50 protein-coding genes and 1 other RNA gene (2 of these 51 running past the window's edge) are annotated in these 57,671 nt (G+C 35.1%); 31 read left to right on the top strand and 20 right to left on the bottom strand.

The genetic code is table 11. The annotated features are described in order from the left end of the window. From OMO38_RS02490 to OMO38_RS02480, 3 genes are all read left to right on the top strand, one after another. On the top strand, positions 1 to 362 hold the 3' portion of the coding sequence (locus OMO38_RS02490; RefSeq protein WP_264748664.1) for a PH domain-containing protein. The gene continues 1,144 nt to the left of window position 1, outside the view; 362 of the gene's 1,506 nt are visible here — the last part of the coding sequence; its start codon lies beyond the left edge, outside the window; it ends in the stop codon at positions 360 to 362. An 11-nt stretch (positions 363 to 373) separates the two neighbouring features. Then, positions 374 to 1,303 (top strand): 1,4-dihydroxy-2-naphthoate octaprenyltransferase, encoded by a 930-nt coding sequence (gene menA / locus OMO38_RS02485; protein ID WP_264748663.1) that lies wholly within the window; start codon positions 374 to 376, stop codon positions 1,301 to 1,303. Between the two features lie 89 nt (positions 1,304 to 1,392). Continuing rightward, the gene (locus tag OMO38_RS02480) at positions 1,393 to 2,079 is read left to right on the top strand and encodes a metal-dependent hydrolase (protein WP_264748662.1); all 687 of its coding nucleotides are present in this window, start codon (positions 1,393 to 1,395) and stop codon (positions 2,077 to 2,079) included. A 67-nt stretch (positions 2,080 to 2,146) separates the two neighbouring features. Here the strand turns inward: OMO38_RS02480 and ffs are convergent. Then, positions 2,147 to 2,244: signal recognition particle sRNA small type (gene ffs, locus OMO38_RS02475), an RNA gene on the bottom strand. Between the two features lie 132 nt (positions 2,245 to 2,376). On the opposite strand from ffs, the gene OMO38_RS02470 reads away from it, so the two are divergent. From OMO38_RS02470 to OMO38_RS02415, 12 genes are all read left to right on the top strand, one after another. Beyond that, complete coding sequence (locus OMO38_RS02470; protein WP_264748661.1) at positions 2,377 to 2,970, top strand: DUF4199 domain-containing protein; 594 nt, start codon at positions 2,377 to 2,379, stop codon at positions 2,968 to 2,970. Between the two features lie 16 nt (positions 2,971 to 2,986). Beyond that, a complete protein-coding gene (locus tag OMO38_RS02465) occupies positions 2,987 to 3,937 on the top strand; it encodes a glycosyltransferase family 2 protein (RefSeq protein ID WP_264748660.1) in 951 nt (316 codons plus the stop codon). 1 nt (position 3,938) lies between these two features. Next, on the top strand, positions 3,939 to 4,640 hold the full coding sequence (locus tag OMO38_RS02460) for a DUF2807 domain-containing protein (protein WP_264748659.1): 702 nt from the start codon (positions 3,939 to 3,941) through the stop codon (positions 4,638 to 4,640). 10 nt (positions 4,641 to 4,650) lie between these two features. Next, positions 4,651 to 5,262 (top strand): DNA topoisomerase subunit B, encoded by a 612-nt coding sequence (locus OMO38_RS02455; protein ID WP_264748658.1) that lies wholly within the window; start codon positions 4,651 to 4,653, stop codon positions 5,260 to 5,262. 16 nt (positions 5,263 to 5,278) lie between these two features. Further along, on the top strand, positions 5,279 to 6,994 hold the full coding sequence (locus OMO38_RS02450) for a phospho-sugar mutase (RefSeq protein ID WP_264748657.1): 1,716 nt from the start codon (positions 5,279 to 5,281) through the stop codon (positions 6,992 to 6,994). Between the two features lie 97 nt (positions 6,995 to 7,091). After that, positions 7,092 to 8,345, top strand: a complete 1,254-nt coding sequence (locus OMO38_RS02445; RefSeq protein ID WP_264748656.1) for a pyridoxal phosphate-dependent aminotransferase — start codon at positions 7,092 to 7,094, stop codon at positions 8,343 to 8,345. An 80-nt stretch (positions 8,346 to 8,425) separates the two neighbouring features. Next, positions 8,426 to 9,763: a S1 family peptidase gene (locus OMO38_RS02440; protein WP_264748655.1), complete on the top strand. Its 1,338-nt coding sequence runs from the start codon at positions 8,426 to 8,428 to the stop codon at positions 9,761 to 9,763. Positions 9,764 to 9,785: 22 nt separating this feature from the next. Then, a complete protein-coding gene (locus OMO38_RS02435) occupies positions 9,786 to 12,623 on the top strand; it encodes a VIT domain-containing protein (RefSeq protein ID WP_264748654.1) in 2,838 nt (945 codons plus the stop codon). A 193-nt stretch (positions 12,624 to 12,816) separates the two neighbouring features. After that, complete coding sequence (kdsB, locus tag OMO38_RS02430) at positions 12,817 to 13,539, top strand: 3-deoxy-manno-octulosonate cytidylyltransferase (protein ID WP_264748653.1); 723 nt, start codon at positions 12,817 to 12,819, stop codon at positions 13,537 to 13,539. A gap of 118 nt (positions 13,540 to 13,657) precedes the next feature. After that, positions 13,658 to 14,320, top strand: coding sequence for an outer membrane lipoprotein-sorting protein (locus OMO38_RS02425; RefSeq protein ID WP_264748652.1), 663 nt, complete (start codon positions 13,658 to 13,660; stop codon positions 14,318 to 14,320). Positions 14,321 to 14,362: 42 nt separating this feature from the next. Further along, a complete protein-coding gene (locus OMO38_RS02420; protein ID WP_264748651.1) occupies positions 14,363 to 14,941 on the top strand; it encodes a glutathione peroxidase in 579 nt (192 codons plus the stop codon). A gap of 63 nt (positions 14,942 to 15,004) precedes the next feature. Then, positions 15,005 to 15,802, top strand: coding sequence for a tetratricopeptide repeat protein (locus tag OMO38_RS02415; RefSeq protein ID WP_264748650.1), 798 nt, complete (start codon positions 15,005 to 15,007; stop codon positions 15,800 to 15,802). Between the two features lie 109 nt (positions 15,803 to 15,911). Here the strand turns inward: OMO38_RS02415 and OMO38_RS02410 are convergent, their stop codons facing one another. Then, positions 15,912 to 16,568, bottom strand: coding sequence for an NAD(P)H-binding protein (locus OMO38_RS02410; RefSeq protein WP_264748649.1), 657 nt, complete (start codon positions 16,566 to 16,568; stop codon positions 15,912 to 15,914). A 119-nt stretch (positions 16,569 to 16,687) separates the two neighbouring features. On the opposite strand from OMO38_RS02410, the gene OMO38_RS02405 reads away from it, so the two are divergent. Next, positions 16,688 to 17,041 (top strand): MmcQ/YjbR family DNA-binding protein, encoded by a 354-nt coding sequence (locus tag OMO38_RS02405; RefSeq protein WP_264748648.1) that lies wholly within the window; start codon positions 16,688 to 16,690, stop codon positions 17,039 to 17,041. Between the two features lie 13 nt (positions 17,042 to 17,054). Then, positions 17,055 to 20,804 carry a transglutaminase domain-containing protein gene (locus OMO38_RS02400; RefSeq protein WP_264748647.1) on the top strand — a complete coding sequence of 1,250 codons (3,750 nt, stop codon included), beginning with the start codon at positions 17,055 to 17,057 and terminating at the stop codon, positions 20,802 to 20,804. 42 nt (positions 20,805 to 20,846) lie between these two features. Here the strand turns inward: OMO38_RS02400 and OMO38_RS02395 are convergent, their stop codons facing one another. Further along, entirely contained in the window at positions 20,847 to 21,767 is a 921-nt protein-coding gene (locus OMO38_RS02395; protein WP_264748646.1) for a bifunctional riboflavin kinase/FAD synthetase, read from the bottom strand. 228 nt (positions 21,768 to 21,995) lie between these two features. On the opposite strand from OMO38_RS02395, the gene atpD reads away from it, so the two are divergent. From atpD to OMO38_RS02380, 3 genes are all read left to right on the top strand, one after another. Next, on the top strand, positions 21,996 to 23,504 hold the full coding sequence (atpD, locus tag OMO38_RS02390; protein ID WP_264748645.1) for a F0F1 ATP synthase subunit beta: 1,509 nt from the start codon (positions 21,996 to 21,998) through the stop codon (positions 23,502 to 23,504). A gap of 56 nt (positions 23,505 to 23,560) precedes the next feature. Continuing rightward, complete coding sequence (locus OMO38_RS02385) at positions 23,561 to 23,842, top strand: FoF1 ATP synthase subunit delta/epsilon (protein ID WP_264748644.1); 282 nt, start codon at positions 23,561 to 23,563, stop codon at positions 23,840 to 23,842. A gap of 78 nt (positions 23,843 to 23,920) precedes the next feature. Continuing rightward, positions 23,921 to 24,751, top strand: a complete 831-nt coding sequence (locus OMO38_RS02380) for a hypothetical protein (RefSeq protein WP_264748643.1) — start codon at positions 23,921 to 23,923, stop codon at positions 24,749 to 24,751. 321 nt (positions 24,752 to 25,072) lie between these two features. On the opposite strand, the gene OMO38_RS02375 is transcribed toward OMO38_RS02380, so the two are convergent. The 3 genes from OMO38_RS02375 to OMO38_RS02365 form a co-directional block, all read right to left on the bottom strand. After that, complete coding sequence (locus OMO38_RS02375) at positions 25,073 to 27,265, bottom strand: B12-binding domain-containing radical SAM protein (protein ID WP_264748642.1); 2,193 nt, start codon at positions 27,263 to 27,265, stop codon at positions 25,073 to 25,075. A gap of 312 nt (positions 27,266 to 27,577) precedes the next feature. Beyond that, the gene (locus tag OMO38_RS02370) at positions 27,578 to 28,840 is read right to left on the bottom strand and encodes an aminotransferase class I/II-fold pyridoxal phosphate-dependent enzyme (protein WP_264748641.1); all 1,263 of its coding nucleotides are present in this window, start codon (positions 28,838 to 28,840) and stop codon (positions 27,578 to 27,580) included. A gap of 74 nt (positions 28,841 to 28,914) precedes the next feature. After that, on the bottom strand, positions 28,915 to 29,952 hold the full coding sequence (locus tag OMO38_RS02365) for a PLP-dependent cysteine synthase family protein (RefSeq protein WP_263002097.1): 1,038 nt from the start codon (positions 29,950 to 29,952) through the stop codon (positions 28,915 to 28,917). 225 nt (positions 29,953 to 30,177) lie between these two features. On the opposite strand from OMO38_RS02365, the gene OMO38_RS02360 reads away from it, so the two are divergent. From OMO38_RS02360 to OMO38_RS02330, 7 genes are all read left to right on the top strand, one after another. Beyond that, positions 30,178 to 33,663, top strand: a complete 3,486-nt coding sequence (locus tag OMO38_RS02360) for a glycosyltransferase family 117 protein (protein WP_264748640.1) — start codon at positions 30,178 to 30,180, stop codon at positions 33,661 to 33,663. Positions 33,664 to 33,765: 102 nt separating this feature from the next. After that, positions 33,766 to 35,259, top strand: a complete 1,494-nt coding sequence (locus OMO38_RS02355) for an LTA synthase family protein (RefSeq protein WP_264748639.1) — start codon at positions 33,766 to 33,768, stop codon at positions 35,257 to 35,259. A gap of 35 nt (positions 35,260 to 35,294) precedes the next feature. Continuing rightward, on the top strand, positions 35,295 to 35,825 hold the full coding sequence (locus OMO38_RS02350) for a DUF1697 domain-containing protein (RefSeq protein ID WP_264748638.1): 531 nt from the start codon (positions 35,295 to 35,297) through the stop codon (positions 35,823 to 35,825). Then, positions 35,822 to 36,694 carry a tetratricopeptide repeat protein gene (locus OMO38_RS02345; protein ID WP_264748637.1) on the top strand — a complete coding sequence of 291 codons (873 nt, stop codon included), beginning with the start codon at positions 35,822 to 35,824 and terminating at the stop codon, positions 36,692 to 36,694. The genes OMO38_RS02350 and OMO38_RS02345 overlap by 4 nt, the downstream gene beginning before the upstream one ends. Beyond that, complete coding sequence (gene kdsA / locus OMO38_RS02340) at positions 36,691 to 37,500, top strand: 3-deoxy-8-phosphooctulonate synthase (RefSeq protein WP_264748636.1); 810 nt, start codon at positions 36,691 to 36,693, stop codon at positions 37,498 to 37,500. The genes OMO38_RS02345 and kdsA overlap by 4 nt, the downstream gene beginning before the upstream one ends. A gap of 42 nt (positions 37,501 to 37,542) precedes the next feature. Next, positions 37,543 to 39,747 carry a TonB-dependent receptor plug domain-containing protein gene (locus tag OMO38_RS02335; protein ID WP_264748635.1) on the top strand — a complete coding sequence of 735 codons (2,205 nt, stop codon included), beginning with the start codon at positions 37,543 to 37,545 and terminating at the stop codon, positions 39,745 to 39,747. A gap of 1 nt (position 39,748) precedes the next feature. Then, positions 39,749 to 40,222, top strand: coding sequence for a DUF3347 domain-containing protein (locus tag OMO38_RS02330; RefSeq protein WP_264748634.1), 474 nt, complete (start codon positions 39,749 to 39,751; stop codon positions 40,220 to 40,222). Positions 40,223 to 40,270: 48 nt separating this feature from the next. Here the strand turns inward: OMO38_RS02330 and OMO38_RS02325 are convergent, their stop codons facing one another. The 4 genes from OMO38_RS02325 to OMO38_RS02310 form a co-directional block, all read right to left on the bottom strand. Next, positions 40,271 to 41,389: an FAD-dependent monooxygenase gene (locus tag OMO38_RS02325; protein ID WP_264748633.1), complete on the bottom strand. Its 1,119-nt coding sequence runs from the start codon at positions 41,387 to 41,389 to the stop codon at positions 40,271 to 40,273. Between the two features lie 9 nt (positions 41,390 to 41,398). Further along, positions 41,399 to 41,866: a hypothetical protein gene (locus tag OMO38_RS02320; RefSeq protein ID WP_264748632.1), complete on the bottom strand. Its 468-nt coding sequence runs from the start codon at positions 41,864 to 41,866 to the stop codon at positions 41,399 to 41,401. 67 nt (positions 41,867 to 41,933) lie between these two features. Beyond that, the gene (locus OMO38_RS02315; RefSeq protein ID WP_034757900.1) at positions 41,934 to 42,800 is read right to left on the bottom strand and encodes a sigma-70 family RNA polymerase sigma factor; all 867 of its coding nucleotides are present in this window, start codon (positions 42,798 to 42,800) and stop codon (positions 41,934 to 41,936) included. Between the two features lie 397 nt (positions 42,801 to 43,197). After that, complete coding sequence (locus tag OMO38_RS02310) at positions 43,198 to 43,989, bottom strand: S1/P1 nuclease (protein WP_264748631.1); 792 nt, start codon at positions 43,987 to 43,989, stop codon at positions 43,198 to 43,200. Positions 43,990 to 44,263: 274 nt separating this feature from the next. Between OMO38_RS02310 and OMO38_RS02305 the strand changes: the two genes are divergently transcribed. From OMO38_RS02305 to OMO38_RS02295, 3 genes are read left to right on the top strand one after another with little or no spacing between them, the layout of a single operon-like run. Continuing rightward, entirely contained in the window at positions 44,264 to 45,205 is a 942-nt protein-coding gene (locus tag OMO38_RS02305) for a type VI secretion system baseplate subunit TssG (protein WP_264748630.1), read from the top strand. A gap of 53 nt (positions 45,206 to 45,258) precedes the next feature. Next, positions 45,259 to 46,158 (top strand): TssN family type VI secretion system protein, encoded by a 900-nt coding sequence (locus OMO38_RS02300; protein WP_264748629.1) that lies wholly within the window; start codon positions 45,259 to 45,261, stop codon positions 46,156 to 46,158. A gap of 25 nt (positions 46,159 to 46,183) precedes the next feature. Further along, a complete protein-coding gene (locus OMO38_RS02295; protein WP_264748628.1) occupies positions 46,184 to 47,329 on the top strand; it encodes a hypothetical protein in 1,146 nt (381 codons plus the stop codon). Between the two features lie 81 nt (positions 47,330 to 47,410). Here the strand turns inward: OMO38_RS02295 and OMO38_RS02290 are convergent, their stop codons facing one another. Beyond that, positions 47,411 to 48,064: a metal-dependent transcriptional regulator gene (locus OMO38_RS02290; RefSeq protein ID WP_264748627.1), complete on the bottom strand. Its 654-nt coding sequence runs from the start codon at positions 48,062 to 48,064 to the stop codon at positions 47,411 to 47,413. 85 nt (positions 48,065 to 48,149) lie between these two features. On the opposite strand from OMO38_RS02290, the gene OMO38_RS02285 reads away from it, so the two are divergent. After that, positions 48,150 to 49,184 (top strand): threonine aldolase family protein, encoded by a 1,035-nt coding sequence (locus OMO38_RS02285; RefSeq protein WP_264748626.1) that lies wholly within the window; start codon positions 48,150 to 48,152, stop codon positions 49,182 to 49,184. A 38-nt stretch (positions 49,185 to 49,222) separates the two neighbouring features. Here the strand turns inward: OMO38_RS02285 and OMO38_RS02280 are convergent, their stop codons facing one another. From OMO38_RS02280 to OMO38_RS02240, 9 genes are all read right to left on the bottom strand, one after another. Then, entirely contained in the window at positions 49,223 to 49,726 is a 504-nt protein-coding gene (locus OMO38_RS02280) for a hypothetical protein (protein ID WP_264748625.1), read from the bottom strand. A gap of 985 nt (positions 49,727 to 50,711) precedes the next feature. Beyond that, the gene (locus OMO38_RS02275) at positions 50,712 to 51,047 is read right to left on the bottom strand and encodes a nuclear transport factor 2 family protein (protein WP_264748624.1); all 336 of its coding nucleotides are present in this window, start codon (positions 51,045 to 51,047) and stop codon (positions 50,712 to 50,714) included. A gap of 7 nt (positions 51,048 to 51,054) precedes the next feature. Beyond that, the gene (locus OMO38_RS02270) at positions 51,055 to 51,843 is read right to left on the bottom strand and encodes a helix-turn-helix domain-containing protein (RefSeq protein ID WP_319804176.1); all 789 of its coding nucleotides are present in this window, start codon (positions 51,841 to 51,843) and stop codon (positions 51,055 to 51,057) included. A gap of 133 nt (positions 51,844 to 51,976) precedes the next feature. Next, positions 51,977 to 52,786 carry an SDR family oxidoreductase gene (locus OMO38_RS02265; RefSeq protein ID WP_264748623.1) on the bottom strand — a complete coding sequence of 270 codons (810 nt, stop codon included), beginning with the start codon at positions 52,784 to 52,786 and terminating at the stop codon, positions 51,977 to 51,979. 115 nt (positions 52,787 to 52,901) lie between these two features. After that, entirely contained in the window at positions 52,902 to 54,635 is a 1,734-nt protein-coding gene (locus tag OMO38_RS02260; RefSeq protein ID WP_264748622.1) for a UvrD-helicase domain-containing protein, read from the bottom strand. A gap of 9 nt (positions 54,636 to 54,644) precedes the next feature. Next, positions 54,645 to 55,271, bottom strand: a complete 627-nt coding sequence (locus OMO38_RS02255) for a CHAP domain-containing protein (protein WP_264748621.1) — start codon at positions 55,269 to 55,271, stop codon at positions 54,645 to 54,647. 2 nt (positions 55,272 to 55,273) lie between these two features. After that, a complete protein-coding gene (locus tag OMO38_RS02250) occupies positions 55,274 to 55,996 on the bottom strand; it encodes a hypothetical protein (protein WP_264748620.1) in 723 nt (240 codons plus the stop codon). A gap of 558 nt (positions 55,997 to 56,554) precedes the next feature. Further along, on the bottom strand, positions 56,555 to 57,160 hold the full coding sequence (locus OMO38_RS02245; protein ID WP_264748619.1) for an NAD(P)H-dependent oxidoreductase: 606 nt from the start codon (positions 57,158 to 57,160) through the stop codon (positions 56,555 to 56,557). 35 nt (positions 57,161 to 57,195) lie between these two features. Then, a protein-coding gene (locus tag OMO38_RS02240; RefSeq protein WP_264748618.1) for an NAD(P)H-dependent oxidoreductase crosses the window boundary here: on the bottom strand, positions 57,196 to 57,671 show its 3' portion. 205 nt of this gene lie beyond the right edge of the window; only the last 476 of its 681 coding nucleotides appear in the window; its start codon lies beyond the right edge, outside the window; it ends in the stop codon at positions 57,196 to 57,198.

Here is a 57,671-nt window from a genome sequence, read left to right as displayed (position 1 = left end):
TGATTTTGGTATTCCTGATAGAGAAAGACATTTTTATAAACTATTGGTTTTTAGTACTTATCTATATCGTTTTAGTAGAATTGCTTATTTTTATTTCATTCCGCAATTTAAAATTGTTTTATAGCGAAAGATTTATCAGATTAAAATCGGGAATTTGGGATATAAATCATAAAACTTTTGAGGTAGAAAAGCTTCAGACTGTAAAAATTTCTCAGTATTTTTGGCAAAGAAAAACAAACTTAGGAAGTATCACTTTTTACACGTCTGCAGGGCGGTTCAAAATCGTCGCCTTAGACTTTTTAAAACTGAAAAAACTGCTGAACTACTGTATCTACAAAATTGAAAATTCTAAGAATAATTAAATAAAAATTTAATGTCAGATTGGATAAAAGCTGCAAGGCTTAGAACATTACCGCTTTCCCTGAGCGGAATTATCATGGGGTCATTTATCGCAAAATGGAGACTTTGGGGCGAAGGTGGAACATGGGACTGGAAAATATTTGTCCTGGCTCTACTGGTGACTTTACTGTATCAGGTTTTATCAAACTATGCGAATGATTATGGTGACGGAATCAAAGGTACTGATGCAAAAAGAGCATCTGAAGCCGAAGCAAGAGCTGTAGCATCGGGAAAAATCACTGCGAAGCAGATGAGAAATGCAGTGATCCTGTTCTCAGTTATATCTCTGATCGCAACCGTAGCACTTCTATATCTGGCTTTTATCCCGGATTATATTACTGAATTCTACATTTTCATCGGATTGGGTGTAGCGAGTATTCTGGCGGCAATTGGCTATACTGTCGGCAAAAAACCTTATGGATATATGGGATTGGGAGATCTTTTTGTGTTTGTGTTTTTTGGTTTGGTGTCGGTTTGCGGAAGTTATTTTCTCTTCACCAAAACATTCAGCTGGGATATGCTTTTGCCGGGAACAGCAGTGGGAATGATGAGTATGGCGGTTCTTAATCTTAACAATATGAGAGACATCGAAAGTGACCGGCTGTCTGGGAAAAACAGTTTTGCTTTAAGAATTGGTTTTAAAAATGCCATGATTTATGAAATGGTTTTACTGCAGTTTCCGTTAATCTTAATACTTATTTTTTTAGCGTTAAACGGATTTTTGCAGTCCCAGAACTACTATGTTTTTATCGTCATGATTCTCATTATTCCATTCGCTAAATTGAGAAGAAAAATAATGGAAGTAAAAGAACCGAGACAACTTGATCCATTTTTGAAGCAGGTGGGAATTCTTACTTTCATGATGGCAGTGATGACCGCTTTCGGACTTAATTTTTTCAGGTAGAACAATCAATTTTTGATTTCTTTTACAATCAAAAAGCAGTGCTATTCGTGAGAAGATTTTTGAAATTAATTTAATAAAATAAATAAAAAATGAAGATACAATACCTGGGACAGAACTGTTTTCTGTTCACTTACAAAGAAATAACAATCCTTTGCGATCCTTTTTATAATTATAAAAAAGCTGAGTCAGGATTTGATATTTCGGCTCAGAAAATAGATTACATCCTGATCACTCACGCACATGGCGATCACATTGCCGATGTAGGCGAGGTTTTGCAACATTATCCTGAAGCGGTCCTGATTGGTCAGCCAGAAATCTGTGCATACTTCAAAGACGCGAAAAATAAAAATGATGTAAACTTAGGAGGGTCAGCGAAAATCAGTGATTTAAAAATCTCTATGGTTCCGGCTCATCATACAAGTTCATTCCCGGACGGAAGCTATGGAGGCGTTCCTGCAGGTTATATTTTCAGACTTCCTGAAGGTAAAAATGTGTATCTGGCTGGTGATACAGGAGTAATGGCTGATATGCAGCTGTTTCCAGCTTTGTATGGTCATTTGGATCTTTCCATTCTTCCTGTTGGCGGTCACTACACAATGTGTGCAAGAAAAGCGGCTTTTGCAGCATCAGAATTATTGAAAACTCCTAGAGTAATCGGATGTCACTTTGATACCTTCCCGGCGATTGAGATTGATCATGAAAATGCCATGAGTGAATTTAAGGAAAAAAATGTTGAACTGATTCTTCCGAAACTGGGCGAAACTTTCGATATATAACAAAAAAAATTAAGAGATTAAGTAATTTAAATAAAATCATCTTAATCTCTTAATTTAAAAAAATAAAAAATGGCAAGCTACCTAAATCACACCGCTACGACCAATTACCTTTGCTGCGTTCCCACCCTGGAGGATTCTCAGGAGCTGGTTGTTTAGGACTTGCCGTTGCAAAGATAGGAATTAATTGTAAACTTTAAAATATTATTAAAGAAAAAATCTTAGAAAAACCCTTTATGACAGCTAAACCGCTGAAATTTAGATCAATATTTTTTAAGAAATTTTCTAAAAATCAGAATTATGACGAAAAGTCCAGTAACCTTAGGAATTTTGCTTTATGCCGCTACAATGTTGATCTTTTTTGTAGTCTATTTTCTCTTTTCAGGTGTTGAGTATTTCGATACTTCATTGAAAGTCAACGCTTTCATATTACCCATATTTTACGCATTAGCAGCATTCTGGTCTGTGAAATCACGTTGGAATACACACAGAATGGGTTTCAGAGAAGCATTCAAAAGAGCATTTGTTCCAATGTTTGTTGGCGGAATTTTATCGGTTGTAAGTATTTTTTCTTTCTTAAATTTCATTGATACTGATGCAAAAGATCTGCTGAACTACCAGTATGTACAGAGACAGAAATCTGAACTGGATAAAGAATATCTGTCTGCCAAAAAGATTTTGAAACACCAAAAAGACATCGACGAACTTGAGCAGAAATATCAGGAAGGTCTGCAGAGGTTTGATCCTAAAACCATTAAGGGAAAAGATATGTTGACGGCAAGTCATTTTTCAGGATATTTTGCCGCAATTCTTATATTTTACGTAGTTTTGTCTGTATTTTTCGGGGCGTTTTTCAGAAAGAAAACAATGCCTGAAGAAATCATTGAAGAATAATTTTTATTAAAATTAAATGAATTTATCTATAGTTATTCCGTTGCTGAACGAGGAAGAATCTCTCGAAGAGCTTTTTACGAGAATTGATAACGTATGCACAGTCAGTAACTTATCTTATGAAGTTTGGTTTATTGACGACGGAAGTACAGATCTATCGTGGAGCATTATTGAGAATTTGAAAGTGCAGCATCCACAGATTCACGGAATAAAATTTTCCAAAAATTACGGAAAATCCCAGGCTTTACACGCTGCTTTTGCAAGAACAAACGGTGATGTGATTATTACTATGGATGCCGATCTGCAGGATTTTCCGGAAGAGATTCCTGAGCTGTACAGAATGGTGATTGAGGATAATTATGATATCGTATCCGGCTGGAAGAAGAAACGTTTTGATAACGTGATGACCAAAAATGTGCCTTCAAAACTATTCAATGCTGCGGCGAGAAAAGTTTCTGGAGTATATCTGCACGACTTTAACTGTGGTTTGAAAGCATATAAAAAACAGGTCGTAAAATCAATCGATGTGTACGGAGATATGCACCGTTATATTCCCGTTTTAGCTGCCAATGCTGGCTTCAGAAGAATTACGGAAAAAGAGGTTCCGCATCAGGCAAGACCTTACGGTACCTCAAAATTCGGAACTGAAAGATTCGTTCGCGGATTTTTAGATTTGGTAACTCTCTGGTTTGTAAGCCGTTTTGGCGGAAGACCGATGCATTTCTTTGGAGCTGTTGGAACGTTAATGTTTATCGTAGGTTTTCTGTCCGCTTTCTGGTTAGGAGTTTCAAAACTGATAGATGTTGCAAGAGGAATTTATGGACATTTAATTACCAATAATCCCTGGTTTTTTATTGCACTGACGATGATGCTGATGGGAACTTTGCTTTTCATTGCAGGCTTCTTGGGCGAAATGATTATCAGAACCAACAGAGAGCATAAGAATTATAATATTGATGAAGTGATATAAGATGAGAAAGTTTTTTTATGTAATTCCATTTTTAGCTATAGTTTCCTGCGGAAAAATATCTCCAAAAGGGAATTTAGAGAAAAAAGAAATTGATGTTGAAGAATTTGTCAATTTAGATTTAGACGGAAAATTCCGTGTATTTTATGCAAGAGGTCCGAAGAATTTTGTTGAAATTGAAACCTATCCGAATATCGCTGATAATCTGGATGTTGACGTAGATGAAAAAACACTTTCTATCAAAGAAGGCAGAGGGACTAAAGGTGTAGATTTCTATAATGTCACGATTTATTCTAAATATAATCTGGAAAAAGTTTCTCTTTCAGATTCTGTTGAAATGAATATTTCGAGCGAAATTAAAACGGATAATTTTAGACTCAATTTAAAAAATAATGCTACTTTTATGGGTTCTGTGAATACAAGAAGAGCAGAAGTTGAAATGCTGAACAGGAGCCGTGCCAATTTTTTAGGCGAAACTGAAAATGCCGTTATAAAAATCGCAGACACAGCAAGTTTAATTGCTCCTTATTGGAAAATAGTTAATTTAAATATTGAATCTAAAAATGGAAATTATGCAGAAGTTAATGTAAAAGATTCATTAAAAGGAAACATACAAAACACAGCTAAATTTTTATATTATAACGATCCGATAAGAGCTTTTAAAGTTGATAAAACTACGAAAGTAGAAAATAAAATACTTCGCTAAGTGCTAAAAAATGGACGAGAAAAAGTATACAGCAGAAAATATTCAAAGTTTGGACGGAATGGAGCATGTAAGATTACGTCCTCAATTATATTTTAAAGAATGTTTTAAAGAAAATAATTTAAATTCTCTCGTATTTGGCGGTCTTTGCCATGCTATCGATGAATATTTCGACGAAGCCTGTGATGAAATTATTATCAGTTTTGGTGAAAAATTTTTCAACGTAAAATACAATGTAGGAATGTCTTTGGAAAAATCTTGGGATTTAACTAAAGCAGAGTGTATTATGACGAAAATGGGCGCCTGCAGTAATGAAAAAAAACATTTGAAAGTTGGTGATGAATTTTGCCACGTAGGAATGACTGCTATAAATGCTGTTTCAGAAAAATGTGAATTAATCACTGTTTTTAATAAACAGCAAGCACACTTTGTTTTCGAAAAAGGACAAACAGTTTTTAAAGAAATGATAAAAGATGAAATTTCAAAAAATTCAACAACAATTAATTTTGAAATTAGTCCCAATATTTTTGGTAACTTAATTTTTGAATTCAATGATTTACATTCGAAGTTAAATTTATTAAAAGAAAAATTACCTAAATTAAAAATCAAACTATATAAATTATAAAGCTACAAAATACAATATGACAACTTTAGAAAAAGCAAAACTTTGGTTAAGTGACACCTTCGATAAAGAAACAAAAGACGCTGTTCAAACACTAATCGACAGCAATTCTCCGGACCTGGAAGATTCTTTTTACAGAGAATTAGAGTTCGGTACAGGAGGAATGAGAGGAATTATGGGTGTTGGAACTAACCGTTTAAATAAGTACACGTTAGGTCAAGCAACACAAGGACTTGCAAATTATATGTTACAGCAGTTTGCTGGTGAGGAAATCAGCGTTGCGATTGCTTATGACGTAAGAAATAACTCAAAAGAATTTGGAAAATTGGTTGCGGATGTTTTAACGGCAAACGGAATCAAAGTACTTTTATTTAAAAACCACAGACCGACTCCTGAACTGTCTTTCACCGTTCGTGACAGAAAATGTAATGGAGGAATTGTATTGACGGCTTCACACAATCCGCCGGAGTACAACGGTTACAAAGTGTACTGGAATGACGGTGCACAGATCGTTCCGCCTCATGACGAAGCGATTATCAATGAAGTGTATTCTGTAAAATTTGAAGAAATTAAATTTAACGGAAATGATGATCTTATCGAATGGATCGGCGAGGAGCAGGATGAAGTTTACATCGATGCATGTATTGAAAATTCGACCTACCAAGATGTTGAAAAGGGAAATTTAAATATCGTTTTCACCTCAATCCACGGAACTACCTATACAACGGTTCCTCAGGCTTTGGAAAAGGCCGGTTTCAAGAAAATTGATTTGGTTAGGGAGCAGATGATCCCGAGTGGAAATTTCCCAACAGTAGATTCTCCGAACCCGGAAGAGCCTGCAGCTTTGGAAATGGCAATGGATTTAGCAAAAATCACCAACGCGGATATCGTAATCGGAACAGATCCGGATGGCGACAGATTGGGAATTGCAGTGAGAAATCTGGAAGGCGAAATTCAGTTATTAAATGGGAATCAGTGTAATACCATTTTAACGTATTACATTTTAGACCAATGGAAGAAGCAGGGTAAAATCACCGGAAAAGAATTTATAGGTTCTACAATTGTAACTTCAGATATATTCTTTGATATTGCTAAAAAGTTCGGTGTTGACTGTAAAGTTGGATTGACAGGTTTCAAATGGATCGGAAAAATGATCCGTGATTTTGAAGGTCAGGAAAAATTTATCTGCGGTGGTGAAGAAAGTTTTGGTTTTATGACGGGAGATTTCGTTCGTGACAAAGATTCTTGTGGAAGTATTGTTTTAGCCTGCGAAATCGCTGCCTGGTGCAAGGCCAACGGAAAAACAATGTATGAATACCTGATCGAGATTTATCAGGAAACCGGAATGTATTATGAAGGTTTGATCAATGTGACTAAAAAAGGAAGAGAAGGTGCAGAAGAAATTCAGAATATGATGAAGAACTTCCGTGAAAATCCTCCAAAATCATTGGCTGGATCTTTAGTAGAAGAAGTGAAAGATTTCAAAGAACAGACTAATTTCGTAGTTTCTCAAAATGAAAAACAGGTGATGGATGAAATTCCAAAATCGAATGTTTTAATCTATTACACGCAGGACGGAACCAAAGTTTGCGTAAGACCTTCAGGAACAGAGCCTAAAATTAAGTTTTACGTTTCTGTAAAACAAGATTTAAACTCAAAAGAAGATTTTGAATCAACTTTAAAATCTTTAGAACAAAAAATAGAGGAGGTAAGAAAAGATCTTCAGTTAAATTAAAATAAGGGAGCAGGGACTAGGTTTTAGATAAAGGTTTTTCTACAATCTACAGCCTTGTTTCTGCTACCTCAATATAATATCTTAAAAGTAAATAAAAGTGAAAGTTTCAAAATTAGCGGCGAACCTGATTGGTTCTGAAATTGTAAAAATTGGTAATGAAGTAAATGATCTTAAGGCAAAAGGAGCAGAAATAGCCAACCTTACCATTGGCGACCTGAATTCTAATCTATATCCGATTCCGGCAGAATTGAAGGAAGAAATTCAGAAAGCGTATCAGAATAATTTAACAAATTATCCGCCTGCAAACGGACTTTTATCTTTAAGAAAAGAGGTTTCTAAAGACTTTAAAAGAAGATGGAATCTAGACTATGATGCTAATGATGTTTTGATCACAGCTGGTTCTAGGCCATTGATTTACGCAGTATACAAAGTAATTGTTGATGAAGGTGATAAAGTAATTTACCCAACACCGTCTTGGAACAATAACCATTATGCATATTTAACCTCCGCTGATGCGGTCGAAGTTAAAACAACTCCTGAAAACAACTTCCTTCCTACGGCAGATGAGTTAAGACCTCATTTGGACGGAGCTGTTCTACTGGCGCTTTGTTCGCCACTAAACCCAACCGGAACTATGTTTACAGAATCTCAATTGAGAGAAATCTGTGAGATGATTTTGGAGGAAAACAGTAAAAGAGGAGCAGATGAAAAGCCATTGTACTTAATGTATGATCAGATTTATTCTAATCTTACATTTGGGGCAAAACACGTTGATCCTGTATCTCTTTTCCCTGAAATGAGAGAATTTACAATCTATATCGATGGGATTTCTAAATGTTTAGCAGCAACAGGAGTTCGTGTTGGTTGGGGATTTGGACCTACAAATATCATCGACAAGATGAAAGCACTGTTGACTCACGTTGGAGCCTGGGCACCCAAGCCGGAGCAGGAAGCAACCGCAAAATATTATGAAAACGCTGATAATGTAGATACTTTCGTTAATGAATTTAAAGGAAAGCTTGAAGCAAGCCTGAAAGTTCTTCACAACGGAATTCAGGATTTGAAAGGAAAAGGCTTAGCAGTGGAAAGCATCGAGCCAATGGGTGCACTGTACTTAACGATTAAAATTGATTACATCGGAAAAACAAAACCAGACGGAACGGTTATCGAAAATTCTTCAGATTTAGTATTTTATTTAATCAATGATGCGGGAGTTGCTTTAGTTCCTTTCTCTGCATTTGGTGAAGCAAAATCAGAGCCTTGGTTCAGAGCTTCTGTAGGTGGTTTAGACATCCGCGAAATTGAGGCGATGATGCCGAAGCTTGAAAATTCTTTAAATAAACTGAAATAGTTTAAAAATATTTTTTAAATTTATAAAATGTTGATTCTCTTAGAATCAACATTTTTTTTTAACCAAAAACTTGACACAAAATGAACGATGAAAAAAATGAAACCAACGGTGAGTTGGATGAAAATTCAAATCAGGAAATTAATTCGCCTTCTGATGACTTTTCAGATCAGCAAAAATCTCAGTCAGAAAATGTAATTTCTGAAAATTCCTCCTATCGCATTCAAGAAAAACCTACACAGCAACGAACAAGTGAAAGCTTGCCTGTGGCCGAAAAAAAGAAACGAAATCCTTATAAAATTGCTTTTTTCAGCTTAGGTGGAATTATTCTGGTAGGCGGAGCTTCTTATTTCGGTTATCAATATTACAAAGATCATCAGGTAGAGCCGGTTCTTGAAAATGTATGCCTGGATACCGATACCAAGATTTATGATGCCTATAAAGATGCAGTGGTCATGGTAAAACACCGATACGCTTTTTTTGCAAAAATCAAAGGAAAAGAAGTTGTGCTAAATATTCCCGAAGCGTCAGAACAAACTCTTTACGGGACAGCTTTTTTTGTGGATAAACAAGGGAATATGATCTCCAACAACCATGTTTTGCAACCGTGGAATTCACCTGAAACAACAGATAAGATAAACACAGATGCTGGAAATATCCGTAGAAAAATTGCTTCTATCCTGACTACTGATATATCAGAAGACGGTTATGAAACTTTTATCGCATCCCATTGGGAAAATGCATCCTCAGAATATCATGAAGATGTTGACTATGACGAAGGAGAAAGCGGAGAAAGAAATGGCGAAGAATTTGTGGAGTCAACTGATTCGTCGGTAGATACTGCTTCTACAGCAGTTGATATTGCAGCCTCGATTCCTCAGAAGAATTATATTTCTGAAGATGAGATCGAAGTGTATATGAAAACGGTTGATATTTCTGTGGCAGTGCACAATTCGTCTGACGAATGGCTTCCTTCAACCATTGAGAAAATCTCTGAGGATTCATCGGTTGATTTGGGTGTTTTACAGTTAACAAGTAAAGAAACACCTAATACTGTGGTTAATATCATCGATCTGCAAAATGCAGTTACCGACGATCAGACATTACGTCCGGGTGAAAAGGCGGTAATGATAGGTTATCCTTTAGGAGAAGATTTGGCGCAGACTATTTCGGGAATTAAAGTTCAGTTGTACAATGGGCAGATCAGTAAAGAATCTGACGGTACAAAAATTCAGTACAGCGTCACTTCTACCCATGGAGCAAGCGGCTCACCGATTTTTAATAACTGCGGACAGCTCATCGCGGTAAATTTTAGTGGCGTTGAACAAATACAGGGTTACAATTTTGGAATTATTGCCCGACAGATTAATTCAGTATATCCTTTTTTAGCATCAGAAGTAAAAGTGGACCACATCAATTAAAATCATTAAAACACATTTCCCTATGAAAAAAATAATCAGTCTAATGGCAACACTGGCATTCAGTTTTGCATTGGCGCAAATTCCTACACTGGAAGTTGAAAATCAGAAAAAGCATCCCGTTATTCTTCAGGATGTAAAAATTGATACTAAGATCTTAGGAAATCTTGCTACGACCACAGCGACGTATACATTTTATAATCCCAGCAACAGAATTTTAGAGGGAACGCTTACTTTTCCGCTACCGGAGGGTGTTTCTGTGAGTGGATATGCTTTAGATATCAATGGAAAGCTGAGAAATGCAGTTCCCGTACCGAAGGAAAGAGCCAAAGAGGTTTTCGAAAGCATTGAAAAAAGAAATGTAGATCCCGGAATCATCGAAAAAGTGGAAGGAAATAATTTCAGAACAAGAATTTATCCGTTACCCGAAAAAGGCAACAGAACCATTCAGATTACCTATCATCAGGAATTGAAGAACGTTGCTTCCGATTATCAGTATTTTTTAAGTTTTGCGAATGCAACCACGATTCCGAAGTTTAATCTAAAAGTGTGGATCAGCGAAACAGTAAATGTTCCTAAAATTTTAGAAAATCCAGATGGAAGTTTTGCTTTTCAGAAGCAGGGAAATCAATGGATTGCAGAAATTAATAAAACTGATTTCAGACCCAATGAAAGTCTTAAAGTAACGGTTCCTAAAAATCAAAATTCATCGAATGTCGTTTTACAGAAAGCTTCAGGAGATAAATTCTATTTCGCTGCGAATGTAGGACTTGATTTTCCTGTGAAGGAAAAACCGAAATCTCAAAAAATTGCGATTATCTGGGATAATTCTTACAGTGGCTCAAAACGAAACCGAGACAAGGAATTACAGTTTTTAGACGCATATTTTGCAGACAATAAAAATGTTTCAGTTTCACTTTATCTTCTGAATAATGCTTTTGAAAATGCTCAGGAATTCAATGTGTCACAAGGAAACTGGAGCGAATTAAAAAATAGAATTCTCAACTTAAAATACGATGGCGGAACAGATTTCGGAGCTTTAAAGGAAATCAATGGAGTAGAGGAATATCTTTTATTCTCGGACGGAATTTCCAATTTTGGAGATTTAACGATGAAATTTAAAAAGCCATTAAACAGTATTACCAGCACGCCGACTTCAGATTTTAATCTTCTTAAATTATTGGCGAATCAGTCTGGTGGAAATTTTATTAATTTAAATGAACAGGATACGCAGTCTGCTTTAAAAACTTACAAAAGATTGCCCGTGCGTTTTTTAGGATTTAAAGAAAACCCGAACATGCAGGAATTGTTTCCCAATATTGGTTCGGTAATCAGTGAGCCGGTTAATATTTTTGGAATTTCATCAGGAAATGTCGGAAAACTGACGGCAGTTTTTTCAGTCGGGAACGATAGATTTGAAACACCTGTCGATTTTTCTCAAGCACAACAACTCGAAAACTGGCAGATTGCTCAGTTTTGGGCACAGAGAAAAATCAATGAACTGGAATTAAATTCCACTCGAAACCGTCAGGAAATTAAAAATATCAGTGAGCAGTTTGGCGTGGTGAGTAAGAATACAAGTCTCATTGTCCTGGATGACATCAATGATTATGTGCGCTACAGAATTACGCCACCACAGGAATTATTGGCTGATTATCAAAAAATTGTTTCTCAGAATAAAGGAAGAGTTTTAGAAGAAAGGAAAAATCTTTTATCCAAAGCGTTCGATAAAACCAGAGAATTAAAAACCTGGTGGAATACTGAATTTAAACCTGTAGAAAAAAAAGAATATCCAAGAGTTTCAAATCAATCTAGAGTTGATGCACCTGCACCACCAAATGCAGTGAGGGAAGTTCAGGCATCCCCAGTAGCTAATTATGACATGGTAGCATCTAATTCTGCGAAATTGGAAGAAACTGAAGCTAGACCAAAGGGCAAAATCACGCTTGTTGATGTAGAAAGTACCGCAGAATACATGAAAGATTTTCAGAATTTGCAGTCTGCAGACGCAATTTACCAGAAATATTTAGAAAACCGGTCGAAACATGAGAAGCAGGTAACCTATTATTTTGATATTTCTAAATTGCTGTTCAAAAAAGGAAATAAAGAACTATCATTAAAGGTTTTAAGTACACTGGCTGAATTGGATTTAGAAAATGAAGAACTCTACAAAACCATTTATTATCTTCTGAAACAGAGAGGTCATTACGATAAAGAACTGTGGATTACACAGAAAATTTTGGAATGGAGACCTTTTGATGCGCAGAGTCACCGGGATCATGCTTTGGCTTTAATTGACAACAAAAGACCTCAGGAAGCTTTAAATATTTACAAATCACTTTTATATCAGGAATTTACAGACGAAATTTCTATGAGGGACAACGGAATTGAAGAAATCCTGATTATGGAAATCAATAATATTCTGAAACAAAATAAAAATGTTGACGGAAGCAAAATTGATGACCGCCTGAAAGCTGATCTTCCGGTCGACATCCGTGTGGTGATTAACTGGAATAAAGACAACACCGACATCGATCTCTGGGTTACCGATCCGAAAGGAGAGGACTGTTCGTATGGTCACAAATCTACACAAATCGGTGGAAGACTGAGCAACGATTTTACTCAGGGATTCGGGCCAGAACAGTTTTTGCTGAAGAAAGCAGTGAAAGGAAAATATAAAATCAAAACCAATTTCTTTGGCGAGAGACAGAATATACTTTCCGGGCCAGCTACAGTGATGGCAGAAGTTTATCTGTATTATTCAGACGGAAGACAGGAAAGAAAAATTGCCGTTTTCCAAAGTCAAAAGGAAAATAAACGGGAGAGTGACAGCAAAATTCTGATTGGAGAATTTGAGTTTTAAGAAAAATCATATTAAATTGCCGAAGGTTTGTACTTCGGCTTTTTTTTGGCAGCTATACTTTTTCCGCTTTAGTTTTTTATCAGGAAGCTGAGGATCTCGAAGCTACCTGATAAAAAAAGTTCCGCGTAAGTTAAGCTGTGCGATATTCAACGTTGAACAACCCAATTAATTAGATAAAAAAGAAATCAATACAATGAAAATTATCGCTGTTATTCCTGCGCGTTATGAAGCCAGCCGTTTTCCCGGAAAGCTGATGCAGATTTTGGGTGAAAAGACAGTTATTACAACCACCTACCAAAATGTTGTAGAAACCGGACTTTTCGATGAAGTTTTTGTAGCAACAGATTCTGAACTGATCTTTAATGAAATTCAAAATCATGGCGGAAAAGCAGTAATGACCGGACAGCATGAAACGGGGAGCGACCGTATTGCAGAAGCTGTACAGAATATCGACTGTGATATTGTCATCAATGTTCAGGGAGACGAACCGTTTTTAAAATTAGAACCTTTACAACAACTGATTCAGGTTTTTAAAGAAGATGATAATCAGGAAATTTCTTTAGCATCATTAAAAATAAAACTTCACGAAAAAGAAGAAATCGAAAACCCCAATAATGTAAAAGTAATTACCGATAACAACGGTTTTGCGCTGTACTTCAGCCGTTCTGTGATTCCTTTTCACCGTGAGATTTCTAATGATGTTGATTATTTCAAACATATCGGAGTCTATGCTTTCAGAAAACATGCTCTGCTTCAGTTTTCAAAACTCGAAATGAAACCTTTGGAAATTTCAGAAAAAATAGAATGCATCCGTTATCTTGAGTATGGTATGAAAATCAAGCTGATAGAAACAAATTTCATTGGAGTTGGAATCGATACGCCGGAGGATTTGGAGAAGGCGAAAAAATTAATTTGAAACTGTATTAATTAGATAATTTGAAATTGTTTTGTTATCGTCCTTCATTTTCAAATTGCCTCGTTTTGAAATTTTCAAATTAAAAAAACCTTATATTTGACTTGATAAAATTGATTGAATGAAGAAATTACTTTTAATATTCGTCCTTATATTTTCGCAACTATCTTTCGCTCAGACGGCTAAAGAAATCATTGATAAAAACATCGAATTATCCGGAGGATTGACAAGTTGGAAACTTCTGAATTCAGTACTGCTTCAAGGGAAAGTAATCTTGGGAATTAAAGATGAGTATCCTATTAAAATTTATCAACAAAGACCTAATTTAACCAAAACAGTTTTAACCATCAGCGGAAAAGACACCGCAATCGAAGGCTATGACGGAACCAAAGGCTATGCAATGAATTATGCCACCAACAAGCTTCAGGTTTATGCAGAATATGTTCCTGAAAGTTTTGATAATGATTTTATTGATTGGGAAAATAAAGGTTTTGAAGCAAAATATCTAGGTAAAGAAAAAGTGGGAGATATCTACTGTCACAAAGTGGAACTTACCAAAAATGTAAATAAAAATTTATATTATTTTGATACCAAATCTTTTATGCTTTTAAAGGAAGTGAAAAAAGAGGAAACATTAATTTATTCAGATTACAAGAAAATAGGTAACTTGGTCATGCCGTTCAGAATAGAATCTGCCAGTGCAAAAAAAGACGGAGATTACGTTATACTTCTGAACAAAGTGGAAATTAACAAAGTATTTCCTGCCAATATTTTTAAATTTTAATAATTAAATAAACATCGCAGCAGAGCTGTAAAATAAATAAAAATGAAAAAGATCTTTTTAATATTACTTTCTTTCGTAGCATTCTTCAACAGCTGCGCTCAGAAAAAGACCAATGTTTCTAAAGCTAAAAGTAAAGAACTTATGGGAAAAACAATATACGATTACAAGGTAGAAGCTCTCGAAGAAGGGAAAGAAATCAACTTTGCAGATTTTAAAGGAAAGAAAATTCTTATTGTCAATACGGCTTCAGAATGTGGTTTTACTCCGCAGTATGCTGACCTTGAAAAATTATCAAACGAATATAAAGACAAATTGGTGGTGATAGGATTTCCAGCAAACAATTTTGGCGGACAGGAGCCCGGTTCAAACGTTGAAATCGGAGCTTTCTGTCAGAAGAATTATGGCGTAACCTTCCCATTGGCAGCAAAAGTTTCTGTAAAAGGTGACGACACGGCACCGATTTTCAAATATCTGACTGAAAAAGAACTCAACGGAGTAAAAAACACAAGCATCCTTTGGAATTTTACCAAATTTTTGGTGGATGAAAACGGTAAGTTAGTAGATTCATTTATCAGTACTACGAAACCTACTGATGAGTCGATTACGAAATATTTGAAGTAGATCTAAAATAATTGATTATATTTAAAAAGTGGATTTTTTAATCCACTTTTGTTATTTTTAAATATGAAAAAACTACTGACCATTTTGTATTTTGTCTTTTCTGTGAGTGCTTTTTCGCAGGATCCTTATTTTTTAGGTAAGACAAATTATTGCACTCCAAAGAAAGCGGAATCTAAAAAACAGTTTGATGCAGCAATTTTAGCTTTGCAGTTTCCAAAATATTATGCGGGTGCAACAAAGATGCTGATGAAAACTATTGAAGAAGACAAAGAATACTGTGATGCCTATTTTATGGCAGGATATCTTTTCAGACTTCAGGATATGCAGAAGGAAGCGGTCACAATGTACTACATGGCAGACAGTTTAGCGCAGAACAAAGCACCAATTTTCAAAATGAATTTAGCTGTTTCTGCATTTCGGTTAGGCGCTGTGGATTTATCGCGTAAAAAATACCAGCAGATGATAACCCATTTTCCTGAAAACCCCGAAGGTTATTATGGAATTGCAAATACGGCGATCGTCATTGGGGATTTTGATAACGGACTGAGCAACCTGAAGACCGCAGAAAAATTGTATCAGAATCAAGGTGGTGTTAAAAAGGACGTTAAATATCTCTTTGGAATTTTGTATACTTTTAAAGAAGAGTATAAGACGGCATTGCCTTACTTAGATGATGTTTTCTCAACGTATAAAAAAGATGACGGTTATTTAGCAACCTATGTTTTGACGCAGATGAAAGTTGCAGTAGAAACCAATGATGAAAAGTTGAAAAATAAAGCAAGAAAGAACTACGATAAGATAAAAAATAAAAATACGATTCCTGACGATTTGAAAAATAAACTCAAAGAATATTTTTCATAATAATATATTAAAGTTCATTGACAGACCGTGCCCAACAAAGATTGCCTACAAAGGATTAGTTTTACAGCAATCTGAACTTACGAATCTTTTTACCGAGTTTACCGCTTAACTATTCATTAGTTTTCTCCGCAAAACCAAAAATATTCCCCAGTTTAATACTCGAGTAACCGTTACTTTTTATTTTGCTTGAATTGATCATTGCTTTAGCCAAAACATCCGTTGGCAAAGGTTTTTGGCTTTCGAGAAGGCCAAGTTTGTTGGCGAATTTGATGATTCTGCTTCCCAACACTTCACCGGATCTTTCAGAATCTTTTCTTTCGAGCATTCCGGGTTTGAAAATAGTGATTTTATTGAAATGAAGCTTTCTCACGGCATCCTCCAGCTCTCCCTTCATTTTAGAATAGAAAATTTTAGACTGCGGATTGGCTCCGTAAGCGGAAACCAAAATATAGTCTTCCACATTGTTTTCTTTGGCAGCTTTTGCAAACTGAAACTGATACTCGTAATCTACTTTTCTTTGTGCTTCCTTACTTCCCGCATCTTTTAGTGTAGTTCCCAAGCATGAAAAAGCAACATCACCCTTTACAGAATCTTTCCAGTCTTCAGGTTTTTCAAAATCGACAACATGAGTTTTTAATTTTTCGTTTTCTATGTTTAACGGTTTTCTTACAAAAACGTCTACCTGCTCAAAGTCTTTGTCATTTAATAACTGTTTAACCAAATCTTTTCCTGTAGCGCCTGTTGCACCGATGACCAAAGCTTTCATAATAATTTTGATTAGATGATGTGAGATATATAATTTTCTCCATTAAATTTACTAATTTTAGACCAAAGGTTAAAAAATTATTAATTAATCACTACCAATCATTTTTTACTTGATCACTCATGGATGCAAACGAAATTTTAGACTACTGCCTGGCTCAAAAAGGTGTGACAGAAACATTTCCTTTTGATCAGGAAACGCTTGTGATGAAAGTGGGAACAAAAATGTTTCTCCTTATGTCATTAGATAAACAGCCTTTAACGATTGCCGTAAAAACCGATCCGGAATGGAGTGCGGAACTTCGTGAACAGCATCCACAAATCACAGGAGCTTATCATATGAACAAAACTCACTGGAATTCTGTTTCTCTGGACGGTCTGAAAAAAGAACTGATTATTAAATTAATTGATCATTCGTATGACCTTGTTTTTAAATCTCTAACCAAGAAAATTCAAAATACCATCATTAATTCTTAAAGAAATATAAAATATGAGGAAAATATTTATTTCTGCAGTCTTCTTTCTGTCTGTAAATGCAATTGCGCAGACCAAAGAACAGACGAAAACATGGGAACTTCTACTCGAAAATAAAAGACTGGATGCCAGAACTTTTTATGATAAAAATCTGAAGAAAGATCAGCTTAAGGACTTTGAAAACCTTTTTCTGGACGCCGTTATCGATGAGGAGATGGGCGAAATAGTTTTTGATGATTCATTCATTAAAAACCTGATTGTTCTTAATCCTGACCCGGCGTATTTCTATCCGATTTCGCACAGAAGATTTGTTTTTGGTGAAAGCGATGCATCATTAGATGATTATTCATATTCACGTACTGACCTTCTTGCAAACGCACCAGTTTACAGCGATATGACCACTGTTCTGGAGGTGAAAGCGACATTAGACAGAATCCGAAACAGATCCGAACAGGCAGATAATACCATTAAGAAAATGGGAAGAATTGATAAGTGGCAATTTGCCGGTGTCTTCGAAAATTTAAATGGCAGTGGTCTCTACAATGAATATGAGCCGGAGCATTATGCCAAAAATGACAAGCTTTTCAATGCAGACAGTTTTGGAAATGTTGGCTGGTACAACAGAAAATTCCCATCCAATGACGGTTTTGAGTTTTTTATGAATGAACTGGAGTATGGTCGCGGAATCGTATACTCACAATCTTTCATCGAAAATCCTGCAGAGAGAAGAATGTTTCTGGAAGTAGATACCAACTCTGAGTTTAGATTGTTTTTAAACGATACTGAAATTTTATCAAGCACCAGCGAAGGATACACCAACTTAGGCTCCCATTTAGTCGAAGTCAATATGCCGAAAGGAATGAACAGACTTCTGTTTAAATTTGATGCTAAAGATTCGAAAAATGCATTTATGGTTGTACCTATGGATCATAAATATCAGAAGATTACTGACCTCAAATATTTTGATGTTTACAAGGATTACCAAAAATCAAGTCTAAGCCAGCTTCAACCCAAAGAAATGCCTTTACGGTTCGAAACGCTTCTTAAAGAAAAGATCAAAACAAATCCGAAAAGTTTCTTTTACAAATACTTGCTGGCATCAGGATATCTAAACAATTCACAAAACGAACAGGCTAAAGAACTGATTGATGGTTTTGTAAAGGCTTACCCTAAATCGTCGCTTGTTCAGGGATTGGTTTCAAGATATTATGATAATCTCGAAGATTCTGAAAAGGTTGCAGAAGTATTTAAAAATATTGAAATTGTTGATTCTGAATATTTTTTAATTCCGTTTCTGAAAATGATGGATCGGGACATGTATGAAAACACTCCGATAAAAGATATTGAAAAATACAGAGAGACTCTGGCTAAAACCAAAGCCAAAAATATGGCTGAGTTTTTTGATGTGCTTATCGCCATGAGAAACAGAGACATGGTGACGGCACAAAAACACATTACGAATCTTAAAAAGAGTTTTGCCAATAACGAGAAACTATTTGCCGTATTTACCGCGTTGGAAGATTCTGAGAAAAAAGATCAAAGTTCTACGATTAAGAAGTTTGAAAATGCTTTGACTGTAAAAAGCAGTCCGGAAGTCATGAATATGCTGTATGCATATTATGAAAAAGCAAACAGAATTGAAGATCAGAAGAAACTTCTGAAAAAATATCTGGAGCTTTATCCTTCAATCAATTCGATGAGAAGCCAGTACATCAGTCTGATTGATGAAGATGTTCAAAATCCGGAAGTGATGCAGGAGATAGACAATGCATTAGGGAATTTTCCGTATTCATATACTTTACTCGCTACAAAAGCAGAAATTCTTGCCAAGCAGAATAAAAAGGCTGAAGCGGTAAAATTTGCAAAGCTGTCCCTTTCACACAACACCCAAAATGATCAGATGCATCAGCTGATACGTGATCTTGATAACACACCGGACGCTATCGACCAAGTCGCAATTAAAGATTTATATAAATTGGTTGCTGAGCGCAGAAACAAAGGCGTAAAAGGTAAAAAGGGAGTGACAACTTTGCTTGACGAATACATCGTTGATGTATATCCGGAAGGAGGAATCAAGAAAAGAAGTACCTATGCGTATGAAATTACTTCAGATAAAGGGATTGAAGAAATAAAGGAATACTATATCAATTATTACGACAAAGTTCTGAAATCTGAAATTATTAAAGAAAATGGAAGTATTATTCCGGGAGAAAAGTCTGATGATCAGATTGTCTTTACCAGTCTTGCAATCGGTGATGTCGTATTGATTCAGAAAGAAAATATCGAGCGTAATAATGGAAGATTTAATAAAGATTTTAATGTAAGTTCTTATTTCAACTCAGAATATCCTGTGACAGAATCAATTTTTACCGTTATCACTCCAGAAAATATGGATTATCAGGTGAAAAGTCTGAACCGGGAAGTGGCATCTACAAAGAAAAAAGTAGGAAACAAAGTGTCTCAGACCTGGAAGCTCAATGAGCTTGCAGAAATTAATCTTGATGAAAGTTACGGACCGAGCTATTACGATGCAACAATTTCTGTAACAGCGAACTCCATTAAAACATGGAATGAAATTTCAAACTGGTATGCGGATGTTGCCAGAAAAAGTCTGGTGTCAGATAAAATAGTGGATAAAGCTTTCAAGGAAATTTTCCCAAGTGGCTTTGCCAGTATGAATGAAACAGAAAAAGCTGAAAAGATTTACAACTACATTGAAAAAAATGTAACGTACAGTTCTCTGGATTTCCGTCAGAGTGGTCAGATTCCGCAGAAGCCTTCCAAAACTTTGGTGACCAAACTGGGAGATTGCAAAGATTTGTCTACGCTCTTTGTTATTTTAGGAAATCAGGCGGGCTTAAAATCTAATCTGGTTCTTGTACAAACCAATAACAACTCACCGCAAAGACTGCTTCTGCCGAACCTGAGCTTCAATCACTGCATCGTAAAAGTGAAGCTCGACGGAAAAGAAAGTTATCTGGAAATGACAGATAAATATTTACCTTTCAATTCTGCAGTATTAACCAATTATAAGGCAAAAGCACTTCTCGTAGACATCGAAAAGTCTGGAGCGAGTCAAAAAGATTTAATTGAAATTTCTACAGAAAACAATACCAAAAACTTATTTAGAACCATCAGCGAAGTGAATATTAATGGTGATGATCAGAATTTTTTCACGAAACAGTATGTGATGGGGGAAACCAAAAGTTATTACAATAATTTTTTCCAAGATGAGCAGACGGATGATTACAGAAAGAAAAATGTAGAGGAAGAATTTGGGTCTATTTTAGATAAAGTAATCAATGTAAAATCGGTGAAATTAATTGAAGGAAAAGATCTTTCTGCTAAACCGCTTGCGTACGAAGTTCAGTTTAATATTAACGATAAACCGCAATCTGTAGGAAGCTTGAAAATCATGAAAATTCCTTTTGTGACGAAGCCTTTCACCAAAAGTATTGTTGCCACCGAAAATAGAAATACTGATATTCTGTATACGAAATATGAGAAACAGAATGAATATAACGAAGAAGTATATCTGAATATTCCGGAAACTATGAAGTTTATTGAGATTCCTGAGAATAAAACGCTGGCTTATCAAAACTTCAGCTATACCATTAATTATGATTTGCAGAAAAATAATAAATTAAAGATTACCAGAACTGCGAACACTCCTTGGGATAATATTAAAAAAGAACAGTATCCTGAATTTAAGAAGTTTGTGGAAGACGCAATTAATTCAGAAAATCAGATATTAGGTTATAAATAAAACGAAAATGCTTACAGAATCTGTAAGCATTTTTTTTATTTTCTAAAACTGAAATTCTTCAGTTAATCTTTTATCGTCATCCAGTTTTTCGACGAGTTTTTCTAAGCCTTCAAATTTAATTTCCTCATGCAGGAAATCTCTGAACTTTACTGTAATCGTTTCATCGTAAATATCGCCTTCAAAATCGAGAATATACACTTCAACAGTTAATTTTTCTCCGTTTACGGTTGGGTTGGTTCCCACACTCAGCATTCCTTTGTATTGTTGACCTTTTACAAAAACTTCAACAATGTAAGCACCTTTTTTAGGTAAAAGCTTGATCGATTCTGTTTCAATATTAGCGGTTGGGTATCCTATGGTTCTTCCCAATTTCTTACCATGAACCACCGTTCCTGAAATCGAGTAGGAGTAGCCTAACATCTCATTGGCATCTTTTATATTTCCTTCTAAAAGAGCATTTCTTATTTTGGTAGAGCTGATGTTATTTTCGTGAATGTTGATAGCTTCCATTTGTTCGACCTCAAAATCCAGTTCTGCTGACAGTTTTTGAAGCAGTTCAAAATTTCCGCTTTTGTTTTTTCCGAAAGAATGATCGTAACCGATGATCAGATATTTTACATTCAGTTGATCTATTAAAATCTGACGAACAAATTCTTCTCCTGTAAGATTTCTGAATTCATCATCAAATTCTTTTACAAATAAATTATGGATGTTATATTTTTCCATCAGAAATTTCTTTTCCTCGATGGTGTTGAGAAGTTTTAAATCTTCATTTGGATTAAAAACAAATCTGGGATGTGGCCAGAAGGTAAGGATTGCCGTTTCTAAATCATTCTCAGAACCTACCTTTTTCAGTTCGTCGATAATGTATTTATGGCCAAGATGAACCCCGTCAAACATGCCTAGAGACAACGCTAAAGGCTTTTCTGACTGGTAATCTTTAAAATTTTTGAAGATATTCAAAACGGAAAAATTTTGACTGCAAATATAAGTATAATGTAACATTATTAATGTAACAAACTACCAATGTAATAATTTACCAGTAAAATACTTATTTTACTAAGTCATTATTGGTAAAATGGTAGACTGTTATATTGCTCAATTCTTTAAAAAAGCATGATAAAAATCTTTTTTTTACCAATTGCAGGTTTGTGAAGATTGATTATATTTGCACCAAGAAAAAATTTAGCAATGGCAAACCAAATTAAAGGAAAAATTTCTCAAATTATTGGTCCTGTAATCGACGTAGTTTTTAATAATGTGGAAGCAATTCCAAGTATTTATGACGCGTTAGAGATTATCAAAGGGAACGGTGAAAAAGTAGTCTTAGAGGTAGAACAACATATTGGTGAAGATACAGTAAGATGTATCGCAATGGATGCTACAGACGGTCTTCAAAGAGGGCAGGAAGTTATAGGATATGGTAATCCTATCATGATGCCAATTGGTGAAGCTGTAAACGGAAGACTATTCAACGTTGTTGGGGATGCTATCGATGGGCTTCAAAATATTTCTAAAGAAGGTGGTCTTCCAATTCACAGACCAGCTCCGAAATTTGATCAACTTTCAACTTCTGCAGAAGTTTTATTCACAGGTATTAAAGTAATCGACTTAGTTGAGCCTTACGCGAAAGGAGGTAAAATTGGATTGTTCGGTGGTGCCGGTGTAGGTAAAACAGTATTGATTCAGGAGTTGATTAACAATATTGCAAAAGGACACGGAGGTCTTTCTGTTTTCGCCGGAGTAGGTGAAAGAACGAGAGAAGGAAATGACCTTTTGAGAGAGATGCTAGAGTCAGGTATTATTAAATACGGAGATGACTTTATGCACTCTATGGAAAACGGTGGTTGGGATCTTTCTAAAGTTGACCTAGAGGTTATGAAAGATTCAAAAGCTGCATTCGTTTTCGGACAGATGAATGAGCCGCCGGGAGCAAGAGCCAGAGTAGCGCTTTCTGGTCTTACATTAGCTGAGTACTACAGAGACGGTGGTGAAAGCGGACAGGGTAGAGATGTATTGTTTTTCGTAGACAACATCTTCCGTTTTACACAGGCTGGTTCTGAGGTATCTGCACTTCTTGGTCGTATGCCATCTGCGGTAGGTTACCAACCAACATTGGCATCTGAAATGGGTGCGATGCAGGAAAGAATTACTTCAACTAAAAATGGTTCAATTACTTCAGTACAGGCGGTTTACGTACCTGCGGATGATTTAACTGACCCGGCTCCTGCTACAACGTTTGCTCACTTAGATGCAACAACTGTACTTGACAGAAAAATTGCTTCATTAGGTATTTATCCTGCAGTAGATCCATTGGCTTCTACGTCAAGAATCTTGGCTCCGGAAATTATCGGTGAAGAACATTATAACTGTGCTCAGAGAGTGAAAGAAATTCTTCAGAGATACAAAGCTCTTCAGGATATCATCGCAATCTTAGGTATGGAAGAACTTTCTGAAGAAGATAAATCTGTAGTTTACAGAGCTAGAAAAGTTCAGAGATTCTTATCTCAGCCTTTCCACGTAGCAGAACAGTTTACAGGTATTCCGGGATCATTGGTAGACATCAAAGATACTATCAAAGGATTCAACATGATTATGGACGGTGAATTAGATCACTTACCGGAAGCTGCTTTCAACTTGAAAGGAACTATCGAAGAAGCGATCGAAGCTGGACAAAAAATGTTAGCTGATAACGCATAATAATGCTAATTGCTGATAGCCAATAGCTATTAGCCAAAAGCCAAAAGCAATTTAAAATGAATATAAAAATTTTAACACCAGAATACGTAGTTTTTGAAGGAGAGGTAGACTCAGTATTGTTGCCTGGGAAAAATGGTGAATTCCACATCATGAAAAACCACGCAGGAATCGTTTCTTCATTAGTTGGCGGTAAAGTAAAATTGTACGCAAATTCTATCAACGAATCTTTTGCTAAAAACTTTACCAAAGAAAATGAAAAAGACTCTGTTTTTTCTTATCCTATAAAAAGCGGTGTGATAGAATTTAATAATGATAAAGGAATTATCCTTTGCGAATAATTAAATTATAAGCTAAATATATTTTCAAGAAAGTGTAACTTTGTTACACTTTTTTTATGCTTTATAAAAATCTGATTCATGCAGAAAAGTTTAATCTTATTCTTTACAGTTCTGAGTTTTATATGCAATGCTCAAATTATCAAAACCAAAAGAGGAATTGTAAGTCTCGACGGAACTCACGTAGCCAAAATTACTAATAAATCCAATGAATATACTTTTATGGATTTAAAAGAAACCCCGATTTTCACAGTCGAATTTGTCGACAAAAGTGTGGTGGATTCAGTACGCGACAGTTATGTGAAAATTAATCGGGTGTACAACCGTGAGAAAACTTTAGATTTAGATTACATTTCGCCCTCTGCATTTTCGGGTGATGAGAAATCTGCCGTCTACACATGCATTAAAGGTTTAAAAATTATTGATGAAAGAGGAATCAACATTAAAAATTTAGATGAGCTTTTTAAAAATATGCCCAAACGTAAACTTGATAATAAGACGAAAGAAGCATACACCACGAGGACAAAAATCGATAAATTAAATCTTGAAGTCAACAGTGTCGGTGAGATTTTGAGCAATGGTGTACCGGTAGGATATTTTACCAATTTGCCTGTAAGTTTTGGTTCGGATGATCAGATTACAGACAAAAATTTTGTGGACATCGAAATTTATGATGCAAAAAGTAAATACATCGGAAAGTACATCACAACCACCAAACAGATCAAAACTGCCGGAGGAAAAACTTTTACTTTGTACAGAGAAATGTCAGGAAGAGCTTCCATTTTAAAATATCCTACTTACAAAGCAATTGCCGAACGCATGGCTATACTGGATCCAAATTTTATAAAAATTCAGGAGAAAGTGATTGTCGGTGACGTAGTTAAAGATGGAGTTGAAAAAGATAAAAAGTGATTTTTCAAACAAATTTTTAATGAAGATTTTATTCAATAGGAACTTGTTTGTCATCATTAGCGTGTCGAAGAAAGTCCGTTTATCAAAAAAATGAATTCTATTGGCTTTAGCCAAAACTTAAAAAATCCTGAGAACTTATTTCTCAGGATTTTTAATTTATATATATTTTTATTGACGGCATTTTTGTCATTCCGTAGGAATCTAAACTTTTTATAATAAAATAACTGTTGAGATTCCTACGGAATGACAAACAAAATTGATAATTTTAAACCTTAAACCTTAAACCTTAAACCTTAAACCTTAAACCTTAAACCTTAAACCTCACAAACTCAAAATCACTCCATTCTCTTTCAACTGTTGCATCGGCTTCGAAAACCAAAACAGTTCAAAATCTTCAAAATCATTTTCAAAATCAGTTTTCAATTGTTGTAAAGTAATCCGTTTCGGATTCTCAAAAGTGTTTTCCTGCAAAATTTTGGTCAGCCATTCTCCTTTTTCCTGCTCAAAATCTAAAGAAACGATATTGGTTTTTAAATGGAACGTAATTCTCGTGTACGGCCATGAGTTTTGTTTTTTTGTTTTTATGTAATTCTCAGCGATTACGTTTTTTTCCAGAAAAACAATTTTTGAATTAGGTTTGAATGTGAAATTCTCTTCTTCCAGTAGTGAATCGTGAATGTAATCGGGATGAATCGTTGTTTTCGGAATTTTAAAATCAAACCAGTTCTGCAGCGGTAATTCAAAATTAATTCCGTGCATATAATTGAAAAGAGATTTTTTTAATCCAAAACTAAATTTGCTGTGATCGATTCCGGTTCTGTCTGTGAAATCGATATCGTTATTGGCGAACAAAATTTCCTGCTTGAGTGGAGTGACTCCAAATTCCTCAGGATTTAATCCGACAGGTGAATGGGCGGTCATCGCAAACTGATGCCAAAATGCACTTTGAAGAATTCCCATTTCAAAAAGCTGGCGAACCATTTCAAGAGAATCGACGGTTTCCTGAATCGTCTGGGTCGGGTAGCCGTACATCAGATATGCATGAATCATGACTCCGGCTTCAGTGAAATTTCTTGTTACCTGAGCAACCTGTTCAACAGAAATTCCCTTATCAATTAATTTCAGCAAGCGGTCACTCGCAACTTCCAGTCCACCAGAAACTGCAACGCAGCCGGAAAGTTTTAAGAGAAAACATAAATCTTTGGTAAAGCTTTTTTCAAATCTGATATTCGTCCACCAGGTTACTACGAGATTTCTCCGTAAAATTTCCAGAGCCACTTCGCGCATCAAAGCCGGAGGAGCCGCTTCATCCACAAAATGGAATCCGGTTTCACCAGTTGTTGCAATCAGTTCTTCCATTCTGTCAACCAAAATTTTGGCTGAAATGGGTTCGTAAATTTTAATATAATCTAAAGAAATATCACAGAAAGTACATTTTCCCCAATAGCAGCCGTGGGCCATCGTGAGTTTGTTCCACCGTCCGTCGCTCCATAAACTGTGCATAGGATTAGCAATTTCAATAACAGAAATATACTGATCCAGCTTCAAATCTGTATAATCAGGAGTTCCTACTTGGGCCTGTTTGTAATCGTGTTTCGGTGAATTATTTTTGTAAATAACTTCATCGTTTTCAAGTAAAAAAGTTCTTTTAGCTTCGACTGGCACAGCTACCGAACTAGTTATATTTTCATAAATCAATTCAAGAGGAACTTCACCGTCATCCAAAGTGATAAAATCAAAAAACTCAAAAACTCTTTTGTCTTTAACTTCCCGAAGTTCAGTATTCGGAAAACCACCACCCATCGCAATTTTAATCTGTGGATAATTTTCTTTAATAAATTTCGCAGATCGAAAAGCAGAATATAAATTTCCCGGAAACGGTACGGAAAAACAAACCAGTTTTGGCTGAACTAGTTCCAGTTTTTCGTGAAGAATTTTTAAAGTAATATCATCAATAAAAGTCTGATCTGAATTTAATTTCGCATACAGTTCGTCAAAAGAATTAGCGGATTTTCCCAATCTTTCTGCATATCTGCTGAAGCCAAAATCAGAATCAACGTGTTCAACTATATAATCAGATAAATCTTCTAAATATAAAGTAGCCAGGTGTTTAGCTTTATCCTGTAAACCCATATTTCCGAAAGCAAATTCCATATCGTCGAGCTGATTGAAACGGGAAGCTTCGGGCAAAAAGTTCATCGAACAAATCTGCCTCGCCAAAGTGGGATTTCTATTTTGTAAAAAAAGAATAACCTGATCGATGGTTTTGATATATTCATCTCTCAAAGCAAAAATTCGCTGAGAGTTTTCGGAAGTATTTTTTAGGTCAATTGATTTTGCAAAAATCTTTTGAATTCCTTCTTTTGAAAATAATTCCAAAATCACTTCAATCCCCAAATCGATCTGATAGCTTGATATATTTTTGGTATTTAAAAAACCTTTGATATATGCGGTCGCCGGATATGGAGTGTTAAGTTGCGTGAAAGGTGGAGTTATAAGAAGAAGATCTTTCAAAAGTAATTTTTTGCAAATTTATGGGTTTAAATGGAAAAGAAGAAAGTTTTTGACTGATTTAAAAAAATTATATTTTTTGAATAAATAATATTCTAAACTTTGTTTGTCATTCCGTAGGAATCTCAACAAAGAAAATCAAAACTTAGATTCCTGCGGAATGACAAAGATATCGTTGAGAAGTATTGTGCAAATAGAAAATAGGTTTCTACTATTATTCTTCTGATAAATAACAAGAAAAACCGCCAGAAAATTCTAACGGTTTTAAATTTATAATATTGAGTCTTTAGCAGCTAGCCAAAAGTGATCAGCAATTTACATTTGCTTGTACTCGATATTCATTTGCTTTTCCATTTCTGCGTAAGCTCCGGATTCTAATTTCTCTTTAATGCCTTCGAAAGCCGCCAAAGTTTCATTAATTTCTGAATCTGTATGAGAAGCGGTAGGAATTAATCTCAATAAAATCATTCCTTTTGGAATTACAGGATATACAACAACAGAGGTGAATACTCCGTAATTTTCTCTCAAATCTTTCGCTAAAAGTGTAGCTTCAATTGTAGTTCCCTGAATGAAAACCGGTGTCACACACGTATTGGTGTTTCCAAGGTTGAAACCTCTTTCTTTTAATCCGTTTTGAAGTTTATTTACGTTTTCCCACAATTTATCTTTAATTTCGGGACGAGTTCTCAATAGCTCCAATCTTTTCAAACCTCCGATTACCATTGGCATTGTCAAAGATTTAGCGAAAATCTGAGAACGAAGATTGTATTTTAAGAATCTGATAATCGTTTCATCTCCTGAAAGAAAAGCTCCGAAACCAGCCATTGATTTGGCAAAAGTTGAGAAGTACACATCAATCTGATCCTGACATCCTTGCTCTTCACCAGCTCCGGCTCCTGTTTTACCTAAAGTTCCGAATCCGTGTGCATCATCAACCAAAAGTCTGAAATTGAATTTAGATTTTAAATCGCAAATTTCTTTCAGTTTACCCTGCATTCCTCTCATTCCGAAAACACCTTCAGTAATCACTAAGATTCCTCCACCGTTTTCTTCAGCAACTTTTGTTGCTCTAGCTAGGTTTTTCTCTAAACTTTCAATGTCGTTATGTTTGAAAGTAAAACTTTTTCCCATGTGAAGACGTACTCCGTCAACGATACAAGCATGAGAATCTGCATCATAAACGATAACGTCATGTCTTGTCACCAATGCATCGATACAAGAAACCATTCCCTGGTAACCGAAATTCAAAAGATAAGCAGCGTCTTTTTGAGTGAACTCTGCCAATTCTTTTTCAAGTTGCTGGTGCTGTTGAGTTTCTCCAGACATGGCTCTTGCGCCCATCGGATAGAACATTCCGAATTCTGCAGCAGCTTTTGCATCAGCCTCCAAAACTTCCGGGTGGTTACACAATCCTAAATAGTCATTGGCACTCCAGAAAATTACATCTTTACCTTGAAATTTCATTCTCGGACCAATCGGACCTTCCAATTTTGGGAATACAAAATATCCTTCTGCGTAATCTGCAAACTGACCAAGAGGTCCGGGATTTTGTTTTATTCTGTCAAAAATATCTACCATTGTATGAGTATGTTTTATGTAAAAAAGCCTTTTGTATTGTACTAAAAGGCTTGATTTGTATTGCTATATTTTTCTTATTTGATGAATTCTGTTTTGAAAACTTCATCATAGTTGTGGAAACAGTTGTTGATAAATCCCTGCTCCTCCATCCATTTGTCGCTGTACACTTTTGTAATGTAACGTGAACCGTGATCAGGATAAATCATTACAACGAAATCATTTTCAGTCAGTTCGTGAGACTGTGCATACTGCATCAATCCTTGAGTAACAGCTCCGGTAGTGTAACCACCCATAATTGCTTCTTTTAAAGCAATCTCACGGGTTCTGTACGCAGACATTTCGTCGTTGACTCTTACAAACTCATCCACTTTATCGAAAAGAAGGGCAGAAGGAATTAAATTTTTTCCCATTCCTTCAATTTGGTAAGGATGAACGTCTTCTTTATGAATTTCTCCGGTTTCGTGGTAACTTTTCAAAATAGATCCGTCAGCATCTACACCGATGATTTTTATATTTGGATTTTTCTCTTTTAAGAATTTTGCAGAACCGGACAATGTTCCGCCAGTTCCTGTACACGCAAAAAGGTGAGTAATTTTCCCTTCCGTCTGTTCCCAAATCTCAGGACCTGTGGTCTGATAGTGGGCATCAACATTCAATTCATTAAAATACTGATTGATATAAACAGAATTTGGGGTTTCGGCAGCAATTCTTTTTGCTACTTCATAATAAGATCTCGGGTCATTCGCAGGTACATTCGCAGGACATATATATACTGTAGCACCAAGAGCTTTCAGATAAGCTATTTTTTCAGCTTTTGTTTTGTCACTTACTGCTAAAATACATTTGTATCCTTTAATGATACAAACCATAGCAAGTGAAAAACCTGTATTTCCGGAAGTCGTCTCTACAACTACAGAATCTTCCTTTAATAAACCTTTTTTCTCAGCGTTTTCAATAATATGAAGTGCGATTCTATCTTTAGTGGAATGTCCAGGATTATATGATTCTAACTTGGCATAAACTTTAGCAGGAATGTCTTTAGTTACTGTATTAAGTTTCACTAAAGGGGTGTTCCCAATCAAGCCAAGAATATTATCGTAAACATTACTCATTATTTGTTATTTTTTTCAAATAAAATCTGACCGCAAAAATACAAAAAAATAAATAATTTTTAAACTTTTCAGAAATTATAAGTGTTGAAAGTATAATTATCTCTTTTAAGCTTTTGATTACAGACTCGAAACGTTGACAAAAAGTACGCCAATTTTTTAAATTTTGTTAAAATCGAATATAAACTAATCTAAAAACCTTATTTTCGCACTAATTGATTTTATACTATGAAAAACTGGACTTTTAGGCAATGGAACACCCTTCTCGGATGGGTGATTTTCGTCATTGCATTTTTCACGTACCTGTCAACAATAGAACCCAACTTCAGTTTTTGGGATTGTGGTGAGTACATTTCTTCAGCCGTAAAATTAGAAGTAACGCACGCACCGGGAGCAGCCTTGTTCCAGATTGTAGGTGCTGTTGCTGCCATTTTTGCGTTTGGACAGGGTGAAAATTATTCTGTGGTCATTAATGCAATGTCTGCATTATTCAGCGCATTTACGATTTTGTTTCTGTTCTGGACGATTACTCATTTTGTAAGACGACTTCTAAATAAAGATTTTGAGGAAGTTACCAAACATCAGGAGATCGCTATTCTTTTCGCAGGTGTTATTGGTTCTCTCTGCTTTACCTGGTCAGATACTTTTTGGTTTTCGGCGGTAGAAGGAGAGGTTTACTCAATGGCTTCGCTGTTTATTGCAATTTTAGTTTGGCTGATTACAAAGTGGGAAAACGAATACAAAGAATCTGATAATGAACGATGGATTATTTTAATCTTCTTTATTGTAGGTCTTTCTGTAGGTGTGCACATGATGTGTATGTTGGCAATTCCGGCCGTGTGTCTGGTATATTATGCAAGAAACTATGAATTTACCTGGAAAAACTTTCTTTGGGCAAATGCAATTACACTTGGGATTTTAATTATTGTTTTCAAGATTATTTTCCCTGTAATTATGTCTTTGTTCGGAAAACTTGAAATCTTCTTTGTGAATGGTTTATATATGCCGTACCATTCAGGAACGATTGCAGGCTTTATTATCCTGGTTGCACTTTGCTATTTTATCTTAAAATATGCAAGAAAGGCAAAAAAGAACATTTATCAGACGATTGCTTTATCTGTGGTTTATATGATGATTGGTTTCTCTTGCTGGATGGTAATTCCGATCAGAGCAAACGCAAATCCGCCAATGAACTTAAATGATCCGGATACTGCCATTGGGATGCTTGATTATTATAACAGAGAACAGTATGGTGACTGGCCAACAATGTACGGTCAGAACTATACCGCATTTTTAGATAACAGCGGAATTGAGAAGAATGAAGATGGAAGTTTTAAAACAACAAAAACCGGTGAAGTTTTTGAAAAAGATGAAAAGACAGGAACTTATTTAAAAACAAGTGACCGTTTCAATTATGTGTTCAATCCTGCGCACGTGAGTCTGATGCCGAGAATGTTCAGTGAAGATAAGGATGTGATGGCGAACTATATGTCAATGTATGGCGCACCCGATTTTCAATTTAATTATGCTAACGAAAATATTGCTGATGATCCTCAGGCTAAAGAAATTTTTGAGGAATTAAGAGGCAAATACGAAGATAAAACGATTACTCCAGCAGATTATTTAAAAGTGAAACCATATGAACTGATCACCGTTCAGAGACCTTCTTTGGCTCAGAATATGGATTATTTCATCACTTTCCAAAACGGATATTATTTCATCAGATATCTGTTATGGAACTTCGCAGGAAGACAGAATGATCTTGAAGGAAGCAGTGAAAATACAAGAGGAAACTGGATTTCAGGAATTTCATTTATTGATAACACGTTACTTGGAAATCAGGATGCGATGCCTGCAAAATTTAAAAATGAAAGCACAGTTGTTTTCTTTTTCTTACCATTACTGTTGGGAATCATAGGATGTTATTTCCAGTTTATGAGAGATTTTGGTAGATTTTATGCACTTCTTTCATTGTTTATATTAACCAGTGTTGGAATTGTTTTCTACACCGGAATGAAACCATTTGAACCGAGAGAAAGAGATTATGCCGTAGTTGGTTCCTTCTATGCCTTTGCCATTTGGATAGGTCTGGGTGCAGGTGCAATTCTCTGGTATCTGCAGTCTAAAGTAAAATCAAATGCTGCAAACATCGGTTTTGGAGTTGTATTATTGGCTATTCCTTTGATGATGGGCTTCCAGAATTATAATGTTCATGACAGAAGCGGAAGATATACAGCTTATGATTATTCACATTCAATGTTAAAATCATTACCTAAAGATGATATTCTCTTTGTGTACGGTGATAATGATACCTACCCAGTTTGGGCAATGCAGGAAACTGAGAGATTCCGTGATGATGTGAAGGTGGTGAATTTTACCCTTCTGTCAACACCGTGGAACATTGATCAGGTTAAAAGAAAAACGTATAACGCCAGCCCGATTCCAAGTCAGTTGACACACGATGATTACAGAGATGGTGTTAATGATCAGATTTATCTGATGAAAAAAGAAGATTGGCAGGGAGTTTTAAGTAATTTAAGGGATGCTGGTGCTCCTGAACAGATGCTTAAACCATTCGAAAAATATATCGTTCATGATTCTATGACTTTAAAAGAAGCGGTAAACTTCCTGAAAATAAAATCCCCTGAAAAAGATGAAGTTTTAAAAATGATCTTTGGTGAAGCGCGTTATGAAAAGTATAACTTCTTACCGGTTAACAAATTCATTTTACCTGTCAACAAGCAGAATGCAGTAAAATCTGGAATAATCAACGCTTCAGATTTGTCGAAAGCGGAAGATCAGATTATGATCACTTATAAATCCGGTACTTTATACAAAAACAATCTGATGATGTTTGATATCCTGGCAAACTTCGACTGGAAAAGACCAATCAACTTCTCTTCAGGTGGAGTGTATGACAGTGAAAATATTTTCTTCTTAGATGAATATCTTCAGTTTGATGGGTTCAGTTACAGATTGGTTCCGATCCGTACGCCACGAAGCAGTGACGGAGAAATGGGTAGAGTAGATGCCAACTCACTTTATAACGTTGTGAAAAACTTTAAATGGGGTAATTTTAAAGATTTAAATGTGCATTTTGATGAAACGGCAACTTCAAATATTATGAGCTACAGAAGTTCTGCAAGCAGAGCAGCAGCGGCTTTAGCCTTATCTGGTCAGAAAGCAAAAGCTCTGGAAGTACTGGATATTGCTGCGAGAGAAATTCCTGCAGAAAAATATAATGATCCACGTTCTTTAAGCTCAATGGTGTATGGTTATATCGTTGCCGGACAAGAACAGAAAGCATTGAAATTAGCAGAAATTCTGAAGAAAGGAATTTTCGAAGAGTATGATTATTATTTAACTTTAAGCAAAGCTGACCAAAGGTTTGTAGGAAGACAGATGAGATCAAAACCTATGGAATATTCTCTGGTAGTATCAGCAGTTACAGATGCTTACAAGAAGATCGGACAGAATGATAAAGCATATTCTTACCTGGTGAAATCTATTGAGCCGATTGACAAGAAATTCAATGTATTCATCAAAGATCTTCAGCAGATGGGCAAAGAAAAGGCAATGAAAGAATCTGAAAATGTACAGAGAATTACACCTTTTTATCAATATCTGTTTGATGTGATGGAACCTTTTGATTCTACCTATTCAAAAGAAAAAGAAGATCAGATTACTTCAGCAATTATCAAAGCGACACAGTAAAAAATCAATATTGTAAATACTTTAAAACGGGACTTCGGTTCCGTTTTTTTTATGTTGATATTCAAGAATAATAGAATTATATTTGTACATCAAAAAAACGCGATGGCCGAAAACACCAGTAAGAATCTCCCGTTGTATGCTGTAATTTTTGCAGTGATTGCCAAACTTTATTTTTTATTGACACACCACATTCAGGAAGATGCGTTTATCACCTGGCGGGTTGCCCAGAATTTGTTGGATTATGGTGTGATCGGTTTCAACGGTGACGTCAAAATTTCGGCTTCCACAACACATCTGTATGTTTTTGTTTCTTACTTTTTTAATCTGATTTTTGGAAAAGAAAACTTCATCGAACCGCTTTTGATTCTGAATACTGTTCTTTTCACTATCGGAAGTTTATTTCTGTCTCATTTACTGTTAAAAAACCCCTGGCATAAAGCAATTTTCATCTTTCTTTTTGGGCTTTTACCGCCTTCCATAAAGATTTCAATTCTCGGAATGGAGTATGGAATTTTGTTTTTTCTTGAAATGGCTTTGCTCTATTATGGTTTTAAAAAAGAGAAAAAATGGGCACTGGTTGTCTTTCCGGTTTTAATCTTATTTACCAGAATTGATACCGTTATTTTCCTTGGAATCGTATTTTTAGTTGATATTTTTTGGAAGAAAAAAATAAGATGGCCTTATATTATAGGTGGGATTTTAGGAGTATCTGCTGCCGTGGCTTTCAACTGGCTGTATTTTGGAGAAATTGTTAACAATACGATTGTTGCCAAAAAACTGGCTTATGACAGGGTCTACACTCTCAATCAGCATATCGAATATTTTAGATTAAATTACGGAAACTTCTGGGGAATGTTAAAAATTCCGGGAGATTTTAACCCATTTACGATTGTAATTGCTGTTTTTGAACTGCTGTGTTTTATCCTCTTAATCAGACAGCGAGATCAAAGAAACTATTTCCTTTGGATTATTTTCATTTTTGCATGGACGAAACAGATTATTTTTCTTTCTCAAAAAAGCCTTTTCGATTGGTACTACTGGGTTCCTCAGATTCTGCTTTTCGTTCCCGTTCTAATCTTCGTTTTAGAACAGAAAATAAAAAGAAACTGGTGGCTTTCAGCATTGATTGTCTTTTATATTGTACCCATGCTTGCTTTCCAAACGATACATTCTATCGCAACCGGCAATGGTGAATGGAATTACAGAAGATCTATCGGACTGTTCCTTAATATGTACGAAAAAGACAAAAAACAATGGATTTTACTTGAACCGGCTGGCTATATTCCCTATTTTTCTGGTTTAAAAACAATCGATGAAGTTGGATTGGTCGACAAACAGATTCAGGAAGAGATCAAAAAAGATAAGCCTCATTATTGGATTAATACTGTTAAAAAAAGAAAGCCAAAGTATCTGCTGTCCTACAGTAATTTATTTGAAGGAAAAGATGCCTATTTTTACAAAACGCATTACAAATTATTAAATGAATTTCGTGTGAAGAATCATCTGCAGAGTGACAACAAGCTTTTAGAGAAAATTTATAAACTGAAGCCTTCCGGTACAGATTATAATCTATACGAAAGAATGAAAGATCAGTAACTCATCATTTTCAATCTAAACCTAAATATAAAACCATGAAATACTGTGCTTTCCTCCGTGGCGTCAATGTAAAAGGAACCAACATGAAAATGGCGGAAGTCTGCGAAGTTTTCAAAAGTGCCGGAATGCTTGATGTAGTTTCAGTTTTGGCTTCAGGAAATATTGTTTTCTCGTCCGATAAGAAAGCTGAAGATTTGAAATCAATTCTGGAAAAAGCAATGTCTGAGCATTTCAGTTATGAGGCTTTTTTATTTGTCAGATCTCAGGAAGAAATAGAAAGTTTTTGGAATTTAAATCCATTCGACAAAAACGAAAACTTACATGTCTACGCTTTTATCGGTCATCATGACGTTGAAAAAGTACTGATGAAGGAGTTTGAAAATGCTTCTAAAACAGAAAATGAAGAGGCGAAAATCATTCATCATAATTTTTACTGGCAGGTTCCGAAAGGAAATACATTAGAGTCTACATTCGGAAAAATTTTAGGCAAGAAAAGTCTGAAAGATCAGTTTACGAGCAGAAATATCAATACATTTGAGAAAATTTTGAAAAAAATACAGGCATGAAAAAAATATTTATTACATCATCACTGGTCTTAAGTATTTCGATGTTTTCACAAACAGTTTCGGATCTTAAGTTTGACTCCGGCGTTATTGATTCTGAAAATTCATATGTTGTTTTACCTAAAAAAGAAACGGACCAAAAATATGGGTACGGGTTTATCTACTTTGACGAAATGGCAGGATATTCCTTCCGAAGTTTGGGTGATTTGGTTGTTGAAAACGGAAAACTGAAAGTGGTCACAGATCAGTTTCATCAGTCATCCATGATGATTTCAAGAATCGGAAACTTTAACCTGAAAACAGCCAGACTCAATGATGATGTAGTAAAGAAACTTAATTTGGAATCACCACCCAAATGGCTTGAAATCTATAAAAGTTCTAAACCGGAGAATGAAAAAATATTAAACAGAGCCAGCAAGCTTAACGGTGCAAACAATGCGCAGCTGGCGTTGCCAAAACTTTTAGAATTGTATAAAAATAATTTTAAAACAGAGTCGTTATATTTTGAATTAGCATTTTCGTACAATGCTTTAGGTAAATTTGCAGAGGGTGAAAAGATTTCCCTGGAAGCTTTGAATAATAAAAAAGCCGACGATTTAGTAAAGAAAGAATATATTTATTCACTCGTCCATCAGGATAAAGTGAAAGAAGCGGATGATTTTTTATCAAAAAATATCTCTTCCTTCAAGACTCAAAATAATAAAATAGAGGCGATTATCAATACAATTGCAGTAAGCGCTCACAAAGGAAATTTAACAGTAGCAGAGAAATGGATGAAAGAATTAAAATCTGAACCCAATATTGACCGCTACCAGAAAAACATCCAACAATTAGAAAGTATAATTAAAGAAAAACAAAGTAAAATCCTATGATTCAGTACTTAGATAACATACAACACAAAGATTCAAAAAACTTTTTTTTAATTGCAGGGCCATGCATCATCGAAGGTGAAGATATGGCTTTAAGAATTGCTGAAAAAGTAATTGAACTGACCAATAAATACAATATTCCTTATATTTTTAAAGGAAGTTTTAAAAAAGCTAACAGAAGCAGAGTAGATTCTTTCACTTCGATTGGCGAAGAAAAATCTTTGGAAATTCTGAAAAAAGTTGGGGAAACATTTAACGTTCCTGTGACGACAGATATCCACGAAAACGAGCATGCAGCTTTGGCGGCGCAGTATGTAGATGTTTTACAGATTCCTGCATTCCTGGTTCGTCAGACCGACTTATTAATCGCTGCAGCAAAAACCGGAAAATGTGTATCACTAAAGAAGGGACAGTTTCTTTCTCCGGAATCGATGAAGTTTGCAGTACAGAAAGTGACAGATTCTGACAATCAGAAAGTTGCCATTATCGAAAGAGGAAATTCTTTTGGATATACCGACCTGATCGTTGATTACAGAGGAATTCCTACAATGAGAGCGTATGCTCCTGTTATTTTAGATGTTACCCATTCACTTCAGCAACCCAATCAAAGTTCTGGTGTAACAGGAGGAAGACCAGACTTAATAGAAACCGTTGCCAAAGCAGGAATTGCAGTAGGTGCAGACGGAATTTTTATAGAAACTCATCCTACACCAGAAACTGCATTATCTGATGGTGCCAACATGCTTAGACTGGATTTATTAGAAGATTTATTACAAAAACTTACAAGAGTTAGAGAATCCATTTTGTAATTGTTAAAAAATCATTAATTTTAGAATTCTAAATAATTTCTTTTGAAAAAACTAGTTTTACCACTGAGCCTCATGGTTCCCATGTTAGTATTCTCCCAAACTAAAAAAAGAGATACAACAAGAACAACAGATATTGAGGAAGTCGTTTTCCAGAAAAAAGTCACAGGAAGCACGAATGACCTCACGACCGTGAAAATATCTGCAAAAGATGCTCAGAACGTTGCCAGTGTTTCTGGAGGTATTGAAGCTATTATCAAAACTTTACCTTACGTCAACAGCAATACAGAACTATCTTCGCAATACATGGTACGTGGTGGAAACTATGATGAAAACCTTATCTATATCAACGATATCGAGATCTACAGACCGTTTCTCATTAGAAATTCTCAGCAGGAAGGTTTAAGTATTATCAACCCTGATATGGTTTCGACAGTAAACTTCTCTGCCGGAGGTTTTGAACCGAGATATGGGGATAAAATGTCTTCAGCTTTAAATATCTATTACCGTGAGCCGGAAAAATTTGAACTTTCAGGAGAGGCAAGTTTAATTGGTGGTAGATTAACGACAGGTTTAGCTTCAAAAAATAATAAATTAACCGCTTTATTTTCAGGAAGATATAGAAATACCAATTTGGTTTTAAATACTTTGAATGAAGATACTGATTTTAACCCAACCTATTACGATTTCCAGACTTATCTGAACTACCATTTTAGCGATAAGTTCACGATGTCTTTTATAGGATATTACTCGAAGAATGAATATGATATGATTCCCAAAGAACGGTCTGTAGACTTTGGGTCTTTGCAGAAACCTATCAATCTGTCTGTTTTTTATAACGGTAAAGAAAATGACCAGTATAAAAATATGATGGGAACATTCTCCATGAACTATAAACCATCAGATAAATGGAGATTTACTCTGGATAGTTTTTCTTATCAAAACAGAGAGAAGGAATACTATACCATTGCTTCAAGCTATATTTTGCAGACCTTTGATCCAATTACCGGAAATCCAATCACCTCATATGATGTTGGAGGACAGATCGAACATGCACGAAATGATCTTTTCGTAAGAACTTATGGAACTCAGTTCAGAACCCGTTTTTCACCTAATATAAATACGGATATCGAAGTTGGTTTTAAATTTGAAAAAGAAAATTTACGTGATCTTACCAATGAATATAAACTGGTAGATTCATCAGGGTACAGCATACCGCATCCTGTTGATGATCCCAGATTTCCCAATGCTTCAGATCTTGACTTATTTTACAGTATTCAGGGAAATAATCACATTGAGCCGACAAGATTATCTGCTTATGCACAGTATTCTCAGAAGTTTTATTGGGGCTCAAGCAAAGTTTTTGTAAACGCAGGTGCGAGAGTTGCACACTGGAGTTTTAATGATGAAACCATATTTTCACCGAGAGCTCAGTTTGCCATAAAACCAGAGTGGGATACTGATATGTTATTCAGAATATCGGGTGGGATTTACTATCAGGCACCTTTTTATAAAGAAATTAAAGATTTAAATGGAAACTTTAATCCAAATATAAAATCTCAAAGATCTATTCAGGCAATTCTTGCGAATGATTATGAGTTCGAGTTTGAAGACCGTCCGTTTAAACTGACTACAGAATTGTATTATAAGAAGATGGATCATCTGATTCCATATTATATGGATAATGTGAGAATTCGGTATTCAGGAAAAAATAATGCTACAGGTTACGCTTACGGAATTGACACAAGATTATTTGGTGAATTTGTTCCCGGAATAGATTCTTGGCTGTCTGCCAGTTATGCCAGAACGTATGAAAATATTGATGGGAGAGGAGATATTCCAAGATCGACAGATCAGCGGTTTAGATTTTCTATGTTTTACCAGGATTATATGCCTAAATTTCCTTCAATGCGTGTCAATTTAACTTTGACGTATGCAATGGGATTGCCAAACGGAGCGCCGGTTTTCACAGACCCTTATCAGTACCAAAAAACTTTGCCTTCGTACAAGCGAGTGGATATTGGACTTTCGAAAGTTTTTATCGACAGAAAAGACAACAAAAAGACCTACGGTTTTTGGGGTAATTTTGAAGAGCTGATTTTAGGAGTTCAGGTTTTCAATGCTTTTAATATTAATAATACAGTTGCCAATCAGTGGATTACAGATGCAAACACCAGTTTAATGTATCCGGTTCCGGTACGGTTGACGGGAAGATTCTTTAATGTGAAATTGGAATTCAAGATAAAATAAAATGAAAAAACATATCATCACCTTTCTGTTTTCAGTGCTGGCTTTTGTCTATGCTAATGCGCAGAAAAAATCAAGTGCACAGTTTACGGAACTATACCAGAATTATATTTCGATAAAGTCATCACTAGCTTCTGACGATATTAAAAAAACGTCGATGGCAGCTGGAGAATTTTTGAAAACTGCAAAAACAGTCAATTCGAAAATGATTCCACAAAGTCAATTGGTTTCACTGCAGTCAGATGCAAAAAATATAGCTCAGGCAAAAACTATTGATGCCCAAAGAAAAACCTTTTACAGATTGTCTGATGTAATGATCGGTTTGGCGAAGGAAAATAAACTGTCTGATAAAACTGTGTTTGTTCAGTACTGTCCGATGGCTAAAGGAAGTTGGCTGAGCAATGAAAAACAAATCGTCAACCCATATTATGGAAAATCTATGTTGGATTGCGGTTCTGTGAAATCTGAGATTAAGTAATTTTTTATTAAATATAATTGTAAAAAGAAACTCTGTTGGGGTTTCTTTTTACATTTCCAGCTGTAGAATTTTCTCAATCATTTTTTGATTGATACTTTCAGGAATCATGCGCATCACAAAGTTCCGTAGAATATTTCCTTTTTCCCACTGAGAAATCCGGCCGATTTTCCAGCTGGTATTGACAATGTAATCGACTTTAATTCTTCTGATCTTTTGGAATTCTTCGAATACCGAATGATAATCTTGGTTGGCTTCCAGTAATTTCCCGATCACATAAGCATCTTCAATCGACTGACAGGCGCCTTGTCCCATATTTGGAGTGGTTGCGTGAGCCGCATCACCAATCAGACAAAGATTATCTGCATACCATTTTGGAAGGGGAGCGAGATCAATAATGTCATTTAAAATAATGTTTTCCGGTTTTGTAGCTTCCAGAATCTGTAATACTAAAGGATTGAAATCTCTGAAGGTATTCATTAAATCAATATTTTCTGTAAACTTATTTTCGTTGATTAAAGCGTACCAATAGACTTTATTATCAGAAAGTTTCACAAAACCAAAACGTTTTCCCTTTCCCCAGATTTCCAAAGCATGATGAAAATATTGTTCAGGAAGATTGAAATTTGTCAGTCCGCGCCAACATTTTTGTTGGGCATTTCTGATAGTTCCTGTCTTAAAAATTTGATTTCTTACTTTTGAATGGATTCCGTCAGCTCCGAAAACGATTTTACTTTCAATTCCGTTTCCGTTTTCAAAGTGTAAATGATAGTTTTCTTTCTTCTTAATCGTTCGTAAACTATGATTGAGTATGATGTTTTCAAAACCTAGATTTTCGGCCAAAATATTCTGTAAATCTGCTCTGTGAATCGCAACATTGCAGGAATTAAATTTCTTTTCTAAGGCCAAAACATCTGTCGTGGTAATGGTTTTCAATTTTTCATCCGTGATCGAAATACCATGGATTTTGTTTCCGGCATTTTCAATTTTTTCTTTTAAGCCTAATTTCTCAAAAATCTGCATTGCATTAACTGCCATCATAATTCCCGCTCCGACAGGTTTTATTTCTGTCGCAGAGTCATAAATGGTAAAATCTAAATTCTGTTGCTTTAGAATATTTCCTAAGGTCAGTCCGCCAATTCCGGCTCCTATAATTGAGATTGGATTCATTTAAAATTTTTAAAATTTAAAATAAATTAAATCACATTTTTTTCCGCTAAAATCTAAAATGATTCTGTAATCGATCTTTGCTAATCCTCTTTTTGAATAGCCTTTAATCCTAATTTTATCATCAGCCTTCTGTTTTGAAATATAATTGATTTTCTCCCAAATGTAAGCAAAATTTTCTCTATTTTCAATCCTGCTTATTTGCAGGATAGGTTGAGCTACGTTAAAAATTTTACTTTTGATAAGTAAAAAAATATGGTCATTCAAAAGAATGATAGTAGATTTATTAATCTGATAATTATAAATAGAGTTACTACTTGATATATCAATATCAGTATTTATACTATTAAGTTTGATAAATCCTTTTCCGGATAAAGATGCTAAAAACTTTTCATGCTTATTCTTATTATAATTGTGAAATGCTAGATTCCCTAGAATAAAGAGGAAAATTAGTGTTCCAAAAGCTAAATATATTTCCATATTCAAATGTAAAAAAAACGGAGCCTGAAAAATTCAAACTCCGCTTAATAAATTATTTAAACTAAAATTATTTACCTAAATAAGACTTCAAAATCTTACTTCTGGTATTGTGTTTCAGTCTTTTAATTGCTTTTTCTTTAATCTGACGAACTCTTTCTCTTGTAAGGTCAAAAGTTTCACCGATTTCTTCCAAAGTCATTGGATGTTTACCGTTCAGTCCGAAATATAATCTTACCAAATCTGCCTCTCTTGGAGTCAACGTGTTCAATGCTCTTTCAATTTCAATCTGAAGAGATTCAAGCATCAAATCTTTATCTGGGCTTGGAGATTCTCCAGAACGCAATACGTCATACAGGTTAGAATCTTCACCTTCCACCAATGGTGCATCCATAGACAGGTGTCTTCCAGAGTTTTTCATTGATTCTTTGATGTCTTCTTCACTCATGTCAAGAACTTCAGCCAATTCTTCCGGAGAAGGTGGTCTTTCATTTTCCTGTTCAAGGTGAGCGTATGCTTTATTGATTTTGTTGATCGAACCAATTTTGTTCAGCGGTAATCTTACAATTCTTGACTGCTCAGCCAAAGCCTGCAAAATCGACTGACGAATCCACCATACGGCGTAAGAGATAAATTTAAAACCTCTTGTTTCGTCATATCTTTTTGCAGCCTTCATCAATCCTAAATTTCCTTCATTGATCAAATCGGGAAGAGATAGACCTTGGTTTTGGTACTGCTTAGATACTGAAACTACGAAACGAAGGTTGGCTTTGATCAGTTTCTCCAACGCGACTCTGTCGCCGGCGCGGATCTTTTGTGCCAAATCAACTTCTTCGTCTGCGGTAATCAGTTCTACTTTACCAATTTCCTGCAAATACTTGTCTAGTGAAGCGGTTTCCCTGTTGGTAACCTGCTTGGTTATTTTTAATTGTCTCATTTATTTTTATTCTCAAAAATAGAGTTACTGTATATTATACGTTTGAAACTAACAAAAGGTTACACTTTTTTTAATTATTTTTCATTTAATTAAAATAAAGACGGATTTTTAGTTGTAAATTATCGATATTGTTTTTAATTAATGAAGATGTCGCATCAAAATTTTTTTGAAAGAATTTTCAGCTAGGTCTCACGAAATAGCGTACAGGAAAGCGTGGTGGGAAGTCTTTGATTAAGACAGAGTTTGTAAGAAGTTCAAGGATTCTCGATAGATTTTTCTCCGTTTCATTTCGAAAAACACGTACACTTACGGAATAAAAAAAAGTGAAACCGAAGTTTCACTTTATATATGTAGAATTGAAAATTGACTTTTAAAATTCACTTATTCACAATTCATCTTAGAATAGATCATTCAATACTTTTGCCAGTCTTAAGCCTCCATAAAGAAGCTGTCTCTCCATGGTATCATTAAATTTATACTGATAATCGTAAGATAATTTAGAATCGTTAGGAGTTTGTGCATAGATTTTATTTGCAATCTGATGAGAATCGTATAGCCAGTTTTCAAGCGTTCCAGACTGAATTTGCTTTACCTCTTCCTTAGATTTAATATCCAAAAGTTTAGCATATTCTGTATAGCTGTATTTTTGAGAATCTACTAATTTTCCGTCCCAAACTGAGTGTAAATTTGTTTTGTCACCAAAATAAGTAACATTGATTTTATTACCGCCTAAATCTTCAGATCTTCCCGTATGCATCGGCTGAGAAAGATCTCCCATCATGTGAATCAGAAAGATCAAAGCTATTTTTCTGTCTTTTTCAGAAGTTTTTTCGTCTTTTATCTGCGACGATAAAGTTTTAATCTGAGAGTAGAGGCTTGGGCCAGACTGGGCTTTCAGGTTTTTTTCAAAGGATGTAAAATCAGTCTGTGGATCTATATTCACATAATGCCAAACCGAAGTCTGCTTCCAAACTCCTGTAGTATCAGATTTGATGAAATCTGGCCAGTTTGCCCAGTATGCCAAACGTTCCTGTCCCATCATTTTTCTAATTTCTCTTTTTGCTTTTCCCGACAGATGATTTTCTGCAATCTCTGCAATCACTCGATGTCCCGTCAATCCCCACGCAAAAGCATATATTGAGCTGGAGATCATCATTAAAAGCAGCATTTTAGAATAAATACTTTTCATTTTTTTAATAATATTTTTTAAAGGGCAAAGATAGGGTAGAGTTTTTATAATCAGAGAAATTTGGCAATGTTTTCTTATGATATTTATCGAGTGTTAAATAAATTTAATTTCCGCTCTACATTTTAAAAATTCTCAAATTTTTACTCAGTGGATTGTAAAATTATTGCTAAATTGGATAAAGAAAATATTTGAAAAAAATTGTAGAGAAAATACTTTTCAAATTTGAGAGATATATTATCTTTACATTAACAACCACAATCACGAAACACAAAGTATGTACGACAATAGCATTGTAGATATGCATTATAACAAACTGCAGACAGATTTCAAAGCTGAAGCAGTTGCCGTCAACCTCCTGAAATACCATCGGGCAGTCAGCAATATTTTCATCGACAGGATTGGGATTAATGACAGGGCTTATTTAAAAGATATTAAAAGTATTTCCAGCCAGTATCTTGGTTTTGACGAAGAAGTTTTGAGTATAAAAACCTACAGAGAAGGTATTTACGATTATTTACCTGAAGGACTTTTTCATCCGCCATCACTCAACACTTCAAGAAAAAATGTGGAAAGTGTGGTGAACGAAATCAGAAAGCAAAAAAGAGTAGAAGAAGATGCAAGGAAATTTTTCATGCCTTTTGAACTTGAAATTTTCTTTACAGAAATAGGTGCCTTGCTTAAAGAATATGACTTCGATCTCGCAAGTGATACCGACTCACTTTTGACGGTATTTTCAGAACTGTGGCCGATTGTCAAGATGCTGGATAAAAAGAATGCCTATATTTTTATTCATATTCTGCCATTTTTCCATCAGATAAGAGGTGATAAAAAATGGTTCGAGCGCTGTATGACTTCTTTTTTGCAGGTTCCGGTAGAAATTTCTTTTACACCAAATGTTATCGACAGAATTGAGGAAGAGGATGACTCTATACTTTTAGGAAACTCGAAACTCGGCGTTACGTATATCCCAAGCGGTAAACACATGGATGGAGAAAGAAATTGGGTGGTCAATGTTGGCCCGATTCCGTACAACGAAATGAAAAAGTATATTCCGGGAAATCCTTTCAGAAAGGTTTTACAGGCTCTGTACGATTACTGTCTTCCGGTACATGTCGATATAGAGGAAAATTTTATCACAGAAAAGAAAGAATATTCATTCATGCTGGAAGACGACGAAAGAAATTCTAACCGGCTAGGTTTCTCTACTTTTCTGTAAAATATTTTGTTATATTTACAATCATCAATCACAATCATTATTAATTGAATTAAATGGAATTTTCATCAGTCAAAGGTGTATTTTTAAGATTTATATTAGTGCCGTTGCTGGCGGTAATTATGATGGGCATCATGGGTGTCATCAGAAGAAATCAGCCTGCAATAAAAATCAAGGTGATCATTATCTACGTTTTGCTGTGCAGTTTGTGTCTGGCAATTCCTGGATTTTTCGGCTTTTCAGGAAATCTTTTCAACCCATATTGGTACTTGATTTCACAGGCTATCTACCTTTTACTTGGAATTTTTCACGTTAATTTAATGCACCGGTTTTTCCGTAAACACATTCAGTCATTTGGCTTGAGTGTTTTGTTTGAATCTGTACTTTCAATTACCTGTGTTCTATTGGGTGCGTACTTATTTGTGCTTATTTTCAGGTGGATCAGTAAAGATCAGGGATATCCGGTAATGTCAGCGACCAGTGCTTTGATATTTTTTGTACCGATGGTCTTTCATTATTGCTATATTCAGTTTATCAGTATCCCGGTAGATATCTATAAAACATGGAGATATTCTCCGGATCAGAAACCACCGGATTTTGAAGGTGCAGATTTTGACCGTTTAATGGTTTTAAATGTAGAGCTGAGCAAGAATCTTGAAGATGCCAACCGTTTCAGAATTAAAGCAAAAACTTTACCTACAGGAGTTACATTTGGAGACTGGTTTTTCCGTGTGGTAGACGATTACAATCATAAAAATCCAAAATCGATAATCCACCTGTCAGACGAGAGCAGAGAATCTTACTACTGGATATTTTACACTAAAAAATCTTTTTTCAGTTTCAGAAAATATATCGATTTTGATCAGGATATCAACACCAACGGTATATCAGAGAACGAAGTTGTGATCTGTAAAAGGGTCATTCAGCATGAAGAAGAAGGAAAAAGAAAAGCATAATCACAAATTTTAAAAAAGTATTACTATGATACAGCCAATCAAACATTTTGCAATCAACTGGGTCGATGGGATGAAGGTTTCCCAAAGACACCTGAATGATCAGGATAATTTTTTAATTGATACCATCAGAGATGCCAATTCATTGGCCATTACAACATACAACTACGGACTGTTGCCAATTCCGAATGACTTTACCGATAAAACAATTTTTGATGTTCACAATACGGCAACCAACGATGTACAGCTTGTAATCAAACACTGCAGTGCCGTTACACTGGCTGGTTACAGAATTGAACTGAGAGATAGGAGAGTGAGCGTAAAATCTCTTGCAAAGTCGATGAACATGGAAGAAGATAATATCGACGGTGAATATTATATCCTCATTTCGGTGAATCCTTTTGATAAAGTTCCTTTTGGAGATATTGATCCTGAGGAGATTCCACCAAGACATCCGAATGCGCATGCCAATTATCATATCGAATTGTTGCCGGTTTCATCACTGAACAGCAGTTATTCGGGAGGAAATTATTTGGTTGTAGGTAAAGTTGATTTTAAAGGAAATATCACTCAGGTAAATTCTAATTTTATTCCGCCATGTACCTCTGTGCAAAGTCATCCTACGTTAATTGATTACTATAACAGCTATGCAAAATCAATTGGAAATCTGCAGCAGTATGCTTTTAAAATCATTCAGAAAGCTTCACACAAAAATCAAAATACTGCGTTGGCCTTGAACGTAAAATCTTTATGTACAGTTTTGGTGACTACTTTTGGGGACATGTATTTCCAGTTCAGAAACATCATTCCTTATCAGGCACCGGTTTTCTTGATTGAATCTTTTGCAAAACTTGCATTAAGAATGTACAATGCCACACAGGTTTTGGTGCCTGCAGAACTGGAGGAAATGCTCAATTACAGCTTGGAATGGAGCGAAATTGCGCCTCATACTTTATTAAATCAGTTATCTACCGTTGCAGAAACCAATTATGACCATCATAACTGTGGCGAACCGCTTTTATATATTCAGCAGATGCTAAGAAGTTTGGAAATTATTTTCTCTAAACTGAGCGAACTGGATTACATCGGGCAGAGAAAAGAAAATATCATCGTCAACGAACAGGAAGTTTCTTCAAACACCAATCCGAAAAGAGGTTGGAGCGTTTTAGATTAATCACTTCTAATTTTTAGTATAAATAAAATCCCAAACTTTTACAGTTTGGGATTTCTTATTTAGATTTTAGAAATGACAATTCTATTTTTTAACCAAAATTTTCTCTGTAGCTTTTTTGCTCAACACTTCCTGCTTTCCATCAACTTCTACCGTTACCGATTTATCAAAATCTTCGATTTTAATGATCTTAATTTTTGTATTCAGGAGAAGTTTTCTTTCCGTTAAATAGTTTAGAAATGCATCATCAGAAAGGGTTACAGAGGCAAAAACTACATTTTCATTAACCTTGCAGTCACTAAGTTTACGCAAATCCATCGAGATAATATTTCCGTCTTTGTCAGGAATAGGTTCTCCGTGCGGATCGAATTTCGGATGATCTAATATTTCATCCATTTTGTCAAAAAATATTTTAGAATGTACGTGTTCCAGCTGTTCGGCAATTTCATGAACGTTTTCCCAACCAAAGTTCATTTTTTTAACCAGAAACATTTCGGTAAGTCTGTGCTTCCTTACCACTAATGCGGCTTCACGGCGTCCTTTTTCAGTAACTCTCAGTGGTTTATAGGTTTCGTAAATGACCCATTTTTTTTCTGAAAATTTCTTCATCATATTATTAACGCTCGGCATTTTTACGTTGAGAAATTTGCTGAGTTCGTTAATCGTTACTTTACCTTCATTGTCAACTAAATGAAACAAAGCCTTCAGATAATTTTCTTCGGTTAATGTTGTTTTCAAAATGTTAGATGATTTTCATTACAAATCTAACAAAATAATATTTAAAATTCAGGCTTGTTATTTTAAGTTTTTTTAATTTTACATCATGAAATTTTCTTTTAAAAACGACTATTCTGAGGGTTGTCATCCTAACATTCTTGAAGCACTTATACGTTACAATCTCGATCAGCAGGCTGGTTACGGAGAAGATTTATATTCAATAAAAGCTAAAGAATTAATCAAAGAAAAAATTAATAATCAGAATGCCGGAATTTATTTTGTTTCGGGAGGAACTCAGGCAAATCTTATTGTAATTTCTTCAGTTTTAAAACCTTATCAATGCGTAATTTCTGCATCAACAGGACATATTCTAAATAATGAAACTGGCGCAATCGAAGCAACCGGACATAAAATTTTGAGTATTGAAAAAGAAGAAGGAAAATTATCGCCTTCGGATATCATTCCTGTTTTAGAGAATCACAAAAATGTTCCGCATCAGGTAATGCCTAAGCTGGTTTACATTTCAAATTCTACAGAGCTTGGAACCATTTACTCTAAAAAAGAACTGGAAGATCTTTCAGTCTTTTGCAGGGAAAACAGTCTTTACTTATTCATGGATGGAGCGAGATTGGGACATGCATTGACGTCGGAAAGCAATGATTTAAGTTTAGAAGATCTTACTAACTTAACGGATATTTTCTATTTAGGCGGAACCAAAAACGGAGCTCTGATAGGAGAGGCCATCATCATCAACAACCAATTATTACAGGAAGATTTTGCATTTAATATTAAGCAAAAAGGTGCTTTACTGGCAAAGGGCAGGCTGCTTGGAATTCAGTTTCTGGAACTGATGCAGAATAATCTGTATTTCGATTTGGCAAAACATGCCAATCAGCAGGCGATGAAGATTAAAAATGCTCTGTTGAAAAAAGAGATTCCGTTTCTTTCAGATACTTATACCAATCAGATTTTCCCAATTGTAAATCATGAGCTAATTGAGTTATTATCAGAAAAATTTGAATTCTATATCTGGAAAAATATTGATGAAAATTCTTCGGCCATCCGTTTGATTACGTCATGGAATACGAATGAAGACGCGGTAAATGATTTTATACAAATTATCAACGATCACTTAAAATAAAAAGTGCAACTCATTTGAGTTGCACTTTTTTAGTAATTTTATTTTAGAGCTTCCGAAACCATTGCACAGTCTGCAGTTTCTAATTTTTGTCCGTCTTTATACGCAATTTTCTTTTCGTCAGCATATTTCATCGCCCCATTTTCATCTTTCTGATTACCAATTCCTTCCAGAAGATTTCCGTCTTTTTGGATGAAAAAGATATCTCTTTTACTGGTCGTGCCTTCAGATGCAAATTCATAAGTAAGTTTCAGGGTATCACCTGATTTGGAACCCACAAGTTCACCTTTTGAACTGTCTTTTTCACTGTTTTTATATCTCATTTTTCCAGTCACAGTGCCCAAATTGTCATCTATGCTTACAAAAACGCTGTCTTTTCCGGTAACGCCTACATAACAAAAGGATTTAGCACCTAAAGTATCAACTACTGCAGTCGTGGAATCACTAATCGAATCACTGTTTGCATTAGTTGCAGGCGATTCTGTTTTTTTATTACAGTTCATTAGAAAAAATGATAACGAACCTAAAAGAATGTACTTTTTCATAACCGAATATTATTATGTTAAATTGATTTTGTTCTGCTAAAATAACGATTGTCATCTACAATCAAACGATTAGTTTGGGAAATAATATTTTAAAATAATCTGTAGGTCAATTTGATCTTGACTGTAAAGAACGAAGCAAAAAATCTTCCAAATTAAAAGTCCCTAATTGTTGAGAATTGTCTGAATTTTGTTTTACAAATATTTATTTCGTACAATCTAAATGTTTTCAAAAGCATTACGGTTAAAAATTTATTATCGAAATGAATAAGAAGGATCTTAAATGAAGAAATCTTTAAACTGAAAAATTTCCTAATTGCTAAGAATTGTCTGAATTTTCTTTTACAAATATTTATTCGGTACAAACTAAAAGTTTTCAAAAGCACTAAGGTTAAAAATTTTTATTATCGAAATGACTGAAAAGGATCTTAATGAAGAAATCGTTAAAAGTGAAAAATTTTCTAATCGCTGAGAATCGCCTGGATTTTTATCTTTAAATATGTATCTGGTACAGTCAAAAATTTCACACGCATAATCTGTCAAAAAATTTCTTTGATAAAAAGCAACAGTTTACTTAAATAATTTTAAAAATTAGGAGCCAGTGTGAAAAATCATAATTTGTAAAATGACATAGTCTAAAATTTTAGTGGTAGTTAAATGGCTAAATATAGCGCTATTAAAAAGTCCTATAATTTATATTATGTTAAATTGAATTTGTTCTATGAAATGTAATTGATTGATTTATAGCGAATCGGAAAATTTAAATTTTTAAATGTTGCAACTTTTCTTATTCCTCTGTAAGTGCAATTTAATAACCCAAAATTTTATATCTAAGACTTTTCTACTTTCGATTTTCTGTCACATCTAATAAATTAAATCAGCTTTTATAAATGCCAAAAACATTTTTCAACATTTTTATTATATCTTTTTGTTTATTGAAAATATCATAAATAAAAGATTTTTCCTGCTTTTAATTTTTCCGTCCTTTTTAATGAATCAAATCAGCTTTTACAAATTCTATTTTATTATTTTTAAAAACAAAATCAAAACTACCACCGATTTTACCTTCAGGAAAATCTCCAGTAAATTCTACTTCCAGATAAGCCGAATCTTCTTTGATTTCCAATTTCCTCAATTCAGTCTGAGTTTTAAAACCGATAAAATAACTCACAAAATAATCCTTGATTCCGCTGTGACCAATGAACTTTCTTCCAACTGAAGGGTCATCCAAAACAGCGTTTTGATTGTAAAACTCAAGATATTTTTCGGTGTTGTAACTGTTGCCGACTGCAATCCATTCTTTGATAAATGTTTCTATATTCATTTTAAATTTAGTTACGATAAAAACCTTGCTTAAATTGCACAGGGGTCTGATTGGTTTTATTTTTAAATAATTTATTCAAAGACTGCGGATGCTCAAAACCAAGCTGATAAGCGATTTCTGCAACCGAAAGTTGGGTTGTTGTAAGATAATCTTTTGCTTTTTCAATCAGTTTTTCGTGAATGAGCTGTTGTGCATTCTGCCCTGTCAAAGACCTAAGCATATCACTTAAATACCGTGGTGAAAGACTGAGCTCGGTTGCGAGAAACTCAACGGTTGGCAAACCTTGATTCAAGCCGTCTTCTTTTTCAAAATAGACATTTAAAAGTTCTTCAATTTTCGAAAGTAAATCACTATTCACTGCTTTTCTGGTAATGAACTGGCGCTTGTAAAAACGGTTGCTGTAATTGAGCAAAACCTCGACGTGAGAAATGATAACATCCTGACTGAAATCGTCAATCGTATTATTCAATTCTTCCTTAATATTCTCAAAAACTGAAAATGTCGTTTGCTTTTCTTTGTCCGATAAAAATAAGGCTTCGTTGGCAGAATATGAAAAGAAGCCAAAGCTTTTAATACGGGTTGCCAATGAATAATTTCTGAAAAAATCAGGATGAATCAGCAAAGTCAAACCCTCGTATTCCATATCATCGGCACTCGTGGAAATCAGCTGATTGGGCGCGGTAAAAACCATTCCGCCTTCGTCGAAATCATAATAACCTTGTCCATATCCAATCTTGCCTTTCCTTGTTTTTTTGTAAGAAATTTTATAGAAATTGAAAAGAAAATGTTGATTCAATAAGTCACTTTCCACAATCATATGGTATTGTCAGTGAGGCTTATCAAAGGATGAACAGGCTTTCCGAAACCCAACATCTCGTGAAGTCTTGAGATAGAATCTACTTTTATCGGATTATTCATTTCTTAATTTTTTAATTGATTAAATCACCAAATGCCATCTGTTTCATTTCCTGAACGGCAGCTTCGAAACCGATTTCTAAACGACGGTTGTACAGCTGATTGGCAAATTCGCCTGTCACATATCGCAATTGATTCTTCCCATCCGTCGCAGCTTCGTAGACCACATCAGCTATCCACTCTACCGGTTCAAAATTATCAGGGTTCATCAGTTCAAATAATTTCTTCATACCCTCTTCATAAGCCGGATGACTGGCAACGGCTAATGATTCTCCTGCAAAATTAGTTTTAATTCCGCCCGGCGCAATAGTTTTGATGCCAACATTATGCAACGCTAATTCAAACGACATACTTTCGCTCCAGCCTTCTAAAGCCCATTTTGTGGCGTGGTAAAGCGAATCCAGAGGGAAAGTCAATAATCCTCCAATGGAGGTTGTGGTAATAAATAATCCATTTCTGTTTTTTCTGAAATAAGGAATGAAAGCCTGAGTTACACGAATCACGCCCAGTAAATTGGTGTCCAGCTGTTTTACGATTTGTTTGTCTGTCAACGCTTCCAAAGCACCAATCAAACCATAACCTGCATTGTTGAAAACCACATCAATGGGATGAAGTTCAATTGCCTTTTTTACGGTTTCCTGAATCTGCTGTAAATTGGTAACATCCAAAGGAAGAAGTGTTACATTTTCCAGCGCCGAAAGCTCAGTTTCATTTTGTGGATTCCGCATCGTTGCGATGACGTTCCAGCCTTTCGACTGAAATAATTTTGCCGTAGCTTTTCCCAATCCTGATGATGCGCCTGTGATAAAAATTGTTTTTTGCATTGTAAATTTTCTTTAAATTTTATAATACAAATGTCTGCAGATACGTGGCCGGAAATGTTGCCAAATTGAGTTTCATTGTATCCAAAATGACGGGCGATTACCCTATAATTTTCTGTTATGAAAAATCATCCATCTCTAATTTCTTTATCCGTGAAGCTATAGCTCCTTTTGTACGACCGAAATGTTTCGCCAGATCATTTCCGCTGATGCCTTCTGAATAAAGTTCCATCAGTTCCTGATCAAGTTCTGATGTCCAGGGTTGGTACGCGCCTTTATGTTTTTCCCGTACCTGGTCGACTGTATATGATTTTTCAGTTTTCTTCCCGTCCTTCGGAATGTCTTTAATAATTTGGATTTGTGAAGACTCATAAAAACCGACAGGCATCAAAGATTCGGGAATGTGTAGCTTATTTTTGGTTCGTGTTACCGCCACATACAGAAGATTGATTTCTTGATTGAGTTTTGTAGCGTTGATTTCCTGGCCCTTTATTTCCTTCGTCTGTTTCTCCAGTTTTTCTTCAGAAATAAAATCATTCACCAGCCGCACACTGTCATACTCCATTCCCTTGCAGCGGTGAACGGTAGAAAAGATCATCTCTGCTTTTTCTTTCTGATCGCCGTCGACGTGTTTGTCCTTGATGGTTTTAATGATATTCGGAATTTTATTCCCGTATTCTTTTACAATTTCGACCATCATCCCAAGTTGAAGATCTTCTGTTTTGCTTATGTAATCTTCAAGTTCTTTCATATTTTTCATCGCTTTGATGAGTTTATCTTTAATGAACGTCCGTTTGTCATTCTTTAAATTTAAAACATCATATAAAGAAGCTCCCTCATCTGCATACGTGTAAGAATTGATATTTCCCTCAAAGTAGATATGTTTAACATTCTTTTTCTCAGTAACGTATTCGATGGCTTTTAACAATAATCCAAGATTGGTTCTTGCAAGAATAGCTTTGGTTTTTATTTCTTCAACCCGTCCGTTACCAGTTATCGTTATGGTTTGATGCTGATTGATGTGTTTTTTAAATTTTAAAACTTCCATGGCCAGATTCGCAATATCCTGACCGAAGCGGAAACTTGTTGAAAGATGATACGTTTCAAAATCAGCCTTTTGCAGAGAGTTGACTGCATAACGCCACCCGTAAATCTGCTGATGTGTATCTCCTACAATTACTTTGGTTGCATTTTGTTTTAGAAATACATCCAACATCGCCGACGAAGCATCCTGACCTTCATCAAAAAGAATATAATCAAAAGGCAGTTTCGGATTTAAAATCTGAAATTTTTTAAGATAAAAATCATGGGTGATTTCAATTTCGCCTTTATCCATTTTACTCAACAACATTCGGGTCTGCGTGAGAATATACTGGTAAAATGTACTGACGAAAATTCTCGCATTGGGATCTGTAATGGTATCAAGATAATTTAGATCCTGAACTTTCAGTTTATCACTGTTGCAGAAATAGGTGATGAATTTGTTGATGTGATTTGCAATAATATACTCGGTGTGTTTTTCACCATTACCCTGCAGATTGAGGAGTTCAACGATTTCATTGGTTTTGTAACCCAGCGCTTTGATTTTATAATTGCTTTGAAAGACAACATTTTTATAGGCTAAAGAATGAGCCGTCTCAACAGTCACATTGTGAAGTCTTTTTTCCTGAAATTTTTTCGCAGCTTCCAGTTTTACCGACTTATTAAATGCCAGATAAAGAATCCTGCTGTTTTCAGGTCTCGTTCTCGCATATTCAATAACGGTCGTAGTTTTTCCTGAGCCAGCAACGGCGTTGATCTTGATATTTCCGGTAGAATTAATGATGTTTTTCTGCTCCTGTGTCCACTCCATTTTTAAAAATTAATTAATTGAATCTATTGTGTTTTGTAAAATATCCGTTTTTTCTTTTCTCAGCCAACCCAGAATTCTTTTATTTTTAATCTGCCATTTTCTATCTTTAAATTCTAAAGGGAAACTTTCCCGAGATGTACTAAAAGGTCCCGGATTTTGTTGGATAATTTCAATTTCTTTATCAGAGACTTTTGAGATAATAGCTACATGACCAAAACGATTGAATAGGTTTGAGCTGAAGATAATCAAATCATTTTCTTCAGGTTTTAAACAGCTTTTATTCTTAAACTGTAACAGGCCTTTTTTCTTATTTTTCTCGCCGTCTTTTAAATTCTGATCAAAAAAATCTTTGGCATGTCCATAGCTGTCAGGCATTTTATGATGGTAATATTCATAATAATATCTCTTCACAAACTCCACACATTGATATTTCAAACCGAGATTATATCCATCAACGGTCTTATTTCTTCCCTCAACATGATTGACTCCCCCATTATAGTAGACCACTACTCCATTAAAACTGTCCAGTTTCTGTCCGACCTTATAATTGCTGTTTAGATTGAACTTTTTAACAGCCCAATTTGCAGAAAAAATAACAATCAGTCCGACTAAAATTACGATTATTTTTTTCTTCATTATCAATCTTCATTATTTTCTGAAATTTCAAAATATGCTTTTTCATCAATAGTTTGGAGATCATACGACTTCTTAGTTCTGAAGGTAGTCCATACAGTTTTTTCTCGTGAAGAATCTTCATCGGACATATTTCCGCCGGTTGTTGTACTTTTCTTTTTTGTTGAAAAATTAATGCTCGTAGAAGATTTTTCACCATTTGCGCGGTGATATTCTGAATGATCAAAACCTATCAGATCAAAATGGTCATTCTGAAAACGGAAAGTGTAGATGGCGTCATTTACATACCAGGAACCGCAACTGAGCCAATAGTTAAAAGCGACTTTCAGCAAACCTTTTTCTATAGAAATTCCCTGAGTCTCTGAAATTGGATCTGCGAGGCAGGGATTGTCTTCGCTGTTTTCAGCTTGTATAAATCCTTTATTATTCACAGCGGCAAGTGCATATCCTTTCTGATTTTTAAAGAAAACCAATAAAATTCTTGGATTGAGATTAAGTCGATCTGTACCTAAGCCTTCATTTTTTTTGAAATTTCCAGGATCTGTATTTTCAATAATGACAGCGTGATCATCAACCTTATCTTTGTTGAGATCACCCTGTACATGATAGAGAACTTTCCATCCCTTGGGTACGAAATCTTCTATCAATGACGCCTGTTTCGGAAATTGTTGAGAGAAGAAATTTTGCAGCGAAAGAAGTAAAAGAATAAGGATTGGTATTTTTTTCATGAATTGTGTTTTTGTGTTTGTCATCTGATATGGTCAATTCTTACAATTGATTTTTTTCAAATTCTCTTTTTATTTATGATTTAGCGGATATGAATTGTGCAAACACTCATATCCTGATATAAAATAAATCTAAAATTACGAAATGGTTTTGCTCTTTCCAAAGCTCAAGACAATTTTTGTTTGAGAACTTGCTTAAGGTTGATCATTTCAAAAAATATTCCCAATATTTTAAAAAATAGAACGAATCTCATTTATCAATTTTTAAGTGATTGTTTTAATTAATTCTTATCGTGATTCTTCGCAAAATTCACCTTCGATAAATTAACTTTTAAGTCATCTGGAAGCGTCAGTATATGTAGATTATTTTGTGAAGAAAAACTTTCAGCCACAATCGAGTTCATGTTTAATTTTGCTAATTATTTTTACTGTCATTGCTTTCATTTTAATAATCAGAAATTAAAATTAAAGATTATTTATTTCGAAAAAAGTATTTAAATCTGAATAATAGAAAAAAGCCAAAGTATCAACTTTGGCTTTTCATAACGATATTTAAGGTTCTTATAATTCAAAAACTTTCTCCAAATGCTTTGGATAGTTTTCCAGATCTGCAACAATATCTCCGTCTTTGAAAATATCAAAACAGTTATAATCTGCTACGATATCTGCACCACAGAAACGGTAATTACTTGTAATCTGAATAAGAACATCTGCAGTACTTCTTCCTTCAAACAATAGCTGAGCTGAATCATTGAAACTGGCTTTTGGAGCATTCCAGGTGGCGCAAACCATAAATTTTTTGCTTTGCATTTTTCCTCCCGTTCCATACTGTTTCGTAGCATCTTCTCTTGTTCTGCCGTCTCCGGAAAGGAATTGGGCGCTGTGTAAACCACTGTTGAAGACTTCATCTACATATTTTTTGTAAATCCAGGGTGCTCCGAACCAGTTGATAGGTGTTTGTAAGATGATAATATCGGCTTCAACGTGTTTTTCGACTTCTTTTGCGGCGTCGTAGCCGTCTTCGACTTTGGTTTCTAAGATTTCAAATCCTTTTGACAGGAAAGACTCTTTCGCTTTCTGATGAAATGCATCATTTAAAAGACCTTCTGACCAGTTTGGATACGTTAAATGAGTATTAATTATGAGTACCTTTTTTGTTGAATTCATTTTATTTCTAATATTTTTTTTAATTGAGTTTAATTTTAAAAACCGAAAACTTTTTTCAGATATTTAGGGTAGTTTTCCAGATCCTCTTTGATGTGCTTATTGTGAAAAACATCATAACAGTAGTGGCCTGGAAGTACAGTGTACCCAACAAAAGAATAATTTGCACCGATGTTCGCCAATGCATCATCAGCGCTTTTTCCTTTCCAAAGTTGATTTTTAGGATTATTAAAACTTTCTTCCGGAGCATTCCAGGTTGCTGAAAGCAGGAATTTTTTACCCTGCATTTTCCCGCCTGTTCCATATTGTTTGGTAGGATCCGTTGCTGAGCGGCCGTCGCCGGAAAGAAACTTTTGGCTTTTCATCGCACTGGTGAAAATATCGTCTACATATTTTTTATAGATCCATGGTGCGTTTTCCCAATTGATAGGTGTCTGCAAAACGATAATGTCAGCTTGCATGTGTTTTTCCACTTCTTCTTCAATACTGTAACCACTTTCAATTTTCGTTTCTA

This window comes from Chryseobacterium kimseyorum, from assembly GCF_025971945.1.
GTDB lineage: Bacteria > Bacteroidota > Bacteroidia > Flavobacteriales > Weeksellaceae > Chryseobacterium > Chryseobacterium kimseyorum.
The sequence above is the reverse complement of the archived record's forward strand: the minus strand, read 5'-3'. Positions and strand labels throughout refer to the sequence as shown.

Coding starts and splice junctions, on each gene's coding strand:
- atpD (WP_264748645.1), top strand. CDS start 21,996: ATGGCAAACCAAATTAAAGGAAAAATTTCTCAAATTATTGGTCCTGTA.
- OMO38_RS02450 (WP_264748657.1), top strand. CDS start 5,279: ATGACAACTTTAGAAAAAGCAAAACTTTGGTTAAGTGACACCTTCGAT.
- OMO38_RS02260 (WP_264748622.1), bottom strand. CDS start 54,635: ATGGAGTGGACACAGGAGCAGAAAAACATCATTAATTCTACCGGAAAT.
- OMO38_RS02255 (WP_264748621.1), bottom strand. CDS start 55,271: ATGAAGAAAAAAATAATCGTAATTTTAGTCGGACTGATTGTTATTTTT.
- OMO38_RS02245 (WP_264748619.1), bottom strand. CDS start 57,160: ATGAATTCAACAAAAAAGGTACTCATAATTAATACTCATTTAACGTAT.
- OMO38_RS02320 (WP_264748632.1), bottom strand. CDS start 41,866: ATGGAAATATATTTAGCTTTTGGAACACTAATTTTCCTCTTTATTCTA.
- OMO38_RS02425 (WP_264748652.1), top strand. CDS start 13,658: ATGAAGAAATTACTTTTAATATTCGTCCTTATATTTTCGCAACTATCT.
- OMO38_RS02420 (WP_264748651.1), top strand. CDS start 14,363: ATGAAAAAGATCTTTTTAATATTACTTTCTTTCGTAGCATTCTTCAAC.
- OMO38_RS02415 (WP_264748650.1), top strand. CDS start 15,005: ATGAAAAAACTACTGACCATTTTGTATTTTGTCTTTTCTGTGAGTGCT.
- OMO38_RS02370 (WP_264748641.1), bottom strand. CDS start 28,840: ATGGTAGATATTTTTGACAGAATAAAACAAAATCCCGGACCTCTTGGT.
- kdsB (WP_264748653.1), top strand. CDS start 12,817: ATGAAAATTATCGCTGTTATTCCTGCGCGTTATGAAGCCAGCCGTTTT.
- OMO38_RS02250 (WP_264748620.1), bottom strand. CDS start 55,996: ATGAAAAAAATACCAATCCTTATTCTTTTACTTCTTTCGCTGCAAAAT.
- OMO38_RS02380 (WP_264748643.1), top strand. CDS start 23,921: ATGCAGAAAAGTTTAATCTTATTCTTTACAGTTCTGAGTTTTATATGC.
- menA (WP_264748663.1), top strand. CDS start 374: ATGTCAGATTGGATAAAAGCTGCAAGGCTTAGAACATTACCGCTTTCC.
- OMO38_RS02345 (WP_264748637.1), top strand. CDS start 35,822: ATGAAAAAAATATTTATTACATCATCACTGGTCTTAAGTATTTCGATG.
- kdsA (WP_264748636.1), top strand. CDS start 36,691: ATGATTCAGTACTTAGATAACATACAACACAAAGATTCAAAAAACTTT.
- OMO38_RS02325 (WP_264748633.1), bottom strand. CDS start 41,389: ATGAATCCAATCTCAATTATAGGAGCCGGAATTGGCGGACTGACCTTA.
- OMO38_RS02470 (WP_264748661.1), top strand. CDS start 2,377: ATGACGAAAAGTCCAGTAACCTTAGGAATTTTGCTTTATGCCGCTACA.
- OMO38_RS02300 (WP_264748629.1), top strand. CDS start 45,259: ATGGAATTTTCATCAGTCAAAGGTGTATTTTTAAGATTTATATTAGTG.
- OMO38_RS02350 (WP_264748638.1), top strand. CDS start 35,295: ATGAAATACTGTGCTTTCCTCCGTGGCGTCAATGTAAAAGGAACCAAC.
- OMO38_RS02355 (WP_264748639.1), top strand. CDS start 33,766: ATGGCCGAAAACACCAGTAAGAATCTCCCGTTGTATGCTGTAATTTTT.
- OMO38_RS02440 (WP_264748655.1), top strand. CDS start 8,426: ATGAACGATGAAAAAAATGAAACCAACGGTGAGTTGGATGAAAATTCA.
- OMO38_RS02410 (WP_264748649.1), bottom strand. CDS start 16,568: ATGAAAGCTTTGGTCATCGGTGCAACAGGCGCTACAGGAAAAGATTTG.
- OMO38_RS02465 (WP_264748660.1), top strand. CDS start 2,987: ATGAATTTATCTATAGTTATTCCGTTGCTGAACGAGGAAGAATCTCTC.
- OMO38_RS02315 (WP_034757900.1), bottom strand. CDS start 42,800: ATGAGACAATTAAAAATAACCAAGCAGGTTACCAACAGGGAAACCGCT.
- OMO38_RS02405 (WP_264748648.1), top strand. CDS start 16,688: ATGGATGCAAACGAAATTTTAGACTACTGCCTGGCTCAAAAAGGTGTG.
- OMO38_RS02295 (WP_264748628.1), top strand. CDS start 46,184: ATGATACAGCCAATCAAACATTTTGCAATCAACTGGGTCGATGGGATG.
- OMO38_RS02330 (WP_264748634.1), top strand. CDS start 39,749: ATGAAAAAACATATCATCACCTTTCTGTTTTCAGTGCTGGCTTTTGTC.
- OMO38_RS02455 (WP_264748658.1), top strand. CDS start 4,651: ATGGACGAGAAAAAGTATACAGCAGAAAATATTCAAAGTTTGGACGGA.
- OMO38_RS02265 (WP_264748623.1), bottom strand. CDS start 52,786: ATGCAAAAAACAATTTTTATCACAGGCGCATCATCAGGATTGGGAAAA.
- OMO38_RS02360 (WP_264748640.1), top strand. CDS start 30,178: ATGAAAAACTGGACTTTTAGGCAATGGAACACCCTTCTCGGATGGGTG.
- OMO38_RS02460 (WP_264748659.1), top strand. CDS start 3,939: ATGAGAAAGTTTTTTTATGTAATTCCATTTTTAGCTATAGTTTCCTGC.
- OMO38_RS02400 (WP_264748647.1), top strand. CDS start 17,055: ATGAGGAAAATATTTATTTCTGCAGTCTTCTTTCTGTCTGTAAATGCA.
- OMO38_RS02275 (WP_264748624.1), bottom strand. CDS start 51,047: ATGAATATAGAAACATTTATCAAAGAATGGATTGCAGTCGGCAACAGT.
- OMO38_RS02435 (WP_264748654.1), top strand. CDS start 9,786: ATGAAAAAAATAATCAGTCTAATGGCAACACTGGCATTCAGTTTTGCA.
- OMO38_RS02480 (WP_264748662.1), top strand. CDS start 1,393: ATGAAGATACAATACCTGGGACAGAACTGTTTTCTGTTCACTTACAAA.
- OMO38_RS02365 (WP_263002097.1), bottom strand. CDS start 29,952: ATGAGTAATGTTTACGATAATATTCTTGGCTTGATTGGGAACACCCCT.
- OMO38_RS02310 (WP_264748631.1), bottom strand. CDS start 43,989: ATGAAAAGTATTTATTCTAAAATGCTGCTTTTAATGATGATCTCCAGC.
- OMO38_RS02305 (WP_264748630.1), top strand. CDS start 44,264: ATGTACGACAATAGCATTGTAGATATGCATTATAACAAACTGCAGACA.
- OMO38_RS02385 (WP_264748644.1), top strand. CDS start 23,561: ATGAATATAAAAATTTTAACACCAGAATACGTAGTTTTTGAAGGAGAG.
- OMO38_RS02280 (WP_264748625.1), bottom strand. CDS start 49,726: ATGAAAAAGTACATTCTTTTAGGTTCGTTATCATTTTTTCTAATGAAC.
- OMO38_RS02285 (WP_264748626.1), top strand. CDS start 48,150: ATGAAATTTTCTTTTAAAAACGACTATTCTGAGGGTTGTCATCCTAAC.